Below are 56,563 nucleotides of genomic sequence, written 5' to 3'. Positions count from 1 at the left end.
GCTTCGACATTCTCCCGGCCCGCCTCCTTCGCGAGCGCCTGCATGCTGCCGAGCGGATCGTTCTTGAAGTGGGCGACTTCGGCTGGCACAAAGCTGTAGACCCGCCCTTTTGGCCCCACGGTGTCGGAGAACAGACGGGTCCATTCGCCGTCGCCTGGGTAAACGTCGATGACGGTGGAGCCTGCATCCACGCGTGCGAACCGGAGCAACTCGGATAACTTGGTTGTGTCGTACACGGGGATCTCCTTTACGGCTGAGTATTCGCGTTCAATGTCCTAACCATGCTGGTCGCTTCACTTGCAAAGCGCAAGCGAATAACAGGAGTTTACTTGCACCATGCAAGTGATGTTAAGATCCCCCCATGAAAACCACATCTAAAGAAGACATTCGGTCCCATTGCGCAGTGAACTATGGCGTGGAGATCTTCGGCGACCGATGGTCGCTCTTGATCATTCGCGACATCGTTTTTGCGGGTAAGAAGACCTATGGCCAGTTCCTGAAGTCGGAAGAAGGTATCGCGTCCAATGTCCTTGCGTCCCGCCTCGCCTTCCTTGAAGGACAAGGAGTTCTCTCGAAGGCCCCCAACCCCGACGACAGGCGCAAGGATTTCTATACGCTGACAGAGAAAGGCCTGGACCTCATCCCCATCGTGCTCAACATCGTTCTTTGGAGCGCGAAGCACGATTCGAAGTCGTACGCACGGGACCTTGAGGAGTTCGTGACCCGTTTAACTCAAGACCCCACGCAGGTGAGCGAAGAGTTGAAGGCTCTGGTCCGCAGGGGCGGATGCATGTTTCCTGAGAGCAAGGGATGAGCTAGAGGCAACCGCGCCCTCTCACATTGCATGGATTATGGGCACACACCCGGCTACAAGTTGCAGCCGATGTCCGAAACGGTTCTGGAAGGCACCATTGAAGTTTCACCAACCCCGGTGGCTGTTGAGGGTCGATTTCAGTCGGTTGCCACTGGCCAATCTGTTGCATCGACCGGTCGAATCCACAGTCGTTAGCCACCCTGCTCCGCCTCAGAAATCGCCAATCGCGATCGCCCGCGCACTACGCGCAACTGGGGGCAAAACTGGGGGCATATTTGGAATTTTTCTGCCTGAAAGTATTGCTCTAGAGCCCAGTCAAAATGTTTTTTGGGGATCCGGAGAGCCTTTGACTGATCAGGTAGCGACTGAAATGGCCATTGTGTACCCCACAAGCGCTCTCAAGACGAAAGAGCGTTTTGACTATTGGCAGGATGTCGTCTGCTCTACATTCGTACCCACGACCAACCGCCAGCTGGCAGACGAGCCATTCGATGGGCGCTTAGACGTCACCATGAAGGGCGGCGTGTCCTACAGCCGAATAAAATCGCACCCCATACAGTACGAACGTGACCCGCGAGATGATGGTAGCGATCAGTACTTTATTGCCCTGTCGCTTTGCCCCAATGCCTATGTCAGTCAATGCAACCGGGTATCGCAACAACGCCCCGGGGACATTGTTCTGTTTGACAGCGCACGACCGTACACCTGTACGTTTCCCGCGGGCGATGATCAGATCGTCCTCGCCGTACCGCGTACGCTGCTGGAACTTCACATACCGGGTCACGCGCACTTTTTGAACCGCACGCTGGAGAGCACGTCCACCCTCGGCAGCCTCGCAACAACCCTGTTGACCGAAGCATGGAAGGCTCAACCTGTGCCTGACACCCTGGGAGAGCAGCTTAACGGCGCATGCCTCGATGTGCTGTCGAGCGCCTTCGAAGCCGCTTATGGTTCAGCGACGATCGAGCAGACATCACACCGTGACAGGCAAGTCGAGAAGGTGAAGCAGTTTCTTCTGCGCAACCTCGATCAAACAGACTTGACGGTGCAAAGCATCAGCGCAGCCGTCCATGTATCGCCAAGGACGCTGAACCGTCTGTTTGCAGCCGAGGGGACCACGGTTATTCGCTGGTTGTGGCAGCAGCGTTTGTCGGCAAGCCATGCCGTCTTGATCAAAGGCCAGGTCAAACAGGTGAGCCAGGTTGCCTTGAGCTTCGGCTTCACCAACCTTTCCCATTTCAGCCGGGCCTTCAAACAGGCTTATGGCCTCTCTCCCCAGCAAATGCTGCGCCAGTACAGAGTGCATCTGGCATTCTGAGCAAAGCACTTGGCACGCCGAGCAATGCGCCCCCGCCCCCAAAAGTTCACCATCGCCACACTTTAACCGCCTCCTTCCTGGTGATTTCAATGGTTAACAACTGCGATAAAACACTGCGCCTTGTGTTCCCTCAGTGGCAAGGCGGCAACAATGCCCCTTACTTTTTCGGCGCACAACTTCTGTCCTGGCTGGCACCTGAGGCCAACGGCCCGGTCGAACACGTCAATGTGGCCAGGCCTGACGGTCAGTCGCTGCACATTGAAAACGGTATCGTCGGGCGCGGTGCGCTGCTTGATCAACTGGACCATGCCCAGCACCTGATCGAAAAACACCAGCCCGATCGCCTGGTGGTCTTGGGAGGCGACTGCCTGGTGGACCTCGCCCCGTTCGCCTACCTCAATGAGCGCTACGAGGGGGATCTGGTCGTGCTATGGGTCGATGCGCATCCCGATGTACTCACTCCCAAGGAGTTTGAACACGCCCATGCCGGCGTGCTGGGCAATCTGCTGGGGCTGGGTGACGGGGATTTTGCCAGTGCGGTCAAACGCCCGATCAAACCGGCCAACGTCATGTATGCCGGGCTGCAGGAAACCCTGGACGTGGAGACCGACCTGATCCGGCGACTGGGCCTGCGCAGTGCCAGCCCGGGTGACCTGGCAGACTCCAGTGCGCCAGTGCTTGAATGGCTCAAGGAGACGGGGGCCAGGCATCTGGCGATTCATCTGGATCTGGATGTGCTTGATCCGGCGTTTTTCCGCTCATTGCTGTTCTCAAGGCCGGACGCTCCAGCGGATGCATTCGCTGGCATAGCCCAGGGCAAAATGACCATCGATCAAGTCGTTCGCCTGCTGGGTGACGTCGCCGGGGCTGTGGATGTGGTCGGGCTCGGTGTGGCGGAGCATCTGCCCTGGGATGCACTGGCACTGAAGAACATGCTGGCGAAACTGCCACTGCTGGGTAGCCCGGCAAAGGCATTGCCATGAAAGCGCTTGTAGTCAGCCAATTCGGGCCAAAGCCTAAAATGGCCATTGAAGAGCGCTCCATCCCGCAGATGAAGCCCGGCCATACGCTGGTGAAAGTACATGCAGCCACCGTCAACCCGCTTTCCGGCCAGGTGAGTGCAGGTATCGTCAGCACGGCCAGGGCACCTGTCGTGCTGAGCAATGATGGTTCGGGGATCGTTGAACAGAGTGAGCAGTTCAACCGTGGAACCCGGGTCGCCATTTTCGGCGGTGGCCAACTGGGCATCACCGAGGATGGATTGCAGCAGCAATGGGTACTGGTGGAGAACAAACGGATTATCCAGCTGCCGGACGACTTCACCCTGGATGAAGGTGCTGCGCTGCCAATCAACTACGTCACCGCCCATCAGGCGATGACGCGAGTGGGCCGCGTACAGCCAGGTCAGGTCGTGTTGATTTCCGGTGCCTCTGGCGCGCTCGGCCATGCCCTGATCCAGACCGCTGTGGCCATGGGCGCGCGGGCCATCGGGATCGTTTCCAATGCGGTGAAAGCCGGGCAAGCGCTCCGCTCCGGCGCATCGACGGTGATTGATCTGTCAGCCCGGACGCTGAAGGACGCGGTACTGGAAGCAACCGATGGTGAGGGCGCGCAACTGGCATTCGATGTGGTCGGCGGCACGCTGATGGGCCAACTGCTCAGTGCCGTGGGCACACGGGGTGCAGTCGTTTCGATAGGCTTCGCAGGCGGCATGACGGCCAGCATCGACGTCGCTGACGTGGTTATCCACGAAAAACGCATCCTGGGCTATGACGCCTGGCTGGAGACAGATGCTGATGTCGCCCACGCACTGACGGCTATCCAGAAGAATATTGGCAATGGCGCTCTTCGGCCCTCGATAGACAGCCTTTTCCACATGGATCAATACGCCGAAGCCTACTTGCGACTGGGATCCCGGCAAGCGATGGGCACTATTTTGATGCGCGTCTGAAAGGTTCCGCCCGGGCCGCCATTGTACGGCTCCTGGGCCAACGGCTGTGGGCGACGGCATTTGCGCCTGTTGTGCCGGCGCCCAAGGTTAACCAAACGCTTACTCAAGCACCCCCGGATCGCGGCGGATTTCTTCCCGGGCCATAGCCTCCCACAAGAACGGGAACCCGTTGGCGTCAGTGCGCTTGCCGGTGGCAAGCACCACTTGATCGGGCAACGGCGAACCGCCTCCGAGTGCCTCTACATGCCAGGCCAGACGGCTGCGCCACTCCAGGGTGATCGCACGCAAATGCGCCTGGCGTATACCGTTACCCACCACCAGCACACCGTGGTTGGCAAGCAACGCCCACTTGTTGGGGCCCAGTGCGTTCACCACGGCACGCCCCAATTCGCCGTCTTCAACCGTGCCGCGGTACTCGTCATAGAGCACCGGGTCGGTGTCAACCAGGGCCGATGTCTGGTCGTAGACCGGCGGAATGCGCCCCGCCGCCGACCACACCGATCCCCATTGCGGGTGATTATGGATCACCACCTGAACATCATGCCGTGCGGCATGTAAGTCCATATGCAAGTTGATGGCCGGGGTGATGTTCCATTCTCCTTCAATCACCTTGCCCGCATGATCGAGGCGCACGATATCCGAAGCACTCACCTCTGCCCACGTCAGCTCCCACGGGTTGGCCAGGTATGTGCCGTCGTCCTGGCGCACCGTGATATGGCCGGCGATATGGTCGTTATAGCCTTCGCGACACAACACCCGGCACAGCAGGGCAAGCGTCTGGCGGGGGCTCAGTTCGGGCAGCAGCGCATGCCGGCCCGGCTTGGGAGTGAAGCGCGCCAACAGCGCCTGGTTCAGTTTGTCGTGCAACATGGATAGTCCCCTTCAATCACGCGTGGATGCTCTGGCGAGCGAATACAGAGGCACGCTGCATGCGCCGCTGGTGGGGTTGATAATCAAGGATGGCGTTGTGAAGTACGCTGCGGTTATCCCAGATCACCATGTCACCGACAGACCAGCGATGGCGAAAGGCAAAATGCGCCTGCTGGCAATGGCCGTGTAAATAAGCAAGCACCGCGTCGCTTTCAGGGATGGCCAGGCCGTCGATGTAGGTGGTGTACGTCGGGCTCACATACAGCGCCTTGCGACCTGTTACCGGGTGTTTGATCACCAGCGGATGCAAGTGCCGACGATTCATGTTGACCACCTCCAGGTAGCGTTCGTGACTGACCACGTTCTGGCGCAACGCTGCGGTCATCGGCCCGTTCATGTCGTGCCAGGCACTCAGGCCCTCAAGGTAGTGCTGCATGCGCTCTGACAGTGCGTCATACGCCGTGGTCATGCTGATCCAGCAGGTGTCGCCCCCCACCGGCGGCAAGATGTGCGCGTGGGTCATGGTGACGATGGGCGGGCTCGGTAAAAAACTTTCGTCGTGGTGCCACATATCGGCACGGTCACCCTGCCTGGAATCAATCACGGTGATCTGCTCAAGGCCTTCGCCCAGATTGGGATAGAACGTGTGGACTTCCGGCTCGCCAAAATGCCTGGCAATCGCCAGGTGTTGCTCAGGCCTCAAGCCCGGGACGTGCAGTACCAGGGCTTCATGTTGAACAAGTGCCGCTTCAAGCCCTGCCAGGGTATCCGGCAAGAATACGCAAGCGGGATCCAGATCAAGTACCTCGGCGCCAATACTTGGCCCCAGGGGGCGGACGGTGAAAGCTGATGACATGGGCAATCTCCCGGCAGGTGTGGAGTATCCGATCCTGTAGCGCGCATCGCTGCGCGTTTGGACGTTGTCTGATCGACGAAAATGATCATACTGACGTCGCCAAGGTTCAGATATTCGCATTCCGCAAGGCACAACTTTCCTTGGTAAGTTATTGATTTTGTTTGTTTATATTCAAGATTCAGGGCCATGTGAAATGGCCCGCTCGGCTTTTTGCAAACAACCAAGGCGATGAAACCGCGATGGCCCCAAACATTTCCCAGGCTCAGCTTCCCGCGCTACGCAAGCGCCCGAGCCAGTCACGCTCGCGCGCGCTGGTGGACGCCGTGGAACAGGCGTGCTTGCAAATACTCGATGCAAAAGGCGAAGCATCGCTGACCGTCGCCCTTATCTCGGAGCTGTCTGGGGTCGCCGTCGGTTCCATCTACCAGTACTTCCCCAGCAAGGATGCAATTGTGGCCTTGTTGTACGAGCGTGTTCTCGATGAAGAAACCCAGACGCTCTTGCGCATGCGTGAGCAATTGACCGGCAAGCCTTTGCAATTGGCGTTGCGGGATATACTGGCCAACATCATTCGGGTGGAAACGCGACTGTTCAAATTGAACAAGGCCTTTCACTTGCGTTACCACTCGGCCCTTCACCTGGGCAAGTGGCGCGGCCCCTACCAGACGACAGGCGAGTTCATCGAAGCCACCTGGTTGCCGCTGGTGCGACTGTACGAGCATGAGATCAACACCGAGCACCCGGCCCTGGCGGCTTATTTGCTCGGGCAAGGCTTGCGCAGCGTGATCCGCTCGGTGCTGGATGATATGCCGGCACAAATGGAATCCGCAGCATTCCTTGATAGCCTGGTTGGCATGGCGATGGGCTGCTTGCAGCCAGCCACGTTTGACTGACAGCCAGCCACGGGCGCTGGATCGAGGCTGGTTTTGTACTCAACTTCCGTCAACGGGCTTTATCCGCAGCCTGGTCGCCCTGATCAGGCCGGAAAATGCCTGCATCACGCTGGGCCAATGCCAACAGCTCATCCACGACCATCCTGATTTTGGGTTGTATATAGCGCGTGCGTGGCCAAATCACATGGATGGGCATTTCGGCGCCTGCAAAAGTGTCCAGCACCGGCACCAGTAGACCTTCCCGGATATGCGTCTGCACCAGCCAGGTAGGCAGTTGCGCCAGCCCGCCCCCGGCCAGCGTCATGTCCAGCAGCATTTCCCCGTCCCCCATCTCGTGCTTGACCCGTACTTCGTGCTCATGGGTCTGCCCCTTCTCGTCAATCAGCATCCAGGTTTTACGGGTGCCGTTGCGCCAGCCAACAATGCAATCGTGGTGCAAAAGGTCTTCAGGGGTTTGAGGCGTGCCGTGTTCTTGCAAATACCCGGGCGTCGCGCAAATCAACAGGCATTGACTGCCCAGCTTGCGGGCGACGATTTCTGCGTCATCCTTCAAGTTGCCGATCCGGACCACAAGGTCGATACCATCGTTGACGATATCCACCAGCCGCTCACTGAAACTCACGGACAGATCGAGCTGTTGATAGCGCACAGCCATATCGATCAGGGTCGGCAAAATATGTCGTCGGCCAAAGGCGGCCGGCAGGTCTATGCGCAGCCGACCGATAGGCTCCTGCTGCCCGGTGGTCAAGAACCCCTGGGTCTCGGCCAGCTCATCCAGCACACGCAGGCAACTGGCCAGGTAGGCTTCACCTTCGGAGGTGAGGATCAGGCGTCGCGTGGTGCGGTGCAGGAGCTTGACGCCCAGGCGAGCTTCAAGCCGGGTGACGCTTTTGCCCACCGCCGAACTGGTGACCCCGAGTTCGAGTGCCGCCGCGGTGAAACTCAAGGACTGAGCCGAGGCAACGAACTCACGAATACCGTCAAACGGGTTTGCAGTCATTATGGCTTCCAGGGCTGAAGTGTAAGGATTTCTGATTGCATATCCGCAAAATCATACAGCAATGGGCAAGGGTCAATGGCGCATAAGCAATAACCCCGCGCACACAAAAATGCGCCTCACCTGGAGGCGCATTGATCGCGGTTAAAACCCTCAGGCGCGTTTTTCAGTCCACCCTCCCCCCAACGCCTTGTACAGCTGTATGTGCGCGCACCATTTGGCCAACTGATCGCTCAGCAGCTTCTGGCGCGCAGACAGCAACTGGCGCTGCGCATCGAGCAAGGTCAGGTAATTGTCGACCCCTTCGTCATACCGCTGCAGCGCCATCCGGGTGTATTCATCGCTGGCCCGCACCAGGTCTTGCTGGCTCTTGAGCTGCGCATCCCAGGTGCCCATCGCTGCCAGACCGTCCGCCACTTCACGGAACGCAGACTGGATGACCTGCTCGTAATTGACCACGCCGATCTCTTGCTGGATCTTGGCGTAATCCAGGCTGGCCCCAAGCCTGCCCCCCGTGAAAATGGGCAGATGGATCTGTGGAATGAAACTCCAGCTTTGCGATCCGCTGTCAAACAAACCGTTGAGCTGGCTACTGGCCGTGCCAGCCCCGGCCGTCAGCGTGATGCTGGGGAAGAACGCTGCACGCGCCGCACCGATGTTGGCGTCGGCGGCCAGCAGTTGATGCTCAGCGGCACGGATATCGGGCCTTTGCCGGAGCAGGTCGGCGGGTAGCCCGGCAGGAATTGGCGTTAGCGTCCGAGCATCAAGATCAGCCACCGGCAAACGTGCAGGAATATTCGTGCCCAGCAACAAACGCAATCCATTGGCATCCTGGGCTACCTGACGGGTGTAAGCCTGCACCTGGCCTTGAGCACTGAACACCAGGGTGCGCGCCTGGCGCACGTCCAGATCCGACGCCGTACCCGCTGCGTTGCTGGACTGGATCAGCTGCAGATTGTGTTGATAGTTCGCCAGCGTCGAGCGTGTGACCGCCAGCAACTGCTGGTCGGTCTGCCAGGTCAGGTAGGCCACTGCCACCTCTGCCACCAGCCCGATACGGACACTGCGCTGTGTCTCTTCGCTGGCCAGATAGGTCTGCAAGGCACTGCGATCAAGGCTGCGAATGCGACCCCAGACGTCCAGCTCATAGCGGGTCAGTCCAATTTGCAGGCTGTTGTCGGCACCCGTGACCTGATCACCGGTGGACGACAGGTCCGCCGGGGTGCGTGCGCGTGCTGCCGCGCCATCAATGGCAATGTCGGGGAGCAGCGCCGAGCCCTGGATACGGTACTGCGCACGATAGGCCGCGACGTTCAGCAGCGCCTTGCGCAAATCGCGGTTGTTCTCCAGCGCCAGGCCCAGCAACTGCTGCAATGCGGGGCTGTTGAAGAGCGCCTGCCCATCGATCAGCGCCGCCCGTTGGGGGGCTGGCGCAGCATACGCGCCACCTTGTGGATAGGCTTGCGGGATCGGCGCTTCCGGGCGCCGGTAGTCCGGGGTCAGGCTACAACCGGCCAGTGTCATGGCCAGCACTGAAAGCAGAGGCTTAAAGGTCATGGGAGGCTCCTGCGCGGGTGGCCTGTACCGGTTCGCAACGCTGCCCGGGCTTGAACAGCCTGGTTACGGCCACATAAAACAGCGGCACAAAAAAGATCGCCAGGAAAGTCGCGGCCAGCGTGCCACCTACCACCGCGGTGCCGATGGAGTGCTGGCTGCCGCTGCCTGGCCCATAAGCCCGCGCCAGTGGCAGGGTACCCATGACAAAGGCGATGGAGGTCATGATGATCGGCCGCAGACGCTGCCGCGCTGCCTCCGTGGTGGCTTCTACCAGGCCACGACCATGGTTCTCGTACAGGTCCTTGGCGAACTCGACGATCAGGATGGCGTTTTTGGCTGCCAGCCCCATAGTGGTCAGCATGCCGACCTGGAAGAACACATCATTGGACAAGCCCCGACCAAGGGCCGCGGCGACTGCACCGAGCACACCCAGCGGCACCACCAACATGACGGCTACCGGCACAGACCAGCTTTCATACATGGCTGCAAGGCAGAGGAACACGATGATCAGCGACATCACATACAACAGGGTCGCCTGGGAACCTGCGGCCCGTTCTTCATAAGACAACCCCGTCCAGGCCACCCCGAAGCCATTGGGCAATTGCGCCGAAATACGCTCGATGGCCGCCATTGCATCGCCCGTGCTGTAGCCCTCGGCCGGCTGGCCCAGCAGTTCTACAGACGCAATCCCGCTGTAACGCTCCAGCTTGGGAGAGCCGTACATCCACGAACCGGTGGCAAAGGCCGAAAAAGGCACCATCTGGCCAGCAGCATTGCGCACGTACCATTTGTCGAAGTCTTCCGGCGCAATTCGCGAGTCCATTTCGCCTTGCACATAGACTTTTTTCACGCGGCCCTTGTCGATGAAGTCATTGACGTAGGTCGAGCCCCAGGCCACCGACATGGTGTCGTCGATCGCCTCGATGGAGACTTGCAGCGCGCGGGCCTTTTCGTCATCGATGGTGACCTGGTATTGAGCTTCATCATCCAGGCCGTTGGCCCGAACAATGGCCAGCGCAGGCTCCTTGGCGGCGAGTGTCATCAACTGATCCCGGGCCTGCATCAATGCGCTATGGCCCAGTGCGCCGTTGTCCTGAAGGAACAGGTCAAAGCCGGTGGCATTACCCATCTCCATGATGGCCGGTGGCACGATTGAGACGACGTTGGCATCCTGGATCGTGGCGGCAAACGCGCTGATGCGCCGGGAGATGGCAAAGGCCGAGTCGTCCGCGGATTTACGCTCATCAAAGGCCTTGAGCCGCACCCAGATCACTGCCGAGTTCTGCCCGCGGCCTGCAAAGTTGAAACCGCTGATGGAGAACGCCGAGACAACCCCGCCCTGCTCATCGTCACGCAGGTAGTCGCGCACCTGATTGAGCACCGCCTCGGTGCGTTCGGCACTGCTGTTGGGCGGTGTCTGGATCTGCACAATCAACAGCCCCTGATCTTCATCGGGCAGAAACGCCGTCGGCAAGTCACGAAACATCATGGCCACGCCGGCCAGCAGCAGGCAATACAGCACAAAGGTACGCTTGGGGTTGCGCAAAATGCCCGAGACAACGCCTTCATAGGCAACCGTACTGCGCTCGAAGGTCCTGTTGAACCAAACAAAGAAGCCTTTGTGCTTTTTGCCGCCATGCCCGGCGTGGGCCTTGAGCAGTGTGGCGCAGAGCGCCGGGGTGAAAGTCAGGGCGACCAGTACGGACAGCCCCATCGCGGTAATGATCGTGACCGAAAACTGACGATAGATGATGCCGGCCGAGCCGCCGAAAAAGGCCATAGGCATAAATACCGCACTGATCACCAGGCCAATCCCCACCAGGGCGCCCGAAATCTGCCCCATCGACTTGCCAGTGGCTTCACGCGGCGACAGGTTTTCCTCGGCCATCAAGCGTTCCACGTTTTCAACCACCACGATGGCATCGTCAACCAGCAAACCGATTGCCAGCACCATCGCGAACATGGTCATCACGTTGATCGTAAAGCCAAAGGCGTAGAGCACTCCGAAGGTGCCCAGCAACACCACCGGCACCGCCAGGGTCGGAATCAGGGTGGCGCGAAAGTTCTGCAAGAACACAAACATCACCAGGAACACCAGCACGATGGCTTCGAACAGGGTGTGCACGACCGAATCAATGGACGCCTTTACCGACGGGCTCGTATCGTAGGGATAGACCACCTCCACACCCGGCGGCAAGAACGGCTTGAGACTGTCCACGGTGGTTTTCACCCGCTCGACCGCCTCCAGCATGTTGGCCCCCGTCGCCAGGCGCAGGGCAATGCCGGCAGCGGGCTTGCCGTTGTAATTGACGTCGTAGGAATAGGTCTCGTTGCCCAGCACCACCTCGCCGATATCTTTCAGGCGTATTTGCGAACCGTCGGGCTGAACCTTGACCAGAATCTCCTTGAACTCGTCCGCCGAGTTCAGGCGCGTTTTGCCAATGACCGTCGCGCTGAGTTGCACCCCTTTGCGCGTGGGCAAACCGCCGACCGAGCCGGAAGACACCTGCACGTTTTGCGCAGCAATGGCGTCGACCACATCCTTGGGCATCAAGTGGTAGCTATTGAGCTTCGCCGGATCCAGCCAGATGCGCATGGCATTCTGAAAACCGAAGACGAAGAAATCCCCCACGCCCTGGGTGCGGGACAACGGGTCCTGGAAGTTGGACACGATAAGGTTGCCCAGGTCGCCATAGTTCAACTTGCCGTCCGTAGACACCAGCCCCACCAGCAGCATGAAGTTGGCCTGATACTTGACCACCCGAATACCCTGGCGCTGTACTTCCTGGGGAAGATTGGGCGTGGCCAGTTGCAGCTTGTTTTGCACCTGAACCTGGGCGATATCAGGATTTATCCCCTGATCGAAGGTCACGATGATTTCGACGCTGCCATCACTGTTGGCCGCCGAGCTGATATAGCGCAAACCATCCAGGCCATTGAGTTGCTGTTCGATAACCTGCAGCACCGTGTCCTGAACCGTCTGGGCGGATGCCCCCGGGTAGGTCACGGTAATCATGACCGCCGGGGCCGCGATATTCGGATATTGATTGACCGGCAAACTGCGTATGGCCAACGCGCCGGCCAGCATGATTGCCAGGGCCAGTACCCAGGCAAAGACAGGCCTGTCGATGAAAAAGCGTGACATAGGCAACCTCTCAATTAGCAGTAAAGGCTGCTTTCAGTTCAATGTTGGTCGCAGGCTGGGCGTCTACCAGAGAGTCAGCCTGCACGTGCTGCAACCCCTGGGTAATCACGCGCTCACCCGCCAGCACGCCGGACTCCACCAGCCAGGCATTACCGACAGTGCGCACGGTTTGCACATCACGTTGCTCGACATGGTTGCCGGCGGTAATCACCCAGGCAGTGGCCACGCCACGGCTGTCACGGATAATCGCCTGCTGCGGCACCAGCACGGCCTTCTCGCGTACGCCCTCCTTTACCCGGGCGTGTACGAACATACCGGGCAACAAGGCGCGGTCGGGGTTGGGAAATACCGCGCGCAATGTCACCGAGCCCGTGCCCTGGTCGACGCTGACTTCCGAGAACTTCAGATGGCCCGTCAGCGGATAGGCACTGCCATCGTCCAGGGTCAGGGTGACTTCTGCCTGATCTGTGCCCGCGTTTTTCAGGTCGCCAGCCTTCAGGGCACGCTTGAGTTGCAGAATCCGGGTAATGGGCTGTGTCACGTCGACGTAAATCGGGTCCAGCTGATTGACCGTCGCCATGGCCGCATTCTGGCTGTCGGTGACCAGTGCGCCTTCGGTCATGGCCGAGCGCCCGATGCGCCCTGAAATAGGCGCCAGCACCCGGGTGTATTGCACATTGATATCCGCCAGCTGCTTGTCGGCTGCCGCCTGTTTCCAGGCCGCCACGGCATCGTCATATTGCTGCTGGCTCACGGCGCGGGCCTTGAGCAGGCGCTCGTAGCGTTCAGCCAGGTTGCGCGCGCTGCGCAGATTGGCTGCTGCACGGGACTGCTGTGCCACATAGGTGCGTGCATCGATCTGATACAAAGGCTGGCCCTGCTTGACCTCGCTGCCTTCGGTGAACAGCCGGCGCTCAAGAATTCCGGCCACCTGCGGGCGCACCTCGGCAACCCGATAGGCTGACGTACGCCCCGGCAAGTCGGTTGCCAGTGTCAGGGGCGTTTCTTCGAGGGTGTAATAACCCACTTTTACCCCGGGAGCGTGCTCCGTTATGGGTTCTGCGGGCTTGCACGCGGCCAGTACCAGTGCCGACAAGGGCAATAGTCCAACCATAAGGCGTGACGGCTTCAACATATAAACTCCAGACACGCGCCAGTGCTCCAGGCAACGAACACCGGGCGTTTTTATCAAGACAAGGCTAAGGGCAACTTGCTAACCCACAAACAAACACGGGCTCGCTTCGAGTGACGGCGCCCCTGATTTAATTAAGAAAGGGTGGGTGTATCGCGAAGGGATCAAGTTGGCTGAAGCGCAGTATATTCAAGATCAAAAGATTGATTAACCTGAGGGTTTTCCAATCATTTCATCTTTTGATTCCATAATCGGGCAGCATGGGCATGCCCATATGAACGGCCTAGGTCTGGCTGGCAATCGGTAAATGGCCTTTATGGGATCAAGCAAAGCAGGCTGGCGTTGCACCAGCCTGCTGTAGAAAAGGGTCTACTTGCCCTTGGGCAAGGCATACGCAATCAGATAGTCGCCCCGGTCAGCCGAGCTTCTGGCGCCCCCGGCACTGACAACCACAAATTGCCGACGGGATGAGGGGGATATAAAGGTCATGGGGGTCGCCTGAGCCCCGACAGGCAGCCGTCCCTTCCAGATTTCTTCGCCGGTATCCTGGTTGAAAGCCCGCAGAAAGTAATCCTGTGTCCCGGCAAAAAACACCAGGCCGGAGCGCGTGGCCAGTGAGCCGCCCAGCGTCGGCATGCCAATTGGCAACGGCGCATTGACCTTCACCCCGCCAATGGCGGTATCGGCCAGGGTACCGGCAGGGACTTGCCACATGACTTCGCGGGTCTTGAGATCAATCCCGGTGATCGTTCCGTAGGGCGGCGCCTGGCACGGCACGTCGATGGCGGAGATAAAGGATGAGTTCCTGACCGCAAACGGCGTACCCCGCTGCGGGGCAAACTCCGAATGTGGCTTGCCATCGTTCTTGATCAGCAGATGCTCACTGGGGATCAGTTGAATGTTCAGGGGGATGCGAATGTCATTGACGATCATGACTCCCGTGTCCTCATTGATCGAAACACCGCCCCAGTTCATGCCACCGAAATTGCCCGGATGCTGCAAGCTCGCTGTCACCCCCGGCGGTGTGTAGAGCCCGTCATAGCGCAGTGACTTGAACTGGATGCGGCACAGCATCTGATCGTAAATCGTCGCACCCCACATATCCGCTTCGGTCAACCGCTGCTGCCCGATGTAAGGCATGCCCACGGAGAACGGCTGGGTCGGCGCCGTCTTGTCCCCGGCCAGTTCCTGTTGGGGGACGGGCCGTTCTTCAACAGCGGCTATCGGCTCACCGGTCTCGCGGTTGAGCATAAAGATATTGCCGGTCTTGGTGACCTGGATCAGCGCCGGCAGTGTTCCGCCTTTGCCATCCGGTACGTCATACAGCGCCGGTTGGGCCGGGATGTCGTAGTCCCAGATATCATGATGGACGGTTTGATAAGCCCAACGCTCGCGGCCGGTTTTGTAGTCCAGCGCAACCACCGACGATGCATAGTGATTGCTCGCATCCGAACGGTGGCCACCCCAGTAATCGGGCGTCGAGTTGCCCAGCGGAATGTAGACCAGGCCCCGTTCTGCATCGTAGGCCGCCGTCGACCACATGTTCGGCGTACCGCGGGTGTAGGTCTGCCCTTCAGGGGGATGGCGGGTAATGTCCGGGTTACCCAGGTCCCACGCCCAGACCAGATCGCCAGACGTGGCATCGAAGGCGCGGATGACACCGGAAGGCTCGTTGGTCTCGAGGTTGTCATACACCCAGCCGCCGACGATCAGCAGGTTGCCGGCCACCGTGACGGGAGAAGTGCCCATGTAGTACGTGGGCTTGACCTCGCCCATGCCCTGCTGAAGATTGACTTGCCCGTTATCGCCAAAACTGCGGCATGCCTGGCCGGTGCTGGCATCCAGCGCAATCAGCCGGGAATCGAGTGTCGACAGGAACACCCGCTGCGGGCAGTCCTGTACCGTTGTTGCAGAGGCTTTGACCGTGTCTGCGGCCTGGGTTGCGTCGTAATAACTGACCCCGCGGCAACGGTTCCAGACGTTGTGATTTTCAACCTTGGCGTCAAAACGCCAGATCTCCTCGCCCGAGTTGGCATTCACGGCAAAGACTTTATTCAACGGCGTACAGATAAACAGCGTGTCACCCACCTGAATGGGCGTGTTCTGGTTTTCAGAGCCGACCAGCGCCATTTCCCCCGTTCGAAATGTCCAGGCCACTTCGAGGTTCGACACATTGTCGGGGGTGATTTGTTCCAGCGGGGCAAAACGGGTACCGGTTGGCGTGCGGCCAATATGCTGCCAGTTACCGTCGCTGGCAGTGTCGCGGGTCGTTACGGCGACAGGCGCTCGGGCTACCCCCTTGATGACACCGTGAGGAAAGAACATGGCGGCAAAACCGGCAAGCAGGACGGCACTGCAAACCCCTGCCAGGCCCTGCCATATCCGTCGCCGCCCAAAACCTGTCACAGGCGCCAGCAGGCAGACCGGTACGAGGATGGCAAGGATGCCGGCCAGGCGCGGCACCAGAGGCCAGAATTGCAGGCCCACCTCCTGGAACGCCCAGACCCCTGTGGCGGCCGTGAGCAGCAGATAAGCCCACACCCCCAGCCTGCTGCGCCGATAAAAACCGATGGCCGATACCAGCAGCATAAGGCCGCTGAACAGATAAAAACCGGAGCCCCCCAGCGTCATCAGATAGATGCCCCCTGCCAGCAATGGCGCGGCCAGCAGCACCAAGAGCATGGCGAACCAGAAAGGCAGGCGTGAGGTGTTGAGCGACGCTACTTCGTCGCTGATGTCTTGCTGAAATTGCATGTGCGCACCTGTTGTTGTTTTTCGCGCTTTAAATTCGATCGCGGGCAAGCCCTGAATGATGTGAATACTCATTACCTGTGGCAGCGGGCTTGCCCGCGATCGGGCCGATGCGGTTTAACTCCAAGACCGCATCACCTGCATCGCGAGCAAGCCCGCTGCCACCCGAACCTGCCAGCCACTAATCCTGCGTCAGTTGCCCAGCAGTACGGCCACCGACTTGGTCTCGGTGTAGTGCTCAAGCCCGCAGAGGCCCATTTCTCGACCGACGCCAGACTCCTTGAAGCCGCCAAACGGCAGTGAAGGGTCGATCTGGTTGTGACTGTTGACCCACACAATCCCGGCACGGATTCGGGCTGCCAGTGCGTGGGCACGGCCCACGTTCTGCGTCCAGATGCTGGCGGCCAGCCCGTATTGGGTGTTGTTCGCTTCACGGGCCAGATCATCGAGGCTCTGGCTGGATATTTTCATGGCCGAAATCACCGGGCCAAAAATTTCCTCGTTGTAGACCGTCATGCCCGGCTTCACATTTGCCAGCAGTGTCGGCAGGTAGAAGAACCCCTCTCCCTCGGCTTCACGGGCTCCGCAAATGACGCTGGCACCTTCGGCGACCCCGGCGCGCACCAGTTCACTGACCCGCGCCTGCTGGCGCCCGGAAATCAAGGGGCCCAGATCAGTGGCCGGGTTGAGCCCGTGGCCCAGTTTCATTGTGCAAATGAATTCGGCGACACCGTGGATGACTTCGTCGTAGACGTCTTCATGGATATACAGCCGCGAGCCCGCCGTACACGCCTGCCCGCTGTTCAGCATGACGGCCTGGGCCACCCCGGGTATGGCGGTTTTCAAATCCGCGTCCGGGAACACAATGACCGGGCTTTTGCCGCCCAGCTCAAGGGTCACGCGCTTCAAGGTCGCCGCCGCGCTGGCCGCGATTGCCTTGCCGGTGGCCGTGCTTCCGGTGAAGGCAATTTTGTCCACCAGCGGGCTCTGCACCAGTGCGGCGCCACAGCGCCCATCGCCGGTGACGACGTTAAGTGTTCCGGGTGGCAGGCCGGCCTCTTCGCAAATGGCCGCCAGACGCAATGCCGCAAGCGGCGTGTCTTCAGCCGGCTTGAGAATGATCGAGCAGCCCGCCGCCAATGCAGGCGCCAGCTTCCATGCCGCCATCAGCAAGGGCACATTCCAGGGGATAATCTGGCCAACAACGCCAACCGGTTCGTGAGTGGTATAGGCATGCCACTCACCGGGCAGGCCGACAGGTACGCTGAGGCCATTGAGCTTGGTGCACCAGCCCGCGTAGTAACGAAAATGTTCCGCCGAGTTCTTCACATAGGCGTTCTTGACGATGGCAAAAGGCGATCCTTCGTCCAGCACCTCAAGCTCGGCGAGCTCTTGAGCGTACTGGTCGATCAGCTCGCCAATGCGCCACAGGACCTTGCTCTTTTCCGATCCCGAAAGCCTGCGCCAGGCGCCCGTGTCGAATGACTGTCGAGCCGCAGCAATAGCCTGCTCCACATCGACCTGGCTGGCGTCGGCCACGTCGGCAATCACCCGCCCGGTGGCAGGATCAAATACTTTTCGTCGCTCCCCACCCCGGGGCTCAACCCACTCTCCGCCAATGTAAAGGCGGTGATGCTGGTTCAGGAAACTTCTGGTTTGGGCAGAAATGCCAGGGTGTGAAAGGTCGATCATAGTTTGCGCAGGCATAGCGTCTAGCTCCGGCTGGAGGTATCGAAGAAACCCCATTGTTGTAATTGGGTGCCAGCACCGAACCTAATCAAAACAGCGATGCTTGACCAATGGAAATTATGCCAATATCGATTCATTAACCGAATCGCTTAACCCGACCCTTAAACAAATCACAATAAAAGCCGGAACTCTCCATGACCGACCATGCCGCGGCGACCAGTTCAAAAACCCAGGGGCTGTTCAAGCGCCTGCGCTACCGCCACCTGTACATGCTGGTAACGCTGGGCACGCACAAAAACCTGCACCGGGCCGCTGAAGCCCTGCACATGTCGCAGCCCACCCTCACCAGAATGCTGCAGGAAGTCGAAGATGCATTTGGCTGTAGCCTGTTTGACCGCCAGCCACGCGGCATGACGCCGACGCCGGTAGGTGAGGAACTGCTCAAGTTTGCCCACTCGGCCTTGAACAGCCTTGACCGCTGTGTGGAGGACCTGACCGCCCGGGCGCAGGGCGGCTATGGCCATTTGGCGATCGGCGTGGTCATGGGCAGCGCGCTGGATGAAGTGGTAGCGACCATTGCAACGCTGAAAAAGGCCTCTCCTCAGCTTGGGATCCGCATGATGAGCGACACCAGCGACCTGCTGATCGACCTGCTTGAGCAGGAGCGTCTTGACGTGGCCATCGCCCGCCTGGGCGCGCCCGGGGACCGCTCACGGTTTGAATTCGAGCCTCTGGGCAATGACCGGCTGGTGTTTGCCGTTCGCGCAGGCCATCCTCTGCTTGAGCAGCCAGCCATCCCGGTAGAGCAGATGGTGCAAAACTGGACATGGCTCCTGCAACCTGCTGCAAGCCCCGGCAGAAAGGCCCTGGAGCGCTGGTGGGCAGATCAGGACATGTTGCCGCCGGGCATGACGATCGAATGCTCATCCATCTGGGCGATGCTGCAACTGGTGCAGTTGACGGACGCGATCATGGTGCTCAGCGAAGCCGTGATTCATGACCACGTCCGTACCGGGCTGATCAGCATCATTGAGCAACACGCTATCGAAGGGCTTGCGCCTTACGGAATCATTTTGCGCAAAGGCGCCCCGCGCAGCAAAGAACTGCAGCAGTTCCTCAGCCATCTGCGCGGCGCGATGAAAACCGGCCCATCAGCCTGACCGCCTCGGGCGGGGCACACGTCAAAGGGGCGTCTTGCGTATCAAGCCTTCTTGCATCACCGATGCAACCAACCGGCCGGTGCGGTCAAAGATGCTCCCTCGGGAGAGTCCCCTGCCCGCACCGCTCCAGGGGCTGTCCATTGAGTACAGCAACCAGTCATCGACAAAACAGTCGGCGTGAAACCACAGCGAATGATCCAGGCTCGCCACTTTCATGTCCGGCTGCATATCTGAAACACCATGGGGCAACAGGGACGTGATCAGCAAGGCAATGTCACTGGCGTAGGCCAGCACACTGCGATGCAGGTTACGCTCCCGGCTGCTCAATGCCCCGACTTTGAACCAGAAGCTCCTTGAAGGCGCGCGTGGTGCCGGCGCACTGGGATCAATACGCTCGACCGGGCGAATATCAATCGCCCGGGCGACCGCATAACGGGAACGGATCTGGTCAATCAGCAGCTTGTTGCCGGCCAGCAGCTCCAGTTCACCGGGCAGGGACTCCGGCGCCGCCACTTCCGGCATTGCCACCTGGTGCTGCAAGCCCTGCTCGCTGACATGGAACGCCGCGTCGCCAATAAAAATGACCCTGGCGTGCTGCCAGGCGGTCAGGCGCCTGCGGCTGAAGCCTCGCCCGTCCTGGACCGGTTCGACTTCATACATGACCGGTGCATTCGCGCGCCCGGGCCGGACAAAATAACCGTGCAGCGAATGCAGCATGCGGTCTGCCGCTACCGTGCGGCTGACCGCCATTGCCGCCTGCCCCAGGACTTGCCCACCAAACAGCTGGGGCAATCGCAGGTCCTGACTTTCACCTTTGAACACATGGGTCTCAACCTCCTCCAAAGCGAGGATGCCAGCCAGTTTGTCTGCGGGGGTGCTCATGACTCGGGCCTCTTGGGCAAAGCCTCCTTTGGCAGCATAAAACGCCTGCTTCCAGAGGCCAGGTACAGGGAAACGTTATCGCCCTTGATAGGCGGGCGCTCTTTTCTCAGTGAATGCGGCAATGCCCTCCCTGAAGTCCTCACTCAGAAGCACCCGGCGAAAAGCCGTGCGCTCCAGCTCCAGCGCGGCATCCAGCCCGCAGTCAGCACCGCGGCGGATGACCTGCAGCGACACCCTGACGGCCAGTGGCGCATTTTTTGTGATGCTGTGGGCGATCTCCAGCGCCCTTGGCAACAGGTTCTCGGCGCTGGTGAGTTCACTGACCAAACCTTCGGCCAGTGCCCGTTGGGCCGAGACCGGCTCGCCCGTCAGCACCATCTGGGTGGCCAGTGCCGTGGGCAATACCCGCGATAGCCGGGTGACGCCACCGGCACCGGCAATCACCCCCCAACGCGGTTCCGGCAGCGCGAACCTGGCGTGTTCCACGGCAATGCGCACATCACACGCCAGCGCAATCTCAAGCCCCCCGGCATAGGCCAGCCCATTGATGGCCGCGATGATCGGTTTGGTGGTCGGCGACCCGCGATTGATCCCGCAAAAATCCCCATCATCCAGCTCCTTCACCGCCCGCTCACGCAGATAGGGCAGAAAAGTGCCGATATCGGCGCCGGAACAAAAGGCTTTGCTGCCAGCCCCCGTCAGGACCACAACTTGAATGTCATCGTCCTGGTTGATGCGCGGCCAGATTTCCTGAAAGGCCAGGTGCGTATTCAAGTCAATCGCATTCATGGCCTGGGGACGATTGATCGTGATGACGGCAACCGGCCCCTGTTTCTCGAATTCAATGCTCATGATGATCCTCAGCCCTGCGGTTCAAATCGTTGGCGCAACTCGCGCTTGAGAATTTTGCCGTTGTGATTGAACGGCATGTCTTCATAGGCGATAAATTCGACCCGCTTGGGAAGCTGATAGCCTGCCAGGTGATCGCGGGCATGCACGACCAGAAGATCGGCACTGCAGACCGCCCCCTCGTGCAGCACCACGATGGCCGTGACCTCTTCGCCCCAACGCTCGTTGTTCAGGCCAATCACGGCCACTTCACGCACATGCATGTGCCTGGACAAAACGGCCTCGACCTCCTGGGAGTAGACGTTCATCCCGCCCGTCTTGATCATGTCCTTGAGACGATCGAAGAAGTACACAAAGCCATTGGCGTCCATGTGCGCCAGATCACCGGTGTGCAACCAGCCGTCCTTGTCGATGGCATCACGGGTGGCGTCTGCCCGGTTGTGATAACCCAGCATGACAGTCGGGCCGCGCAGCACGATTTCACCGATCTCGCCGGCGCCTGCTATCGCGCCCTGGTCGTCCATGATTGCGACTTCAATGTTCTGGAACGCCCGACCGATGGAGCCGGGTGCCCGCTCGTAGTCTTCTTCCTTGAGAACGGTTGCAATCGGGCCGGCCTCGGTCAGCCCGTACTGGTAGAAAATGTTCACCCCGGGAATGCAGGCCTTCATGGCATTGCGGTCATTGGCCGTCAGAATCCCGCTGCCCACGTACCAGCGCACCAAGGAGCTCACATCCAGCGTCCTGGCCAGCGGATGGAGCACAAACTCCCGGGCCAGCGAAGGCGGCATGAAGGTGTTGGTTACCCGCTCGGCGGCGATGACACGCAGCACCTCTTCTGTGACGTATTTGTCCAGCAGGGTTGCCGTCGCGCCCAGATACAGATGAGGCAGCAACCAGCAGTTGAGCGCGGCGGAATGATGCAGTGGCGTGGCAATCAGCGTGTTGTCGGCCACGCCCATGCCGGTATCGATAATCTCGTTCAGGGAGTTCCAGAACAGGTTGGCATGACTGAGCAATACCCCCTTGGAACGGCCGGTCGTGCCTCCCGTGTAGAGAATGACCGCAGGATCCTGCTCGCTCAGCGCATCGCTTGCATGCGCCAGGACACTGGCATTGCCCGAGAAGGCAGGCAGTGATTCGAGCATCACCACCGCGATGTCCAGGCTTTCGACCAGCGCCGCGTAGCTCTCGACATGCTGGGTAGACATGAACAGCACTTTTGCCCCGCTGTCTTGCAGCATCATCGCGATGTGTTCGGGCGTCTCGCGGTAGTTCAGCGGCACCGCAACGGCACCCACTTTGACAACACCATAAAACGCCACGACCCACGGGCGACTGGTACTGGCCAGGAACGCCACCTTGTCACCGTGCCCCACCCCGGCGGCCAGCAGTGCATGGCCGACCTGGTTGGCCCCGGCCTCGAACTCGGCATAGGTCGTGCGACCGGCCTTGTCGATAAGGGCTACCTTGTCAGGAAAGCGTTTGGCGTTATGGGTGATATGACCACCCAGCAGCATACGGCTAGACATGAAACCTCCTCTTGTAATTGTTCTGCAACTGCGGACAGGCACTACTCTGCCAAATCTGTAGGCCCCCGACGCTCAAGAATAACTAACATTCGTTAGTTTGCAATAGACACAAACAGTCAAATACAGCCAAAAAATCCGCAACCGAGTGTGTTTCACCCTAGATAAAAAACACTGAAACACAGTGAAAGAGGCATTTATGACTTGTATTACCGGGCCAACACGCTAAAAATAACGCATGTTAGTTTCCAAACAAAAACAAGAGGAATCATCATGACCGACCTGTCCTTGCGCCTGGATAGCGCCACAGTTCTGATCACCGGCGGCGGGCGCGGCAACGGCGCCTCCCTCGCCCACGGCTTTGCGGCGGCCGGGGCAACCGTGGTGGTCACCGACATTGATCTGCAAACTGCATCGGCAACTGCCAAAAGCATCAATGCCCAGGGCGGCAAGGCATTCGCCTACGCCCTGGATATCTGCGACGAGGCTGCATGCCGCGCCCTTGCCGCCACGGTGTCCAGCGACATCGGGCATATCACCACACTGGTAAACAATGCCGGCCTGCTGTTTCGCGAGCCGTTCGCAAGCGACAGGAGCCCCGAGCAATGGCGTCGCACCCTGGCAGTCAATGTCAGCGGCATGTTCAACGCGAGCCACGCTTTTCTCCCGCACCTGAAACAGACCAGAGGCTCAATACTGAATATCGGCTCGATCCACAGTTTCACTTCCGGCCTGTCATCCCTGTCGAGCTACACCACCTCAAAAGGTGCGGTATTGCAATTCACCAAAGCCCTGGCTTCAGAGCTGGCCACAGACGGCATTCGCGTCAACGGGCTTGCCCCCGGCTCCTTCCCGACCGCCATGTCAGAGGCCACCCGCGAAGACCCGGGCAAGCTGCAAGCCTTTCTCAGCCATGTTCCAATGGGCCGTACGGGTGAGCCCCATGAACTGATCGGCCCCGCGCTATTCCTGACATCGCCACTGGCAAGCTATATTACTGGCGCAATGCTCCCTGTGGACGGTGGCTACCTCACACGTTGAGCCATCCTCCCCTCCTGATTGAGACACGTACCCCATGCGACCTGTAGGCGCGAAACGAGAAGTGACAGAGCACGCCATTCATACCGCCGGGGTGGATCTGATCGCCACTTACGGCTATGAGGCGATGACCCTGAGAAACCTGGCCGAACAAGTCGGCATCAAGGCAGCCTCCCTTTACAACTACTTCAGCAACAAGCAAGAACTGCTGGCCACCATCCTGAAGGCGGTCATGCGCGACCTGCTGATGGAGTTCACGGAAAAAGTCGACTTCCAGCCCACCACGCTGCAGCGCTTTGAAGCGATGGTGGCTGTGCATTTGCACTTTCATACCGAGCGGCGCAAGGAGGTGTTTATCGGCAATATGGAGCTGCGCAGCCTCGACGAGGAAAACTACCGCATGGTTGCCCGCCTGCGCTCGGAGTACGAAAGACGTGTTCGGCAAATCATCGAGGACGGCGTCAAGGAGGGCATTTTCAATGTATCCGACTGCAATTTGACCACCAAGGCCCTGATCTCGATGCTCACCGGTATCTGCACCTGGTACCGGCCAGGCGGCCGCCTGGGGCTTGAAGACCTGGCGAAACAACATGTCGAACTGTCGCTGCGCATGGTGGGTTACAGCGGCGCATAACGGCAAAAGACAAAAACCCCGCCTGACCAGGCGGGGTTTTTTATTGAGCTGCGCTTTTACAACGCCTTGTATCTGGCCAGGCTGCCACCGCGCATGACCTTGCCGGGCAACTGGCGAGCGAAGACATCCTCGGCCAGATGCGCCACCTCGATCAGCCTCTCGAGATCGACACCGGTCTCAATGCCCATCTCCTCGCACATGAACACCAGGTCTTCGGTGCAGATATTGCCGGCCGCCCCTCGATGCCCCGCAAACGGACAGCCCCCCAGGCCGGCGCAGGAACTGTCGAACTTGGCCACGCCCATCTTGAGCGCGGCATGGACATTGGCCAGCCCCGTGCCGCGGGTGTCATGCAAATGCAAGCCCAGCGCCAGATCCGGCCACCGGTCACGAACCGCCCCCAGGGTGCGCTCCATCATCAGCGGGTTGGCCCAACCCACCGTGTCCGCCAGATAAACCCCCTTGAGCTGCACGTCGGCCTCGCCCGCCAGATCGAGCACCTCTCCCACCATCCGCACCACCTGGGGCACAGGCATATAGCCCTCGTAATTGCAGCCAAATGCCGTCATGACATAGCCCCATTCAACCGGCACATTGCGCTCGGCATAGGACTTGAGCCAGGCGCGCTGTTCATCCAGCGTCCGGGCAATATCCTTGTTGGTGTTCTTGAGCGAAAACGTCTCGGATGCCGTCACGCGGATCGCGCCGATAATATCCAGCTGTGACTGGTAGGCCCGCTCAAGGCCCTGCTGGTTGAGCCACAAACCGGTATAACGCACCCCCGGCTTTTTGTGGATGGCAGCGGCCAGTTGATCCGCATCCGCCATCCCCGGAACACGCTTGGGGTTCACAAAGGAAACGCAATCAATCTGCTTGAGCCCCGTCTCTGCCAGCGCTTCGATCAACTCGACTTTCCTGTGCAGGGCAATCGGCTCAGGCTCAATCTGAAAACCCTCACGGGGCCCCTCTTCGTTGATCCAGATACGCTTGGGAAGATCACTCATTGCATTACTCCAGATTTTGACCGGCGTGCTCGCCTTCCAGGAACTTGTTCGGACGCAGGAAAAATGACAACACCAACGCCCCCTTCGGCGAGCGCGCCAGGTGGCGATTGCCCCGCGGGCGCCAGACGAAATCCCCTGCAGCCACCTCGCCTTCGTCGTCCTCGATACTGCCTTGGAGTACATAGGTCTGCTCGACCTCGACATGCTCATGCAAAGGCAGGCTGGTGCCTGGCGCCCAGCGGAACAGTGCTGTGAGCAGCCCGCTGTCTTTATCCTGCATCAGGATTTTCATATCGATGCCCGGCGTGGGTGTCGGTTTCCACGGCAGTGCGTCGACACCGATATAGCGCGAAGCAAGCTCGCCAAGCGCATCGATACCCGGGACATTCGGGGTAGTAATAGCCATGACTCAGTCTCCCTTACACAGGTTGGGCAACAGCAAAAAGGCTCTCGCTGTGCTCGTCGATAAAACGGGTATGCACCCTGGCATCCAGATAGGCCGGCTGCGCCAGGACACGCAGCAAAAACTGCCTGTTGGTCTTCAGACCGGAAATTTTCAGCCCGGTCAGCGCCTGCTCCAGGCGGGCCACGGCTTGAGCCCGGTCCTTGCCGTGGGCTATCACCTTCATGATCATCGGATCATAGAACGGCGTGATCCGGTCACCCGCGACGAAGCCGGTATCGATACGCACCCCTTCAATCTGCGGCAGCTGCAGTTCTTCAATCAGACCAGGCGCCGGCATGAACTTTTTCTCGGGTGACTCGGCATACAGGCGCGCCTCGATGGCATGCCCGCTGCGCTGGATCGCCTCCTGAGTCAGCTCACCCTGCACGTCCTCGCCCAGGGCATGGCGAATTTGTGCCTCAACCAGATCAACCCCCGTAATCGCTTCCGTCACGGGATGCTCAACCTGAATCCGCGTATTCATCTCCAGAAAGAAGTAGGAGCGGGTGTTCTCGTCATACAAAAACTCGACAGTACCCGCCCCGTCATAACGGCACAGCTTCGCCAGGTTCACCGCTGCGCTGGCCATGTGCGCGAGGATTTCCCGGGGCACATTGGGCGCCGGTGACTCCTCGAGCACCTTCTGGTAGCGCCGCTGTATCGAGCAGTCACGCTCGAACAGATGCACGGCCTCGCCATTACCAAAGCCGAATACCTGCACTTCAATATGGCGGGCACTTTCGATCAACTTCTCCAGAAAGACAGTGCCATCGCCAAATGCGCGCTCTGCCATGCGCTGGGTACCTGCCACCGCTTCAACCAGCTCCCCCGGCCCATAAACAGGCTTGAGGCCAATGCCGCCGCCACCTGCAGAGGCCTTGACCAGCAACGGATAGCCGACCGCCTCGGCTGCCCGCAGCAGCAATTGCGGGTCGGCCGCAGAAACGTTTTCAGCCGCCGGCTGAACGGGCACCCCGGCCTTGATAGCCAGATGGCGCGAGCGCTGCTTGTCGCCCATCGCCTTGATGACCTCGGCTGTGGGGCCAATAAAGGTAATGCCGGCTGCCGCACAGGCATCGGAGAACTCGGTGTTTTCCGAAAGAAAGCCATAACCCGGATGCACCAGGGTCGCACCGCACGCTTTCGCCACCTCCAGCACCTTCCCGGCATCCAGATAGCTTTCAGCCGCCTTGGCCGGGCCAATCAGGAACGCCTCATCGGCAGCCTTGACGTGCTGCGCCTGCGCATCCGCCTCGGAATACACAGCGACGGTGGGAATGCCGAGCCGTCTGGCCGAGCGAATCACCCGGCATGCGATCTCGCCACGATTCGCGATGAGTAATTTTTGTTGTGTCACGGTCATCTCCTGAAGCTAACAGCTGTAAGTTGAACAAATAACCCTGTCCGCCACGTATTAGCGCCTGAATACGGACATTTACGAAAAACACAGCGCAGGCTTGTGCTGCAAACAAAGCCTAGCTATATTCTCGAAAACTAACAACGGTTAGTAAAACAAAAAAGGAGATTCCCTTGAGCACCACGCAGCTTCTTGTCCAGCGCCTGGGCCCATGCGCAACCATCACGTTGAGCAATCCTGCCAAGCGCAATGCGATTGCCACCGCGACCGCCGGCGAACTCGTTGACACCCTTCAGATGCTGGATCGTGAAAGTGAGGTGCGCGTGATCGTGATCACTGGCGAGGGGCACTGCTTCTCGTCCGGGGGCGACCTGGACGAATTTCTCGCCACCGTAGAGTCCGGCGGCACTCAGCTGTGGGAAACCGGCGAACCGTGGCAGCAGTTGTTCAGCATTATCGCGACCCTGAGCAAGCCGGTTATCGCCCGGGTCGTCGGCCCGGCCATGGCCGGTGCCTGCGGGCTCGTCGCGGCCTGTGATTTCGCCTATTGCAGCGAAGATGCCAGGTTCGGCTCCCCGGAAATCAAGATCGGCCTGTTCCCGCTTTTTATCCTGCCCGCCCTGCTCAAGCGCCTGGGCGAGCGCCATGCCCTGGACCTTGCCCTGACCGGCCGCACCCTTGACGCCCAGGAAGCCCTGCGCATGGGGCTGGTCAACCGGGTCTGCCCGCTCGCTGAACTGGATGACTTGGTCGCGCAGCAGGTGCAGAGCCTTGCCGAGCTGGAACCGGCCACCGTGCGCCGGGGCAAACACGCATTCCACAAAATCTCGTCTGTCGGCGTCAGCGAAGGGCTGGAACTGGCCCGCGGGCTGCGCCCGGCCTTTATGTGTTCGGATGAACTGCGTCGCGGCATCGAGAAATTTTTTGCTAAAAAAGAGGTGAAGGCATGAGCGGTTACGAGAACGTAAAAGAGCTGCAACGTCGCGTCGAAATTGCACGCGCAGGCGGCTCGGAAAAAGCCCGGGAAAAACACCAGGCCCAGGGCAAAATCCTGGTCCGTGATCGTCTTGCCATCCTCTTTGACGACGGCAAATACCTTGAAGACGGTTTGCTGGTGGGTGCCGCACGGGGGATGCCGGGCGATGCCGTGGTGACGGCCATTGGCAAGGTCAACGGCCAGGAGGTCGCGGTGATTGCCAACGACATGACCATCAAGGCCGGCACGTGGGGCTATCACACTTTCCGCAAGATCGTGCGCATGCAGGAAATTGCAGTCGAAGCCAAGATGCCGATCATCTACCTGGTCGACAGCGCCGGGGCCCGCATCGACAGCCAGTTCGACTGCTACCTGGGGCGCATCGCGTGGGGCAATATCTTCTACACCCAAGTGCAGATTTCCGGCGTTGTTCCCCAGGTCTGCGTCATGTTCGGCCCCTCGCCGGCCGGCTCTGCCTACGTGCCGGCCCTGTGTGACCTGGTCATCATGGTCGACAAGCAGGCCACGGCCTATCTGGGCTCACCCAGACTCGCGGAGATGGCCATCGGCGAAAAAGTCACGGAAGAGCAAATGGGCGGTGCCCGCATGCATTGCGCCGTCAGCGGGCTGGGCGACTATCTGGCGCTCAACGAAGAAGAAGCCCTCAAGGCTGCCGCCGACTATCTGCGCTTTTTTCCGAGCCACAACAGTCAGTTGCCGCCACTGCGCGAAGCCAGGCTGCCGGCCTCCAGTCGCGCCATTGCCGAAATCGTCCCCGCCGACCAGAACCGTCCATTTGATGTGAAAGAACTGGTGGAAGCGCTGGTGGATGAAGGCTCGATTTTTGAAGTCAAGGCGATGTTTGCCAAAGAGGCCTACACCGCTTTCGCCTACCTGGGCGGGCGCCCGGTCGGGATTGTGGCCAACAACTCGAAAAACAAAGGGGGGGTGCTGTTCAACGACAGCGCCGACAAGGCCACCCGTTTTATCTGGGCCTGCAATGCCTTCAACATTCCACTGCTGTTCCTGCAGGACATCAGCGGCTACATGATCGGCAGCGCGGTAGAGAAAGCCGGGATTATCCGGCATGGCGCCAAGCTGCTGCACGCCGTGTGCGAAGCCAAGGTCCCACGCATTTCAGTGATGGTTCGCAAGGGCTATGGCGGCGGTTATCTGGGCATGTCCGGCGCCCCGACCATGCCCGACGCTCAGCTTGCCCTGCCCGGCGCCATGCCGGCCCTGATGGGGCCGGAAGCCGCCATCAATGCGATCCACTTCAATGAAATCCAGAGCCTTGAAGGCGATGCGCGTGCCGCCTTTATCGATGAGAAACAAAAGGAATACGCCAAGGACATCAACGCTTTCGACCCTGCCGACCAGTTCTCCTTTGAGGCCGTGGTAGACCCCGATGAACTGCGCGACGAGCTGATTCAACGCTTCGCACTGTACAGCCGTCGCGCAATCCCGCGCATTGACCGGCGCAACGGTATTTACCCGGTTTAACCCTCCTCCCCTCACAACAAGAAAGGATCAGCTGATGAGCGAAATCAAGGCACCTATGGCCGGCAATATCTGGAAGATCAACGTACAGGTCGGCCAGGAAATCAACTTCGGTGACGAGGTCATCATCATGGAATCCATGAAAATGGAGATCCCCGTGGAGGCCGATGACACCGGCATCGTCAAGGAAATCAGGGTCAGCGAGAACGACAATGTCGATGACGGCCACATCCTGATCATCCTGCAGTAAGGCGGAGAAACCCAGATGAAACTTGCATCCTTTATCCATGCCGGCCGCCGCTCCTACGGTGTCGTTGATGGCGACACCGTGCTGGACGCCGGCGCCGTTCTCGACCACCGATACGCCGACTTGCGCGCAGTGCTCGGCGCCGACAACGGCCTCGCTGACCTGGCCGCAATGGAATGCGCGCCACGCCTGAACGCCGGTGATGTGCAGTGGCTGCCCGCCATCCCCAACCCGGACAAAGTACTGTGCGTGGGGCTCAACTACCTCAAGCACATTGTTGAAACGGGCCGCGAAACACCGAAACATCCGACCCTGTTTACCCGCTTTGCCAGCGCCCAGGTGGGCCATGAACAACCCCTGATCTTGCCGGACGCTTCCACGGCCTTCGATTTCGAAGGCGAACTGGCCGTGGTGATCGGCAAGCCCGGGCGGCACATTGCAAAAGACAACGCCCTGGATCATGTGGCCGGTTACAGCCTGTTCAATGATGGCTCGATTCGCGACTGGCAGCGGCACACCCTGCAATTCACCGCCGGCAAAAACTTTGTGGGCAGCGGCAGCTTCGGTCCCTGGATAGTGACCAGGGACGAAATCCCCAACGTGGACGGGCTGGTCCTGGAAACACGGCTCAATGGCGAAATCGTGCAACGGGAAGGGATTAACGATCTGCTGTTCAAGATCCCGGCATTGATTGAATACATCTCCACGTTCACCGAACTGCTCCCGGGGGACGTGATTGCCACCGGTACACCGGGGGGGGTCGGCGCCTTCAGGAATCCGCCGCTATGGATGAAGCCGGGCGATGTGGTCGAAGTCCAGGTGGAGGGCATTGGCACACTCAGAAACACCGTCAAACCCGAGTAAGTCTTGCAATGGTGAAAGGCGTCCACGGGCGCCTTTCATTTGAAGTCCGCACAATAACAATACTGGACTCACCCATGAAATCGACGATCGACGCTTCAAGCTGGAGCCCTGCACAACCCGCCACAGTGAACACGGCGCTGTTTAAAAAAATAGCGCTGCGCATCTTGCCCCTGATATTTGTTGCCTATGTCTTCGCCTTCCTGGATCGCGTCAACATCGGCTATGCCAAGCTGCAAATGCTGCCGGACCTGGGTATCACGCAAAGTCAGTACGGGTTCGCCGCAGGGATATTTTTTATCGGTTATGCGCTGTTCGAGATCCCGAGCAACCTGCTGCTGGATAAAATCGGCGCACGTAAAACCATGACCCGCATCATGCTGCTCTGGGGGCTTGCCTCAGCCGCAACGATGCTCGTGACAACCGCCCAGCAGCTTTACCTGATTCGCCTGCTGCTGGGGATCTTCGAAGCCGGGTTCTTCCCCGGAGTCATTCTCTACCTCAGCTACTGGTTTCCGAGCTATTTGCGCGGGCGGGTTACCAGCACCCTGATGCTGGCTACGCTGGTAGCCCCGATCCTGGGTGGCCCGGTCTCCGGGCTGATCATGGAAGGCATGAACGGTGTTGCCGGCTGGGCCGGCTGGCAATGGCTGTTCCTGCTCGAGGCTGTGCCCATCATGATCATCGGCATTGTCTGCTTCATGATCCTGTGCGATCACCCTGAACAGGCCGGCTGGCTCAGCGATGAAGAGAAAACCCTGCATCGCAACCTGATGGCCGACGACGCGGCATCCCAAACCCCTGACCCTGGCAACTGCCATAGCGGCCAGGCGATTTTCAGTGCCCTGGTCGATCCCCGGGTCTATGTGCTGGCGTTTCTGTATTTCAGCTGCGCCCTTGGCAGTTATGCGTTCAACTTCTGGCTGCCCTCGATGATTCAAAAACTCGGGGTGGCCAGCATCACGCAGATTTCCCTCTACGCCATGATCCCTTTCAGCTGCGCAGGCCTGGGCATGATTCTGATCGGACGCAGTTCCGACCTGCGCCGTGAAAGACGCCTGCACTATTGCCTGAGCGTGCTCTTCGGCGCGGCCATGCTCTCGCTGTCGACCCTCACCACCTCGCTGGGCCTGACACTGGCACTGCTCGGTGGAGCAGCCTTCGGTTTCAGCGGCGCAGTGATTGTCTGCTGGGCGATCCCGGCGACCTACCTCAAGGGCAAAAGCGCACCGGCAGGCATTGCCCTGGTCAGTTCCCTGGGGTCTCTGTGCGGGTTTGCCGCGCCATCGATCATAGGCCTGGCACGGGACATAACCGGCAAGGATCACGCGGGCCTGTACGTTATCAGCCTGATCATGGTGGTCGCCGCAGGGGCGATGCTGACGCTGATGCCCAGGCAGGCGCTGACCGTGGGCAAACCCGGGCAGGAATGAGCCCCGGCTGTGATTTATTGCTCGGCAGCGGCCCCGCTCAGCGCCTCGACAAGGCTGCTGACAGCTTGCAGCCTTGCCGACTCACCCGGCATCATCAGATTGATCATCACTTCGTCGGTTGCATAGGCCCGCGCCAGCTGGCGAAGTTGATCGACCACCTGCGCAGGTGGTCCGCTTATCAGCCGGCCCTCATTGCGCTTGCGCACGGCCAGCTCCTCCAGGGACCAGCGGTGAGCACGGGCGGTGGCGAGCGAAGGTACTCGCTCAAAGGGTTTGGCACTTTCGGCATGGGTCAGCCAAAGATGGAACGCATCGGCACATTCGGCGGCCTGCTCTTCTGTAGCGCCAGTCGCCACGAAGACGGCAACGATGACGCCAGGCTCCGGGGCAAAGTCTGTTGGCTGAAACGCGGCACGATAGGCGCGGGCCGCCTGCGGGCCATCATCGCCGGGGTTGATGAAATGGGCGAAGGTAAAGCCCAGCCCTGCCCGGGCCGCCACCTCGGCCGTGGCCCCGGAGGCGCCGAGCACGTAGGGCCGGGGCGTGTCCCGGGTTACGGGATGGGCACGCATGCCGGCATAGGGTGAGCCCTGCCGATGGCGCCCGGTCACAAAGCCAAGCAAATCACTGACCTTGCGCGAATAAGGTATCGACTCACTTTTTTCGTCATTGAGCGCCATGCTCGTGCGCCGGTCGGCGCCCGGTGCCCGGCCGAACCCCAGATCGATCCGGCCCGGGAACAGCGCTTCAAGGAGCTGGTAGTTTTCGGCAATCTTCAGGCTGCTGTAGTTGGGCAATAACACCCCACCGGAACCCACGCGGATCGCTTGCGTCGCCGACGCGATACGCGACATGAGGATTTCCGGCGAATTGCTAGCCGTCGCCGGCGCGCCGTGGTGTTCCGACACCCAGAAGCGAGCGAACCCCTGCGCTTCCACATGCCGGGCCAGACGTACGCTGGCGGCGAGCGCGTCAACCGGCATCAGGCCTTCATCGACCGGCGAATAATCCAGAATGCTCAGTTTCACGGCTTTCAGGCTCCTTCAGGACGGGCGTCATCCTGTTCACGGCTGCTGTTGCGTTGCGGCCAGACCACTTCGAGGCGGGTATGGGTGATGCGCCATTGGCCATCGATGCGCCGGTACTCGTCGGCATAGAGCCCAAGCAGCAGCAACGGATTGGGATCAGCCTTGGAGGCGGTCTCGAAATCGATCAGGTAGCAGCGACCTTGTGCCGTATCCGGCCCGGTCAGCTTCACCCAGTGGTTGGCGATGGCATGCAGGAACGGATAACTGCCCTGGCGGTCGCGATCAAACAGGGTGAAGGCATCATTCAGACCGGCACGTATGGCATCGATGCCCTGCATTTTGCCGACCGTGACTTCCACCACGGCATCTGCCGAGAACACCTGGTCGAGTGCGGCGATGTTATTGCTGTCCAGATGGTGGGCGTAAAGGGTCCTGAGAGAGCGGATTTCTTCACGATCGAGCAGTGCCTTGAGCTGGATATCCATGCAAGTGACCTCGTAGATGATGGGTTGGCTGGACTGCACAGGCATTACCCTGCACATTGACTGCGCCAAGGGCATGCCAGCTCCAGCCGAGTAACGACCATCACTGTAGTCGTGTTCAAATAAAAGATAATCCACATATAATTCCAAACATTCTGGAATCACAGGATCAAATAGCCCCCTCTTCGCGGTATGCGCGGCCGGGGGTACGCCCCATCAAGGATCGATATGCTGCGCAAAGCCCAGATCATTAGCTTCCCGGCCCTGATCGCATCGGTGTTGTTGCTGACCGGTTGCCCGCCGCCCGCCGAATTCACCCAGTGGCAACGCACGTCCACTACCGTCGTGGGAGTCCAGGCGGCCATGGCTGAATGTGGCGAGCCTGTAGGGCACTCAATGAACCGTTATCCGACTAACGAACGGGTGCTGCAGTTTCAGTGCATGCAGCGCCTGGGTTTTACCCGTAAAGACGGTTTTGATTTCTGTGCAGTCATGATCAATGCGCCGGCCTGCGTCGAAGCAAGAATGGGCCATGCGCTGAGCGTGTCCCAGCTCGAGGCCCTGCCGTTTGAAGCCGATGAAGGCTTCTATCCGATCAAGCCTGATTCCGGCCGCTATGAAGACATGCAGGTCACCTGGCGCAAGGTGGGCGCACCCCGCCACTTCTCGATGCAAGTGGCCAATAATCGCGAAGCGCTGCCGGTCATGTATGCCTGCGGCTATCCACAGCCACTGGGGTCGAACCTGGACGTCGCCGACATCGGGCGCACAGCCCGGGCGCAACGCTGCATGATGGATCACGGCTTTGAACCGAAGGACAAGATGATGCTGGTGTGTCGGCCTTATCCCACCGTCACCGCCTGTAAAGGCAGCGCTGAACACCGCGGCTGACGGTTCAGGATCACCCGCGACACCCGGCTTCTGGCCGCTCACTGCCTGAAGCCGGGGGTACTTCTTTTTAGAAGTCCACTGTCGCAGACAGCTCTACGGTACGCGGCGCACCAAGGCCCAGGCTCGACAGCAGCGGCGTGCCCCAGTAGGCCTTGTTGGCCACGTTGTTCACGCTGGCGCGCAAGGTCAGCGCACGGCTGGCCACCTGGGTGGCGTAGCGGCTGCCCAGGTCATAGACGGTATACCCCGGAATCGACTGGGTATTGTTGGTGTCGATGTACTGCCAGGACACCGAGGTGGCATTGGCGGTCAATGTCAGGCCGTGTACCAGCGGTGTGTCCCACTCCACCCCCAATTTGCCTTGCAGCTTGGGCAGGCCGGTGGCCGTCTTGCCCTTGTGGTCGCCGGCGGTGATCTTGGGGTCGACATGGGCCACACCCCCCATCAGGCGCACATCCTGCAGCGGCGAGCCGAAAAAGCTCCACTCGACACCACGGTTACGCTGCTCGCCACCAAAGGAGAAGATGTTGCTGACCGGGTCGGTGTAACTGTTGGGCCGCTCGATCTGGTACAGGCTCAAGGTGTGGGAGAAGCCGCCCAGGTCCACCTTGACCCCGACCTCCTTCTGCTTGGACTTGTAGGGTGCAAACACATCCCCGGCATTATCTGCCGTCATCGGCGCGGTGGCGCCCTTGCTCAGGCCTTCGATGTAGTTGGCATACAGCGAGACCTGGTCAGTGACCTTGACCAGCAATGCCGCCGCCGGTGTATTGGCCGCCTCGTCATACCCCGGGACGTTGCGTGCGCCGGTTTTGACATTAAAGGTGTCGGTGCGCACTTGCTGGCGGCGCAAGCCAAGGGTCAGCTGCACCCGATCATCAAGGATCGACAGGGTGTCTGCCAGGCCGTAGCTGGTCAGACGGGTTTCGGAGTGGGCAATATAAGGAAAGTCCCTGGCCGCCGCCGGGCCCCACACCGGGTTGTAAATGTTGGTGACCCACTCGGCCCCCGGCACATTTCTGCGCCCGTAGTCCTTTTGCGTATCGCCATAGTGGGTGGCATTCAGGGTCCATTGGTGCTTGATCGCACCCGTTTGCAAATGCCCCCGCACGCCCATCTCCCCGGAGGTTTTTTCCAGGTCCATTTTCAACTGGCCCATCTTGGTCTCAAAGTCACCCGCATCGTTGAATACCGTCGCCAACATCGTGCCGCTGTATTCGTAGTGGGTCTGGCTCATGCCGTAGGCGGCATAGGCCATCAGGCTGTCGGTCAGGTCGTACTCACCGCGGACGATGCCCCCCCGGTCCGTTGTCTGCACGTAGGCCCAGTCAGGGTTGAGCAGTGTATCGGCCTTGGGCGGTTTGGGCACCGCCACGCCTGGGCCCAGGTTAATGCCACGGTTCTGACCGCGCACACGATCTTCAGCTTCATACAGGTCAGCAGACAGGCGTACACGCTCGCCACGCCAGTCCAGGCCGAGCGAGGTCAGCTCAGCTTTCGGCTTTTGATGGTCGATCGCGCCGTCACCCTCGCGGTACACCCCGTTAAAACGGACACCGAACTGGTTGTCATCGCCAAAACGCCGACCGACGTCCACATGCCCGCCGAACTGCGCATCGGACATATAGGTACCGGTCAGTCGGGTCAACGGCTCATCCCCTGCCCGCTTGGGCACCAGGTTGACGCTGCCGCCCACCGAGCCGCCCGGCGGCATGCCATTGAGCAGGGCCGACGGGCCCTTGAGCACTTCGATGCGCTCGTACATTTCTGGCGAGATCCGGTAGTAAGGCGCCACGCCATACAGGCCGCCGATGCTCACATCGCTGATACTGCTGGCGAAGCCGCGGATCGAGTAGTTCTCGCTGAAGGTGCCGGTCAGGCCGTTGCTGAACACTGCAGGGTCGGTGGCGGCAATCACCTGGGTAATGTTCTGGGCCTGGCGATCGGCAATGTATTTTTCCGTGTAGCTGATGGTACTGAACGGCGTTTCCATAAAGTCCTTGTTGCCCAGCAGGCCCACCCGGCTGCCATAGGCCACTTGATCACCCGCGTAACTGGGGGGCAAACCGGCAGGCGTGGCCATGTCGCCCTCGACCAGGGTTGCGGGCAGGGTTGAGACGTCGCCGTGTTCTTCTTCGGCCAAACTCTCGGCACAGGCTGTCAGCCCTGTCATGCCCAGGGTCAGGCCCAGGAGCACGGTCTGCACGGCTTTAGCGGTGCGGCTCAAGGCAAAAACTGCGCAGGGTGGCGCAATGCGAGGATGTAGAGGGCGTTTGCTCACGCGAGGACTCCGTTGGTTGAGAGACTGTTTTTATATGAATCAGAATGCTAGAAATGAAACTAATGAGAATCGTTAGACCTCAATAAAAGGCCTGGCCCGGGCCTGCCCTGCCTTAGCCCTGATAGCCCTTGAGCACGTCGTCGATCAGCAGTTTCAAGGAGGTCGGGCTGGCCCCGGTGACGTACCAGGCCTGGGCATCGACAAAGATCACCCGGCCGTTTTTCCAGGCATTGGTCTGGCGCAACAGTGGGTTGCCCATACTCCGGGCATCCATGACCGGGCGGCCCTCCATCACGGCGGTGCGGTCCACCACATAGATAATGTCGGGGTTGGCCTGCTGGATAAATTCACTGGACACCGGCTGGCCATGCAGGCCGGTTGCAGTCGTCGGCCCGGCGGGTTTTACCCCGAGGTCGTTGAAGACAAAGCCGTAACGCGAGTGAACGCCGAAAGCGCTGTAGGCGCCGTTGTTGTGCAACACCACCAGGGCTTTTTCAGGGCGCGCCCGGGTAATGGCCCTGGCCTGCTCGACCTTGGCATCCAGGTCGGCCACTTTCTGCTGCGCCAGCGCCTGCTTGCCAAAGATTTGCCCCAGGGTCAGCAGGTGAGCCCGGATAACGTCGATATGCCGCGCCTCGCTGTCGCGATAATCGACATCGAAGTGCAGGGTCGGCGCCATCTCGCTCAGTTCGCCATAGTGGTTGGCCTGCAGCGAGGTGATCAGGATCAGGTCCGGCCGTGCGCCATGTACCCGCTCCAGGTTGGGTTGCACGATGGCCCCCAGGTCCTCAACACCCGGCGCATCCTTGTAGCGGGCAAGAAAGTGCGGGACAAAATCCTTGGGCATGCCCGCCACGCGCACGCCCAACTGATCGAGAAAGTCGACCTCATTCATGTCCAGGGCAACCACCCGTTGTGGCACATGCTCGATCAGGGTGGTGCCCAGTTGGTGCTGCACCCGAACCGCTGCGTACCCTCCCTGCTCTGCCGGTGCGCGGGTGGCTGGGCGGGGTATTTCGCCGCTGCTGTCATTGCACCCTTGCACCGCCAGCGCGGCGGCGAGCAACAGGACCAGCGGCCTGAGGCGATAGATGTGATGGAAGGTCATTGCTGTTCTCTTTAGGGGTTGAAGTAGTTGCACAAACGCCCGCGCGGGCCCTGGCTGATGTCGAAGTCCAGCCCGTACAGTTCACCCAGCTGCGCCTCGGTAATCACCTCGTCCACGCTGCCGGCGCACTGCACCGCCCCCGCCTTCATGGCGACGATATGGTCGCTGTAGCTGGCGGCAAAGTTGATGTCATGCACCACCAGAACCACCGTGCGCCCTTGCTCGTCACACAGCCGGCGCAGCGCCCGCATAATCTGCACGGCGTGCTTGATATCGAGGTTGTTGAGGGGTTCGTCGAGCAGCAGGTAGTCGGTCTGCTGGGCGATGGTCATGGCCAGAAACGCCATTTGCCGTTGCCCGCCGCTGAGTTCGTCGAGGTAGGCATGGCGCAGCGGCTGCAGCGACAAAAAGGCGATGGCTTCGTCGATCACCTGGTGGTCCTCACGGGTCAGCGCGCCCCGGCTGTAGGGGAAGCGCCCGAAGGCGACCAGCTCCTGCACGGTCAGGCGCAGGTTGAAGTCCGGCGACTGGCGCAATGTGGCGACACGCCTGGCGTATTCGCCGACGGGAATGCCCGCCACCGTTTGCCCCTCGAGGCACACGGTACCGGCGCAGGGTTGCATCAACCGGGCAATCATCATCAGCAGCGTGGTTTTGCCCGCGCCATTGGGGCCGATCAGCGAGGTCAGGCGTTGCCGTGTAAAGCGGGCATCAACACCTCGCAAAACGGTTTTGCTGCCATAGGCCTTGTGCAGGTTGTGAACGGTGATCATGGCGCTCCTCGGGTACGCACCATCAGCACCAGGAAATATCCGCCACACAGCAGATTGATCAGGATGCCGACCGTGGTTGTGTAGTTGAAAACATGCTCGACCAGCAGCTGGGCGGCGATAAACAGGCCGATGGCAACCGCACTGCCCAGCGCCAGCGTGACCCGGTGCCTGAACGTGCGGGCCAGGGCATAGGTGCTATTGGCGACGAAAATGCCCATAAAGGCTGTTGGCCCCAGCAGGCTGGTCGATACCGCAACCAGGGCCGCGATCAGGGCCAGGTGCAGGCGCACGCTGTGCCGATAATCGACCCCCAGGGATATCGCCTGGTCACGCCCCAGCGACAGTACGTCGAGGGTGGCCAGGCTCTTGCGCCCCACCAGGGCGACTGCTGCCACCACCAGCGCGCCATACAACAACTGCGGTGGTTGCACCCGATTGAACGAGGCCAGGCTGAAGCTCTGCAGTACCGAAAACTCACCGGGGCTGACCTTGAGCTGGACAAACTGGGTAAACGTGCCGATCACCAGGGTCAGCACCAGCCCGACCAGCAGCAGGGTGTACACGTTGCTGTTGCCGTCCCGGAACAGCCAGCGGTGGATCCCCCACGAATAGGCCAGCATCACCACCACGGACAGCAGGAAGTTGCCGTGGATGCCGAGCAACACCACGCTGCTGGTGCCAAGCAACAGCACCAGCAGGGCCTGCAACAACAGGTACACGGCCTCGTAACCCATGATCGCGGGCGTCAGGATGCGGTTGCCGGTCAGGGTCTGGAAGGTGATTGACGACCAGGCGATGCACACGCCACCGATGACCATCGCCCCCAGCCGGGTCAGCCGCCTGGGGATCACATACTCAATGTCCATGCCTGCGCCCAGAAACACAAACACCAGTGCCAACAGCGTAACGGTGCCCCACACGGCCAGTCGGGGTTGCAGGCGCCTCATCGCTGCCTCCAGATGATCAACGCGAGAAACAGCACGCCACCCACGCTGCCTGCGGTCAGGCCAATCGGCACCTCGAACGGGTAGATCAGGACGCGCCCGAGAATATCGCAGGCCAACAACAGGCTGGCCCCGCTCAGCGCCACGATGGGCAATGTACGCCCCAGGTTGTCGCCGTAACGCAGCGCCACCAGATTGGGAATCACCAGCCCGACAAAGGGGATCGCGCCCACGGTGATCACCGTGGCCGACACCGTGACCGCCACCAGCAGCAGGCCCAGCGCCACGGTGGCCGGATAGTTCAGGCCCAGACTGGTGGCCATGCCCTCGCCCATGCCGACCAGGGTGAAACGGTGCGCATACAGGTAGGTCAGCGCAACGATCGGCAGGATCAGGTAGATGATTTCGTAGCTGCCCTGTACCACCCGGGAGAAGTCCCCCAGCAGCCAGCCCTGCATGCTTTGCATGATGTTGTGGCGATAGGCGTAGAACTCGGCGATGGCACTCAAGACGCCGCCATACATCAGGCCGATGACCGGCACCAGCACCGTGCTCTTGAACTGGATGCGGCGAATCAGCAGCACAAACACCAACCCCGCGGCGAAGCAGACTACCAGCGCAAACAGCATGCGTACCGGCACGCTGGCAGCGGGCACCAGGGCCAGCGACAACAGGATGCCAAGCTTGGCGGCATCCAGGCCGCCCGAGGTGGCCGGCTCGACAAACTTGTTGCGCACAAGATGCTGCAGGATCACCCCGCACACCGACAGGCCAACGCCAGTGAGCACCAGTGCGGCCAGGCGTGGCAGGCGACTGGCAGTCAAGGTCAGCCAGGCATCCCCCGACCACTCCAGTTGCCGCGCCCCCACCAGCAACGAGGTCACGCAAAGCAGGGCAAATACGGCCAACCCGCCTGTACGCATCAGGCTTGCCCGCCGATACGCCAGCCCTTGGCCACCCGGCGCTGTGCCAGGAAATGGGCATAGCGCCCTGCGCTGGCCAGCAATGCCGCCGGCGCTCCCTGCTCGACAACCCGGCCTTGGTCGAGCACCACGATCTGGTCGGCCATAGCAATCGTCGACAGTTGGTGCGCAATCACCACCAGGGTGCGGCGCCCGCGCAGCCTGGCCAGGGTCTGGGCGATCAATTGCTGGTTGTCGGCATCCAGCGCGGCCGTGGCCTCGTCCACCAACAGGATGGGCGCGTCCTTGATCAGCGCACGCGCAATGCCGATACGCTGACGCTCGCCACCCGACAGCCGCGCCCCGCCCTCGCCGACCTGGGTATCAAGCCCCTGCGGCAAACGCTCGATCAGCTCGCTGACCCCGGCCTGCTGCACTGCGTCGAGGAGTTCGGCGTCACTGGCGGCGGGTTTGCCCAGGCGAATATTGTCGGCAATGCTGCCCTGCAACAGATAACTGTCCTGGAATATCTGGCTGATCTGAGCGGCCAGTTGGCTGCTGGTCATCTGCCGCACATCCACCCCGCCGATCAGTACGCAGCCCTGGCTTGGGTCGAAAAACCGCGCAATCATCCGTACCAGGGTGGTCTTGCCCGAACCGGAGGCGCCAATCAACGCGGTCATGCTGCCGGGTTCGATACGCAGGCTGATGCCCTGCAGCACGTCGGGCTGGTCGGGGGCATAGCGCATGGCGAGGCTGCGCAACTCGATTGAAGCATCCGCCGGTTGCTGCGGCTGTTGCGGTTGCACCAGGGGCTGGGCGGCGAACAGGCTCTGCACGGCCGCAAGCTGGCCGCAGGCGCTGCGCAGGATCTCGGCATAGCTGGCCACGTCCAGCAGCGGCTCGATATAGCGACTGGTCAGGACCAGCGCAACGATCACGGCAACCACTGACGCCCCCTGCACCTCCAGGCCCAGCCGCGGGCTGAGCCACAGGGCTGCGGCCACCAGCAGCGCGGCAAAGATCGCCTGCACCACCCAGGCATTGAGCACCACCGAGAGTGACGATTGAACGATCAGCCGCAAGCCAGACTGACGCTGGCGCTCGATGGCCTGTTCGAGCAACCGGGTACTGGCGCCTGCGCCGTTGAACGCGCGCAACACCGACTGGGCCTGGGCAAACTCGACCATGCGCTGGCTGGCCTCGGCAAATTGCCCCTGGAAAGCCCGGTCGCTGCGTCGCCCCAGGCGCGCGCTGAGCCATAAGGCCGCGACCAAAACCACCAGCCCCAGCAGTGCAATCAGGCCCATTGGCCAGTTCAGCAGCCAGAGCGCAACAACGATCACCAGTGGCGTCACCGCCCCGGTGATCACCGGGGTGAATACATGCGCCGGCAACTGGGCCAGGGCCATCATGCCCTGGGTAATCACATGGCCCAGCTGACGGGTGTTCTGCGCAGTAAACCAGCCCAGGGGCAAGCCTGCCACATGGTCGCCGATACGTTGGCGGGCGCCCTGCAAAATGGCCACGCCCACGGCCACGCCTGCCCTTTCCACGCGCCGCCGCCCGGCCCAGCAGGCGAGCATGCCGGCCAGCGTCAGTGCCAGCCAGAGTGCTGCACCACGCACATCACCGGTAAGCAGACGCCCCAGCACCGGCACCAGGCTGGTCAGGGTCAAGCCGCTGAGCAGGCCATAGGCCACAGCCATGCGCAGATAACGATAAAACACCGGCGCGTCATCGCCCAGCAACTGTACAAAGGACTTCAGCATGACGGCACCGCCAGTTGGTCGAGAGGTTGATAGCCGCCCTGCGCCCACAAATGCGCATAGAGGCCGCCGCGGGCGAGCAGTTCAGCGTGATTGCCCTGCTCGCACACCCTGGCGTTGTCGAGCACGATGATCTGGTCGGCGTGCATCACGGTGTCGAGCCGGTGGGCGATAACCAGCAGCGTGCGACCCTGGGCAAAATGCGACAGCGCGTCCTGGATCGCGACTTCGCTTTCGGCGTCGGCTGCCGCCGTGGCTTCGTCCAGCACCAACACGGGCGGGTCGAGCAGCACCGCGCGGGCGATGCTCACCCGCTGTTGCTCGCCACCGGACAACTGCGCGTCTTCACCCACCACCGAGTCATAGCCACGCGGCAAAGCCAGGATGCGCTCATGAATGTTGGCCATGCGCGCAGCGTCCTCGATCTGCTGCTGGCTGGCCGACGGCCTGCCCAGGGCAATGTTGGCGCGCACACTGGCGTGGATCAGGCGCACCTCCTGCAAGACAAAACCGATATGCCGGTACAGGGTTGCCGTGTCGAGATCACGCAGGTCCGCGCCGCCCAGGGTGATACGCCCTTGGCTGGGGTCAAAAAAGCGCAGCAGCAGGCGCGCCAGGGTCGACTTGCCAGCACCGGAGCGGCCGACAATGGCGGTGGTGGTGCCCGGTTTGAGCCTCAGGTCGATCGCCGTGAGCACCGGCTGCCCGTCGTCATAGCTGTAGCCGACGTGCTCCAGGCAAATTTCGCTGCCCACAGGCGTGTGTTGCATGCCGGGTGCCGGCTGTTCCAGCACCGGGGTTTGCAGCAGGGCCTGCACGCGGCTGGCGGCTGCCACGCCGTGGTTCAGGTCATGGGTGAGGTAATGCAACAACAGCAGAGGCCCGCACAGCCCGGGGGTGACCAGGGCGAACGGCAGCACCTGCAACGGCGTCATCCAGCCCAGCGCCACAAACAGGCTGCCGAAAACCAGCACCCCACCCAGCACGGTCACGGGCGCGATCATGGCATTGGCATTGGCCATCGACCCCACCAGCGGGCGGGTAAAACCGATAAAGGCGCGGGCAAACGCATCGACAGCCTCGCGGTAACTGCCCCGGGCCTTGTCTGCGCCAGCAAATGCCTTGAGCACCGGCATGCCGTTGACGAACTCCACTACGGCATTGTCGATACGGCCCATGCCCGCGACGAACGCCTGCATATTGTGCTCGCTGGCCTTGACCGCCCGGGTAAAAAAAATAAAGAAACCGGGGAACGGCAGGATCGAGACCATTGCCAGGCGCCAGTCCAGCGCAAACAGATAGATCAGCGAAATAGCCACGGCACCGCCCGCACGCCCCACCGTGGTGTAGAAATGCGCGGTGAGGCTGTGCAGCGTATTGATATCGTCCTGTATCGCCTGCTTGACCTCCCCCGCTGCCCGCTGCGTGAACCAGCCCAACGGCACACGGCTCAGGCGCCGCACAATGGCCAGGCGCAAATGATGGGTGATGCGATTGTCGGCCAGGTGCGCCAGCAACTCGCCCGCCGTGATCAGCAACATGCCAAGGCACAGGCTGGTGACAGCGACCAGTACCGACCACCACAACTGGCCCGGCTCATGTTCGAGGTTGCCCAGCACGGTCTGGCCAATATGGGCAATGGCGGCCAGTGGCACCAGGGTCAGCATGGCGCCGATGGCAGCCAGCATGGCGGCGACGATCAGGCGCCCACGGATAGGGGCCAGCAGCTGGCTGATCGGGCCGCGCACCTTGGGGTTGGCCGAGGCCGAATGAGGAGAGTCCATGACAATCAAGGGTCCGCAAATACACAAAAAGGAAAGGCCGGGGGTGTTTCTCAAGGCGCCGGGGCACCGGGATTGGCCCCGGGAATCAGAATACTAATTAGTTGCATGACTATAAACTAATTTGCGAAATCCTGACAAGCCAGCTAAAACACAGCCTTCACCGTTCAAGGATTTGTCATGAAAGCGCCACAACCACCTGCCGCTCGAGGGCGTCCGCGCACCATCACCCGCGAACGCATCGTCGATGCAGGCATCGACATCGGCTTGCCGAACATCACCTTTGTCGGCGTTGCCGCGGCATTGGGGGTCAGCCATATGGCGCTGTACAAGCACGTTGCCAATCTGGAGGCGCTCAAAAGCATGGTCGCCGAGGAGATCTTCACCCGCTGGCAGATACCCCGCGCCCAGGCCGACCAGCCGGGCACCCTGAAGGAGTATTTGCTCGGGTTTGCCACCTCGGTGCGGGTGTTCGTCAAGGCCCACCCCGGGCTGACGCCTTATGTGATCCGCAGGCTGGCCGCGACGCAACCGATGCTTGCCAAGATCGACGAACATCAGCGCCATATAGCCCAGATCTATGCCATTTCCATAGAAAATGCCCGCTGGTTGCTGGCAACCATTGCCTTCCACGGCATAGCCGTCGCCGACACGGTGTATTCGGTCACCTGCCGCGAACCGCTGCTGGAGGCAGACCGCGCAGGTGAGGAGGCAGAAATGGAAATCGAGCTGGCCCAAGGCATGCGCGCGCTTATCGTCGGTGCGCTGGTGCTGCTTCAAGAGGAGAATCCGGGGCTTGCCCCGCCCGTCAAGACCCCGTCATAACCGCCGTGCAGCCCCCCGGCAATTGACAGGGAACTACTGGGCCAGAGCGGGTCCAACCCAACTCATATCGTTCATGTGGTTGAACGCAGGAGTTGGATGATGAGCAGTAAAACGACCCACGGCTGGGCATGGGCCTACAACAAGATTCGCGGCCTGCAGTGCTCCCGGCTAACCTCAGCCTACAGGGCAACCCTGTATGTGTTGCGAGGTGATACGGGTATTTTCCACAGCGATGTCAGCTGGCAAAAAAACCGGATCAGGCGCTAAGCGCGTAACGATCGAACTTTAAACTTTATGCGCCCTCTATATCTTTGGGGGCATAAGGCCCCGGCATGAATGCTTGCTGACTATCGACTGAGGTTAATGACATGCGGATTACATTACCCGTTCTGCTACTGGGCATGGTGATATCGCAGGGAGCAATGGCCGCTGGAGATGGATCTGCCGCCGTCGGCGGCGGTGTTGGCGGTGCGCTGGGCAATATTGTCGGCCAACAGCTGGGTGGTTCCACCGGGGCCGCCGTCGGGGCAGGCCTGGGCGGTGCTGCAGGTGGCGCGCTCGGCGCGCAAAAAGGCAGTAAAACCGAAGCCGCCATCGGTGGCGGGCTTGGCTCGGCAGGCGGCTCGGTGATCGGCCACCAGCTGGGTGGCTCCACCGGCTCGACCATCGGCGCAGGCCTGGGCGGTGCCGTCGGCGGCGCAGTGGGTAACAACCTGGGCAACGATGGCGACCGCCATCACTCCAATGGCAAGGGCAAGGGTAAACACAAGCACAAAAACAAGCACCGCTAACGAGCCGTCTCGTGCAGGCTCAAGAGCCCGACCTGGTGTCGGGCTTTTTTGTGCCCCGGTGGCCGCTCATCCACCTTGATGACCGGCCATCTGCCATCTGCCGATTCGTCCTACAGGCCAATGGGGGCACTGCTATGCTCGATTTAATCAACAGTCATGGTGCAGTTTTTCTAGACGCTCCGGTACAGGGAAAAAAGGATCGTATGGGAAAACCTTCAGGAAATGGATTCCGGAAACCATTGAATATACGGGGCGAACTCCGAAAAGCCAGACGAGTAGGAACTTAAATAAGGAGATTTAACGTATGACTGCTCAAGAGCAACTCGTTGGCGGATGGACTGTCTACCACAAGCTGACTCCAAAGGATCAGGAAGTATTCAAAGAAGCCCTGACCGGGTTCGTAGGTGTGCAGTACTCACCGGAGCTGGTTTCGACCCAGGTCGTCAATGGCACCAACTATCGCTTCAAATGCACCGCAACACTGCCTGGCTCGCCCGGCACATCATGGCAAGCCATCGTGGAAATCTACGCGCCAATTAATGGCAAACCGCACATTACCCAGATCCATCGGGTCTAAGCGCGTATAAACCCTTCGGGGCGCGCCGCGAGTGCGCCTCGAAGGTTCCTCTGTCACCTCCCGCAAACAAAGGTTTGAAGCACCCGCCCGATTCCTCGTACCCTGTGCGCTGAATATCCCCCGCAATTACCGTCCCTCAAGCCAGATTGCCTGGCCCCGCAGAAGTGTTGAACATGTCCAGCAAACCCGCCGCAGAAAGCCCGATGGCGACTGCCGCAGAGATAGAACACGCCATCCTGACCCTCAACCGAATGGCCGAACGCCTGTGGGGCGATGGCCGCGAAGCTGAAGCCAAGGCCCTGCTCGATGCGCTGGACGCCCTGAACCGGGCGCTGGACCGCATCCGCATTGGCGAAATGGGGCGCGCCGCCACTCTGCACTGACTACCCGGCGTTTTTTGGCAGCCCAAGGCACTTGCACGATCGCCTCGCTGGCGGTAATGCCCGGTCTGACTTCAACAGTACCGACAAGGCGGCGACCAACATGGTTGTGATGCACCGCGAACTTTGCGACTAGGCTGCATCGGATACACACCTCATATAACAATAATCGAGTGTCGTGAGCCGCCATGAATATCCTTTACGATGAACGCGTCGACGGCGTGCTGCCTGACGTTGATAAAACCGCCCTGCTGCACGCCTTGCAAACGCGCTTGCCGCAGCTTGAAGTCCTGCATGAGCGCGAAGAACTTGCGCCCTACGAGTGCGACGGGCTGTCGGCCTATCGCACCACGCCCCTGCTGGTGGCGTTGCCCCGCCACCTCGACGAGGTGCAAGAGCTGTTGCGCATCTGCCATCAAATGCGCGTGCCGGTGGTCGCACGGGGGGCCGGCACGGGGTTGTCCGGCGGTGCCTTGCCGCTGGAAAAAGGCCTGCTGCTGGTGATGGCGCGCTTTGACAAAATCCTCCACATCGACCCTGGCGCGCGCACTGCACGGGTTCAGCCAGGCGTGCGCAACCTGGCGATATCCCAGGCCGCAGCGCCCTTTGGCCTGTACTACGCGCCCGACCCGTCCTCGCAAATCGCCTGCTCAATCGGCGGCAATGTCGCGGAAAACGCCGGTGGCGTGCATTGCCTGAAGTACGGCCTGACCGTCCACAACCTGCTCAGGATCGAGGTGCTGACCGTCGACGGCGAACCGCTGACCCTGGGCTCGGACGCACTCGACGCGCCAGGTTTCGATCTGCTGGCGCTGTTTACCGGCTCCGAAGGCATGCTCGGGGTCATCACCGAGGTGACGGTCAAGCTGCTGCCCAAACCGCAGACCGCCAAGGTGCTGCTGGCGGCCTTCGACAGTGTCGAACAAGCCGGCCGGGCCGTGGCCGACATCATCGCCGCCGGCATCATCCCCGGCGGCCTGGAGATGATGGATAACCTGGCCATCCGCGCCGCCGAAGACTTTATTCATGCCGGCTACCCTGTTGATGCCCAGGCCATTTTGCTGTGCGAGCTCGATGGCGTTGAGGCCGATGTCCACGACGACTGCAACCGCGTGCGCCAGGTATTGGAGCAGGCGGGTGCCAGCGAAGTCCGCCAGGCCAGGGACGAGGCCGAACGGGTACGTTTCTGGGCCGGACGCAAGAACGCCTTTCCCGCCGTGGGCCGCCTTGCGCCGGATTACTATTGCATGGACGGCACCATCCCGCGCCGCCAGCTGGCGGGCGTGCTGCAGGCCATTGCCGCCTTGTCGGCCGCCTACAACCTGCGGGTAGCCAACGTGTTCCACGCCGGTGACGGTAATATGCACCCGCTGATCCTGTTCGATGCCAACCAGCCCGGCGAGCTTGATCGCGCCGAAGCCCTGGGCGGCAAGATCCTTGAGCTGTGCGTGAAAGTCGGGGGCAGCATTACCGGTGAGCACGGCGTGGGTCGCGAAAAGATCAATCAGATGTGCGCGCAGTTCAACAGCGACGAACTGACCCTGTTTCATGCCGTCAAAGCCGCCTTCGACCCTGCTGGCCTGCTCAACCCCGGCAAGAACATCCCGACCCTCTCCCGCTGCGCCGAATTCGGCGCCATGCATGTGCATGGCGGGCAGTTGCCCTTCCCCGAACTGGAGCGTTTCTGATGCACACGAGCGAGGATCTCGATAACAGCAGCGTGCTGCTGGAGCAGGTCAACCAGGCCCTGCACAGCGGCACTGCGCTGCGCATTCAGGGCGCCAACAGCAAGTTGTTCCTGGGCCGCTCCGTGGCCGGCGAAGTGCTCGACACTCGCAACCATCGCGGTATCGTCAGCTATGACCCCACCGAACTGGTGATCACCGCCCGTTGCGGCACACCGCTGGCGCAATTGACCCATGTCCTGGAGCAGGCACGCCAAATGCTGCCCTGCGAGCCACCCGCCTACGCTGGCGCCACGGTGGGCGGCATGATTGCCAGCGGGCTGTCAGGGCCTCGCCGGCCGTGGGCGGGCTCGGTCAGGGATTATGTGCTGGGCACCCGGGTCATCACCGGGCACGGCAAGCATTTGCGTTTTGGCGGCGAGGTGATGAAAAACGTTGCAGGTTATGATCTGTCACGGCTGATGGCAGGCAGTTACGGATCTCTTGGGGTGATCACCGAAGCGTCGCTCAAGGTGCTGCCCAAACCGCGCCAGTGCCTGAGCATCAGCCTGCAGATGAGCACCGAACGTGCCCTGCTGCGCCTGGCCGAGTGGGGGCAGCAACCGCTGCCGATCAGCGCCGCCTGCCACGACGGGCAGCATCTGCACCTGCGCCTTGAGGGCGGTGAAGGCTCGGTGGCAGCCGCCCATGAGCGGCTGGGCGGCGAACTGCTGGACGGCGCCTTCTGGGCTGATCTGAACGCACAGCGCCTGGATTTTTTCGCCGCGGGCTCGCCTCTCTGGCGCCTGTCCCTGCCCAACAACACCCCGGCCCTGGCCTTGCCCGGCCAGCAGTTGATCGATTGGGGCGGCGCCCAGCGCTGGCTCAAGTCGGAGGCCGAAGCGAGCTGGATTCGCGCTGTCGTCGCCGAGGTCGGCGGGCATGCCACCTGCTACAGCCACGGCCTTGTGGACAGCCCGTTCCAGCCGCTGCCTGCGGCCCTGCTGCGCTATCAGCGCAGCCTCAAACACCAGCTCGACCCGCAGGGTATTTTCAACCCCGGTCGACTGTACGCGGAGCTTTGAGCCATGCAGACCACCCTGAGCGAACACGCCCGGCACCTGCCCCGAGCCGCAGAAGCCGAACGCATTCTGCGCACCTGCGTGCATTGCGGCTTCTGCAACGCCACCTGCCCGACCTACCAGTTGCTCGGCGATGAACTGGATGGCCCCCGGGGCAGGATTTACCTGATCAAGCAGGTGCTTGAAGGCAATGCGGTAACACGCAAGACCCAGCAGCATCTGGACCGTTGCCTGTCGTGCCGTAACTGCGAAACCACCTGCCCCTCGGGGGTCGACTACCACAACCTGCTGGATATCGGCCGCGCGCTGGTCGATGCCCGAGTGCCAAGGCCGCTGGGCCAGCGCCTGGTGCGCGATGGCTTGCGCCGCGTGATAGCCAATGCCGCGCTGTTCAAGGGCCTGATCGGCAGCGGGCAGGTATTGCGCCCCTGGCTGCCCTCCCCCCTGCAAGCCAGGCTGCCGCGCAACCCGCCGGCACCCATCCCACGCCCGAGCCGCCAGCACGCGCGGCACGTACTGCTGCTCGAAGGCTGCGTGCAACCGGGCCTGTCACCCAACACCAACGCAGCGGCGGCCAGCGTGCTCGACCGCTTGGGCATCAGCGTAATCCCGGCACCGCAAGCCGGGTGCTGCGGTGCCGTGGATTATCATCTGGACGCCCAGGCCGCCGGCCTTGATCGCGCCCGCCGCAATATCGATGCCTGGTGGCCGGGGATTGCCCAAGGGGCTGAAGCGATCGTGCAAACCGCCAGCGGCTGCGGTGCCTTTATCAAGGACTACGGCCACCTGCTCGGCAGCGACCCGGCCTATGCCGAAAAAGCAGCCAGGGTCAGTGCGCTGGCCAGGGACCTGGTGGAAGTGCTGCGCGACGAGCCGCTGGGCACACTTGGCGTGCGCAGCGATCTGCGACTGGCATTCCACTGCCCCTGCACCTTGCAGCACGCGCAAAAACTCGGCGGCGCAGTTGAAGGCGTACTCACTGAGCTGGGCTTCAACCTGAGCGCCGTGCCCGACAGCCACCTGTGCTGCGGCTCGGCGGGTACCTATTCACTGACCCAGCCCGAACTGTCCCGGCAACTGCGCGACAACAAACTCAACGCGCTGGAAAGCGGGCACCCGCAGGTCATCGTCACCGCCAATATCGGCTGCCAGGCGCACCTCGACAGCGCCGGCAGAACCCCGGTGCGGCACTGGATCGAACTGGTTGCAGAGGCATTGCCCGAGCCTGAAGCGGCGCCATGAAAAACGGCTGCGATCATACCTTGGCGCCTAACCTTGCAAGTACCTCTGCGATCAACGGGTTGGGCCGCCCGGTATTCCAGGCCACGGCGGTGGTGACCACGCTGAGTTTCTGGCTCAGCGCGCGAAACACCACATTGGCAGGGGCCAGTTTTTTCATGGATGCCGGCACCAGCGCAATGCCCTGGCCATAGCTGACAAAAGCAATTTGCGAGGCCACTGAGCGCACTTCATGCAGCACCCGCGGGGAAAAACCACTGGCCCGGCAGGTGGCAATCAAGTTGTCGAAATACACCGGGCTGACCTGGCGCGCAAACATCACCAAAGGCTCATTGGACAAGCTCGACAGGCTGATCCGCGTGCGCGCCGCCAGGGGATGGTCGCTGGGCAGGGCCAGCACCAGGCGATCTTCCCGTAGTGGCACGGACTGGATCGAGGCGCCCAGGTCACCGTCCAGGCGGGCGAACGCCAGATCGATATCGCCCGCTTCCAGCGCCGGCACCGCCTCGACGCTGTCTATTTCCCGCACGGAGACGGTCAGGTGCGGGTATGCCTCTTTCAATTGCTCAATCAACCCCGGCAGCACATCAAACATGGCCGTTGAAATCGCACCGATGGTCAGCATCCCCGACTGCCCTCCCAGCGCTTCCTCCACAGCCAGCTCCAGGCGCTCCAGCTGCTCGGCGAACTTGCGCACCGCGGGCAGGATCGCCGCGCCCACCGGGGTCAGCTTGGCGCCGCGACGTGAGCGCTCGAACAACTTGACCTTGAGCGCCTGCTCCAGCACCTGGATCTGCTCGCTCAGCGGCGGCTGGGACATCCCAAGGCGCTTGGCGGCACGGCCGAAATTCTGTTCTTCGGCCACGGCCAGAAACAGCCACAGATGCCGGATCAGGCGAAAATTGATCATGCTTCATCCATAGGTTAAACATATGCAAGTCTTACGTTAACAGGAATATACCTATCAAACAGCCTCGCTGACACTGGCTGCTCCAATGACCTGAGGGCAGCGCAATGACTCAACCCAGCAACACCTTGCTCGAACGCCTGGCGGCACTGGATACCAATACGGTATCCGATGCCCTGGATTTCCTCGGCCTGGCAGGTGCCACCGTGGGGCTGCGGCCCCTGTGGAACTGTCCGAAAATTGTCGGCCGCGCCAGCACTGTGTTGCTGGCAGCCCAATGCGAAAAGGCTTCCAGTGCGCACCTGATCACCCCCGTGGTCGCACAGATCAACAGTGCTGACCGGGTGCTGGTGATCGCAGGCGGTCTCGAAGGCATCTCCTGCTGGGGCGATATCCTCGCCAACGCCGCCACAGCAAAACAACTGCGGGGCACCGTGATCGACGGTTGCAGCCGGGATATCGACGGCAGTGCCGCCATCGGTTACCCGGTGTATGGCCGTGGCGTGACCATGATCAGCGCACGCAACCGCGTGCGGCAGATCGGTGCCGGGGTCACTATCACCGTGGCAGGCGTGGCCGTCAGTGAAGACGACTATGTGATCGCCGACAACTGCGGCACGGTCTTTGTGCCTCAGGGCCGTATCGAGCAGGTCATCGCGCTTGGCGAGCGTATCGCCCACCGCCAGGCAGGCATGCTGCAGGCTGTGCGCAGCGGTTGCTCGGTGGCCGAGGTCATGCACGACGCACAGTTCGACGCCATTGCCCCGGAGCACGCCTGATGAACCTTGATGACAAAGCACTGGTGGCCCTGTTTGACGGCCTCGACACCCCTGCTGTTTCCGATGCCCTGGACAAGCTCGGCCTGCCCGGCCAATGCCTGGGCATCGCGCCGCTGGGCAATTACAGCCAGGTGGTCGTCGGCCCGGCATTTACCGTGCAGTACGTTGCCGCCAGTGTGCCTGCCGGCACCGTAGGCGACTTTATCGACGCGGTGCTGCCAGGTGATGTGGTGGTGATCGACAATGCCGGGCGTACCGACTGCACCGTGTGGGGCGACATCATGACCCAGTACGCCGGCAACCGGCATATCGCCGCCACGGTGATCGACGGTGTATGCCGTGACGTCAACAAGGCGCTGGGCGACGGTTATCCGATCTTCAGCCGGGGCCGTTTTATGCGCACCGGCAAGGACCGTGTGCAGGTGCAGTCGCTCAACCAGCCCGTGTCCATTGGCACGGCGCGGGTTTGCGCCCGCGATATCGTGGTGGCCGATGCCAATGGCGTGGTCATCGTGCCCCGCGCCCGGGCCGCTGAAGTGGCTGCCTGTGCGCGCCAGATCGAGCGGGTCGAAGCCGATATCCGTGACCTTATCGGCCAAGGCCAGACCCTTGAACGTGCCCGGGCCGCCCTGGGTTATCACAACCTGCAGAGGAAAGCCTGATGAACCCTTACTACCAACGGGCAAAAGCGCTGGGCAGCTCGACGCTCTATGAGGCTTCGCACCTGCCTTGCGCCGTGGACAGTGATATCCGCCCGATCTGGGAAGGCGCCTTTATCGCCGCCCCGGCTTACCCGCTGCAGTGTTCACCGGGTGACAACCTGGCCTTGCATCTGGCCCTGGAGCGCGCCCCGCGTGGCAGCGTGCTGGTGGTGGGCACCGGCCACTTTATAGCCGGCTACTGGGGCGAGGTACTTACCGTTGCGGCGCAAGCCGCCGGGGTGGCGGGCCTGGTCATCGATGGCGGGGTTCGTGATATCGCGGCCCTGAAAAAGCATCAATTCCCGGTCTTTGCCCGGGGCATTTCGGTCAGGGGCACGCTCAAGACCAGCGCCCCGTCCGTGGGTCAGGCCCTGCATTTCGCCGGTGTCCCTGTTGCGCCGGGGGATTGGGTGGTGGCCGATGACGATGGCGTCATCATCATTCCCCATGCACACGTGGCGCGCACCCTGGCCGAAGGCGAAGCGCGTGCCGACAAGGAAGCCCACATGATGCAGGCATTGAGTGAAGGCCGTACCACCCTTGAACTGATGAACCTGACCGAATGGAGAAGCCGCGCATGACCGCCGACATCCAACGGCTCAACCGGCGCCTGGCCAGCGCACAGCCTTCGGCGACCTACCGGATCATCGACCGTGTGACGGAGCGTCGGGCACAAGGCGCGCAGATCATCTCCCTGTGCGCGGGCGAACCGGACTTCGACACCCCGGAACATGTGCGTGCCGCTGCGTTCCAGGCCATTGAACAGGGGCACACCCGCTACACCCAGGTCGCCGGTGTGCGCTCACTGCGAGAAGCGGTGGCGGCCAAGTTTCGCCGCGAAAACGCCCTGGATGTCAGCTGGCAGGACACCCTGGTCTGCAACGGTGGCAAGCAGGTGATCTACAACGCCCTGGCCGCGACCCTCAATGAGGGTGACCAGGTCATCGTCCCGGCGCCGTATTGGGTCAGCTACCCTGAAATCGTGCAGTTGTGCGGCGGCGAACCGCGCATCGTGACCTGTGACGCGGCCAGCGGTTTCAAGCTCACCGCCCAATTGCTCGCCGCTGCCATTACCCCGCAGACCCGCTGGCTGATCCTGAACTCGCCCTCCAACCCCACCGGCGCCGTGTATAGCCGCGACGAACTGCACGAGCTGGCTGACGTGCTGCTGGCCCACCCCCATGTGCTGATCCTGGCCGACGATATCTATGAGCACCTGATCTTCGATGATCAATGGTTCTACACCCTGGCCCAGGTAGAACCCCGGCTGGCGGCGCGCACCCTGACCATGAACGGCGTGTCCAAGGCCTACGCCATGACCGGCTGGCGCATCGGCTTTGCCACCGGTCCGCGCTGGCTGCTGCAGGCGATGGAAACGCTGCAGGGCCAGCAGACTTCGGGGGCCTGCTCGGTCTCGCAGCAGGCCGCACTGGCGGCACTGGAGGGGCCAAAGGACTTTATCCATGCCAGTCGCGCGGCGTTCCAGCGCCGTCGTGACCTGATGGTCGAACGGCTCAACGCCATCGGCCTGGAGTGCTTTAGCCCGGCCGGCGCTTTCTACGCATTCGCCTCATGTGCCAGCCTGATCGGCCGCACCTCGCCAGCAGGCCGGGTGCTGCACACCGACGAAGATGTTGCCCTGGCCCTGCTCGACGAAGCCAATGTGGCCGTGGTGCAGGGCAGCGCCTTCGGGCTGGGCCCGTATCTGCGCATTGCCTATGCGCTGGATGAGACGTCCCTGCACAAGGCTTGTGAGGCGATCAGCAGGTTTTGCCAAGCCGTGCGTTAACTCGCCGGCTGTTGTGGGAGTCGGGTTTTTACGCGATGGCGGCTCCCACAGTTTGGCGGTCTCCGTGCAAGGCGCATCGTTAATGGCTCGACACCCGCCAAAGCTGATCCACCCGTGTCGTATAACTCTGGCTCATCATTTCCCGGCGCATACCCCAGTCCGGCTTGCCCGGCACGCTGGCCGCCCGCAGAGTGCCGCGGCCCCAGCGACCATTGATGGCGTCCAGTACCGCCATCACCCGTGAAGCCTCTGCCGGTTGATTGACGGCAAACAGGTCATCGGAAAACTCCCCCGGCTGGCGCAGGTCCAGCAGCATGACCTCGGCCTTGCTGTATCTGAAGCCTGGCTGGAAGACATGCGCCACAGCATCCACTGCCGCCCGGGTCAGTAGCCGCACATCATCGGTGGGGTATGGCAGGGTCACCACCACGCCCTTGGCGTACTTCGCTTCGTCCGGGTTGAACATGCCGGTGCGAATGCTGACGCGCACCTTTTTGCAGTACGACTTCTGCGCCCTGAGCTTTTCCGAGGCGCGCATCATGTAGGTGGCCACGGCCTCCTTGATCGGCGCCAGTTCGGTCAAGCGCTTGCCGAACATGCGGCTGCAGCAGATTTCCTGTTTGGGCGGATCGGGCTCGTCCAGTTCCAGGCAGGCCGTGCCCGCTAGCTCTCGCGCCGTTTTCTCAATCACCACGCTGAACTTTTTTCGCAATGACCACGGATCAGCTTTGGCCAGGTCCATCGCCGTCTTGATGCCCATGCCTTCCAGGTGCGCGGTCATGCGCCGCCCTACCCCCCAGACTTCCGAGACTGCGGTGTTGCGCAGCACCCAGTCGCGTTCATGGTCGCCACACAGGTTGACCACGCCACCGGTATGCGCCTGCAAGCGCTTGGCCGTGTGGTTGGCCAGTTTGGCCAGGGTCTTGGTATGGGCAATGCCGACCCCCACCGGAATGCCCGTGCATTGCAGAATGCGGCTGCGCAACTGGCGCCCCATCGCGGTGGCATCAACGATACCGCTGAGGTCGGCAAAGGACTCATCAATGCTGTACACCTCCACCGCAGGCAGCATCGACTCGATCAGGCTCATGACCCGTTCGCTCATGTCGCCATACAGCGCATAGTTGGATGAGAACGCCACGATCCCCAACTGCTCGAGGCGATCCTTGATCTGGAAATACGGCTCGCCCATCTTCACATGGGGCTTGGCGTCATAACTGCGGGCGATCACGCAGCCGTCGTTGTTGCTCAGCACCACAATGGGCACCTTGGCCAGGTCCGGGCGGAACACCCGCTCGCAGCTGGCGTAAAAGCTGTTGCAGTCGATCAGCGCGAAAACCGGCGCAGACTTAGTGGCCATGACTGCGCACGGTGTAGGTAATCACGCCCCAGACTGTCAGCTCATCGCCTTCCAGTACATAACGGTCGGGGTACTTGGGGTTTTCGGATTGCAGCACCACACTCTTGCCGCGCAGGCACAAACGCTTGCAGATCGGATCGTTATTGAGCAGCGCCACCACCACATGACCGTGGCCTGGCTCGATGGAGCGGTCCACCACCGCCAGGTCGCCGGAATAAATCCCCACACCCTGCATGCTGTCGCCATCGATGCGCACCAGGTACACATGGGGCGCACGGATACCGAGCAGCTCATCAAGGGAAATCTCCTTCTCGATATGATCCGCCGCCGGCGACGGAAACCCGGCGGGGACTTTGAAGGAGCAAAGTGGCAGGCGAACGCCATCTGCAGCAATGGGACCGAGGGAAGTGAAGCTCATGACGCACGCCTTACGATAACTGTATGAACGTACAGTTAACTGCGTAGGACTATTCTGGTCAATTTATCTGACAGATATTTCGACGAGAGGCATTTATGGGCTGGCTCAGGCTGGTTTTTTGCAGCGCGGCAGCAAACGCAACCGGGCCGCCCCCGTCTCTGTCCCTACATCTCAATTCAGCCGCTCACGTCCCAGCGCATCGTC

General features: G+C 61.1%; 53 protein-coding genes and 1 pseudogene (2 of these 54 cut by a window edge). 26 read left to right on the top strand and 28 right to left on the bottom strand.

Features of this window, described 5'->3' with window-relative positions; genetic code table 11:
• On the bottom strand, positions 1-236 hold the 5' end (the start) of the coding sequence (locus BFC21_RS04595) for a class I SAM-dependent methyltransferase (RefSeq protein ID WP_070413437.1). The gene continues 397 nt to the left of window position 1, outside the view; the window shows 236 of its 633 coding nt (coding positions 1-236); the start codon lies at positions 234-236; its stop codon lies off the left edge, out of view.
• A gap of 125 nt (positions 237-361) precedes the next feature.
• Here BFC21_RS04595 and BFC21_RS04590 point away from each other — a divergent pair, with 125 nt between their 5' ends.
• The 4 genes from BFC21_RS04590 (at position 362) to BFC21_RS04575 (ending at position 4,083) form a co-directional block, all read left to right on the top strand.
• The gene (locus tag BFC21_RS04590) at positions 362-814 is read left to right on the top strand and encodes a helix-turn-helix domain-containing protein (RefSeq protein WP_070413436.1); all 453 of its coding nucleotides are present in this window, start codon (positions 362-364) and stop codon (positions 812-814) included.
• 346 nt (positions 815-1,160) lie between these two features.
• Complete coding sequence (locus tag BFC21_RS04585) at positions 1,161-2,132, top strand: helix-turn-helix domain-containing protein (protein WP_371914933.1); 972 nt, start codon at positions 1,161-1,163, stop codon at positions 2,130-2,132.
• Between the two features lie 89 nt (positions 2,133-2,221).
• Positions 2,222-3,115 (top strand): arginase family protein, encoded by an 894-nt coding sequence (locus BFC21_RS04580; RefSeq protein ID WP_120265758.1) that lies wholly within the window; start codon positions 2,222-2,224, stop codon positions 3,113-3,115.
• Positions 3,112-4,083, top strand: a complete 972-nt coding sequence (locus BFC21_RS04575; RefSeq protein WP_120265757.1) for a zinc-binding alcohol dehydrogenase family protein — start codon at positions 3,112-3,114, stop codon at positions 4,081-4,083. The genes BFC21_RS04580 and BFC21_RS04575 overlap by 4 nt, the downstream gene beginning before the upstream one ends.
• 99 nt (positions 4,084-4,182) lie before the next feature.
• On the opposite strand, the gene BFC21_RS04570 is transcribed toward BFC21_RS04575, so the two are convergent.
• A complete protein-coding gene (locus BFC21_RS04570; protein ID WP_086797052.1) occupies positions 4,183-4,953 on the bottom strand; it encodes a class II aldolase/adducin family protein in 771 nt (256 codons plus the stop codon).
• A 16-nt stretch (positions 4,954-4,969) separates the two neighbouring features.
• Complete coding sequence (locus BFC21_RS04565; protein WP_088377344.1) at positions 4,970-5,809, bottom strand: TauD/TfdA family dioxygenase; 840 nt, start codon at positions 5,807-5,809, stop codon at positions 4,970-4,972.
• A gap of 239 nt (positions 5,810-6,048) precedes the next feature.
• On the opposite strand from BFC21_RS04565, the gene BFC21_RS04560 reads away from it, so the two are divergent.
• A complete protein-coding gene (locus tag BFC21_RS04560) occupies positions 6,049-6,702 on the top strand; it encodes a TetR/AcrR family transcriptional regulator (protein ID WP_232462734.1) in 654 nt (217 codons plus the stop codon).
• 49 nt (positions 6,703-6,751) lie between these two features.
• Here BFC21_RS04560 and BFC21_RS04555 read toward each other — a convergent pair whose 3' ends face one another.
• The 6 genes from BFC21_RS04555 to BFC21_RS04530 all read right to left on the bottom strand — a co-directional run bounded on the left by BFC21_RS04555 (position 6,752) and on the right by BFC21_RS04530 (position 17,991).
• Complete coding sequence (locus BFC21_RS04555) at positions 6,752-7,702, bottom strand: LysR family transcriptional regulator (RefSeq protein WP_120265756.1); 951 nt, start codon at positions 7,700-7,702, stop codon at positions 6,752-6,754.
• A 150-nt stretch (positions 7,703-7,852) separates the two neighbouring features.
• Positions 7,853-9,256 (bottom strand): efflux transporter outer membrane subunit, encoded by a 1,404-nt coding sequence (locus BFC21_RS04550; RefSeq protein ID WP_095004866.1) that lies wholly within the window; start codon positions 9,254-9,256, stop codon positions 7,853-7,855.
• Entirely contained in the window at positions 9,246-12,401 is a 3,156-nt protein-coding gene (locus tag BFC21_RS04545; protein WP_120265755.1) for an efflux RND transporter permease subunit, read from the bottom strand. Before BFC21_RS04545 ends, BFC21_RS04550 begins: the two co-directional genes overlap by 11 nt.
• A 10-nt stretch (positions 12,402-12,411) precedes the next feature.
• Positions 12,412-13,536 (bottom strand): efflux RND transporter periplasmic adaptor subunit, encoded by a 1,125-nt coding sequence (locus tag BFC21_RS04540; RefSeq protein ID WP_095004864.1) that lies wholly within the window; start codon positions 13,534-13,536, stop codon positions 12,412-12,414.
• Between the two features lie 366 nt (positions 13,537-13,902).
• Positions 13,903-16,287 (bottom strand): membrane-bound PQQ-dependent dehydrogenase, glucose/quinate/shikimate family, encoded by a 2,385-nt coding sequence (locus tag BFC21_RS04535; RefSeq protein WP_120265754.1) that lies wholly within the window; start codon positions 16,285-16,287, stop codon positions 13,903-13,905.
• Between the two features lie 189 nt (positions 16,288-16,476).
• The gene (locus tag BFC21_RS04530) at positions 16,477-17,991 is read right to left on the bottom strand and encodes an aldehyde dehydrogenase (RefSeq protein ID WP_120265753.1); all 1,515 of its coding nucleotides are present in this window, start codon (positions 17,989-17,991) and stop codon (positions 16,477-16,479) included.
• A gap of 176 nt (positions 17,992-18,167) precedes the next feature.
• Between BFC21_RS04530 and BFC21_RS04525 the strand changes: the two genes are divergently transcribed.
• Positions 18,168-19,133 (top strand): LysR substrate-binding domain-containing protein, encoded by a 966-nt coding sequence (locus BFC21_RS04525; RefSeq protein WP_162939286.1) that lies wholly within the window; start codon positions 18,168-18,170, stop codon positions 19,131-19,133.
• Between the two features lie 21 nt (positions 19,134-19,154).
• Here BFC21_RS04525 and BFC21_RS04520 read toward each other — a convergent pair whose 3' ends face one another.
• The 3 genes from BFC21_RS04520 to BFC21_RS04510 form a co-directional block, all read right to left on the bottom strand.
• A complete protein-coding gene (locus BFC21_RS04520) occupies positions 19,155-20,015 on the bottom strand; it encodes an acyl-CoA thioesterase II (protein WP_120265752.1) in 861 nt (286 codons plus the stop codon).
• Positions 20,016-20,090: 75 nt separating this feature from the next.
• The gene (locus BFC21_RS04515; RefSeq protein ID WP_120265751.1) at positions 20,091-20,867 is read right to left on the bottom strand and encodes an enoyl-CoA hydratase/isomerase family protein; all 777 of its coding nucleotides are present in this window, start codon (positions 20,865-20,867) and stop codon (positions 20,091-20,093) included.
• Between the two features lie 8 nt (positions 20,868-20,875).
• Positions 20,876-22,396, bottom strand: a complete 1,521-nt coding sequence (locus tag BFC21_RS04510) for a class I adenylate-forming enzyme family protein (protein WP_120265750.1) — start codon at positions 22,394-22,396, stop codon at positions 20,876-20,878.
• A gap of 270 nt (positions 22,397-22,666) precedes the next feature.
• Here BFC21_RS04510 and BFC21_RS04505 point away from each other — a divergent pair, with 270 nt between their 5' ends.
• Positions 22,667-23,434 carry an SDR family NAD(P)-dependent oxidoreductase gene (locus tag BFC21_RS04505; RefSeq protein WP_120265749.1) on the top strand — a complete coding sequence of 256 codons (768 nt, stop codon included), beginning with the start codon at positions 22,667-22,669 and terminating at the stop codon, positions 23,432-23,434.
• Between the two features lie 61 nt (positions 23,435-23,495).
• Positions 23,496-24,065: a TetR/AcrR family transcriptional regulator gene (locus tag BFC21_RS04500; protein ID WP_159259407.1), complete on the top strand. Its 570-nt coding sequence runs from the start codon at positions 23,496-23,498 to the stop codon at positions 24,063-24,065.
• 56 nt (positions 24,066-24,121) lie between these two features.
• Here the strand turns inward: BFC21_RS04500 and BFC21_RS04495 are convergent, their stop codons facing one another.
• From BFC21_RS04495 to BFC21_RS04485, 3 genes are read right to left on the bottom strand one after another with little or no spacing between them, the layout of a single operon-like run.
• Complete coding sequence (locus tag BFC21_RS04495) at positions 24,122-25,069, bottom strand: hydroxymethylglutaryl-CoA lyase (RefSeq protein WP_120265748.1); 948 nt, start codon at positions 25,067-25,069, stop codon at positions 24,122-24,124.
• A gap of 4 nt (positions 25,070-25,073) precedes the next feature.
• Positions 25,074-25,475: a cupin domain-containing protein gene (locus tag BFC21_RS04490; protein WP_120265747.1), complete on the bottom strand. Its 402-nt coding sequence runs from the start codon at positions 25,473-25,475 to the stop codon at positions 25,074-25,076.
• A gap of 13 nt (positions 25,476-25,488) precedes the next feature.
• Entirely contained in the window at positions 25,489-26,871 is a 1,383-nt protein-coding gene (locus BFC21_RS04485; RefSeq protein ID WP_177342575.1) for an acetyl/propionyl/methylcrotonyl-CoA carboxylase subunit alpha, read from the bottom strand.
• A 173-nt stretch (positions 26,872-27,044) separates the two neighbouring features.
• On the opposite strand from BFC21_RS04485, the gene BFC21_RS04480 reads away from it, so the two are divergent.
• From BFC21_RS04480 to BFC21_RS04460, 5 genes are all read left to right on the top strand, one after another.
• The gene (locus BFC21_RS04480; protein WP_095004853.1) at positions 27,045-27,821 is read left to right on the top strand and encodes an enoyl-CoA hydratase/isomerase family protein; all 777 of its coding nucleotides are present in this window, start codon (positions 27,045-27,047) and stop codon (positions 27,819-27,821) included.
• Positions 27,818-29,350, top strand: coding sequence for an acyl-CoA carboxylase subunit beta (locus BFC21_RS04475; RefSeq protein ID WP_120265745.1), 1,533 nt, complete (start codon positions 27,818-27,820; stop codon positions 29,348-29,350). Before BFC21_RS04480 ends, BFC21_RS04475 begins: the two co-directional genes overlap by 4 nt.
• 34 nt (positions 29,351-29,384) lie before the next feature.
• Complete coding sequence (locus tag BFC21_RS04470; RefSeq protein ID WP_095004851.1) at positions 29,385-29,597, top strand: acetyl-CoA carboxylase biotin carboxyl carrier protein subunit; 213 nt, start codon at positions 29,385-29,387, stop codon at positions 29,595-29,597.
• A gap of 15 nt (positions 29,598-29,612) precedes the next feature.
• Complete coding sequence (locus BFC21_RS04465; RefSeq protein ID WP_095004850.1) at positions 29,613-30,458, top strand: fumarylacetoacetate hydrolase family protein; 846 nt, start codon at positions 29,613-29,615, stop codon at positions 30,456-30,458.
• A gap of 74 nt (positions 30,459-30,532) precedes the next feature.
• Positions 30,533-31,888, top strand: coding sequence for an MFS transporter (locus tag BFC21_RS04460; RefSeq protein ID WP_120265744.1), 1,356 nt, complete (start codon positions 30,533-30,535; stop codon positions 31,886-31,888).
• A 14-nt stretch (positions 31,889-31,902) separates the two neighbouring features.
• Here BFC21_RS04460 and BFC21_RS04455 read toward each other — a convergent pair whose 3' ends face one another.
• Both BFC21_RS04455 and BFC21_RS04450 read right to left on the bottom strand, forming a co-directional pair.
• On the bottom strand, positions 31,903-32,916 hold the full coding sequence (locus tag BFC21_RS04455; RefSeq protein ID WP_120265743.1) for an LLM class flavin-dependent oxidoreductase: 1,014 nt from the start codon (positions 32,914-32,916) through the stop codon (positions 31,903-31,905).
• A 5-nt stretch (positions 32,917-32,921) separates the two neighbouring features.
• Positions 32,922-33,446, bottom strand: a complete 525-nt coding sequence (locus BFC21_RS04450; RefSeq protein ID WP_095004847.1) for a nuclear transport factor 2 family protein — start codon at positions 33,444-33,446, stop codon at positions 32,922-32,924.
• A gap of 180 nt (positions 33,447-33,626) precedes the next feature.
• Here BFC21_RS04450 and BFC21_RS04445 point away from each other — a divergent pair, with 180 nt between their 5' ends.
• Positions 33,627-34,289 carry a hypothetical protein gene (locus BFC21_RS04445; RefSeq protein ID WP_088377341.1) on the top strand — a complete coding sequence of 221 codons (663 nt, stop codon included), beginning with the start codon at positions 33,627-33,629 and terminating at the stop codon, positions 34,287-34,289.
• 67 nt (positions 34,290-34,356) lie between these two features.
• Here BFC21_RS04445 and BFC21_RS04440 read toward each other — a convergent pair whose 3' ends face one another.
• The 7 genes from BFC21_RS04440 to BFC21_RS04410 all read right to left on the bottom strand — a co-directional run bounded on the left by BFC21_RS04440 (position 34,357) and on the right by BFC21_RS04410 (position 43,850).
• Positions 34,357-36,570, bottom strand: a complete 2,214-nt coding sequence (locus tag BFC21_RS04440; protein WP_120265742.1) for a TonB-dependent siderophore receptor — start codon at positions 36,568-36,570, stop codon at positions 34,357-34,359.
• Positions 36,571-36,682: 112 nt separating this feature from the next.
• Positions 36,683-37,678 carry a siderophore ABC transporter substrate-binding protein gene (locus BFC21_RS04435; protein ID WP_088377339.1) on the bottom strand — a complete coding sequence of 332 codons (996 nt, stop codon included), beginning with the start codon at positions 37,676-37,678 and terminating at the stop codon, positions 36,683-36,685.
• Between the two features lie 11 nt (positions 37,679-37,689).
• Entirely contained in the window at positions 37,690-38,451 is a 762-nt protein-coding gene (locus BFC21_RS04430) for an ABC transporter ATP-binding protein (protein ID WP_088377338.1), read from the bottom strand.
• Positions 38,448-39,398, bottom strand: coding sequence for an iron chelate uptake ABC transporter family permease subunit (locus BFC21_RS04425; RefSeq protein ID WP_088377337.1), 951 nt, complete (start codon positions 39,396-39,398; stop codon positions 38,448-38,450). The genes BFC21_RS04430 and BFC21_RS04425 overlap by 4 nt, the downstream gene beginning before the upstream one ends.
• A complete protein-coding gene (locus tag BFC21_RS04420) occupies positions 39,395-40,318 on the bottom strand; it encodes an ABC transporter permease (protein ID WP_088377336.1) in 924 nt (307 codons plus the stop codon). The genes BFC21_RS04425 and BFC21_RS04420 overlap by 4 nt, the downstream gene beginning before the upstream one ends.
• Positions 40,318-42,069, bottom strand: a complete 1,752-nt coding sequence (locus BFC21_RS04415; protein ID WP_120265741.1) for an ABC transporter ATP-binding protein — start codon at positions 42,067-42,069, stop codon at positions 40,318-40,320. Before BFC21_RS04415 ends, BFC21_RS04420 begins: the two co-directional genes overlap by 1 nt.
• Entirely contained in the window at positions 42,063-43,850 is a 1,788-nt protein-coding gene (locus tag BFC21_RS04410; RefSeq protein ID WP_088377334.1) for an ABC transporter ATP-binding protein, read from the bottom strand. The genes BFC21_RS04415 and BFC21_RS04410 overlap by 7 nt, the downstream gene beginning before the upstream one ends.
• 177 nt (positions 43,851-44,027) lie before the next feature.
• On the opposite strand from BFC21_RS04410, the gene BFC21_RS04405 reads away from it, so the two are divergent.
• From BFC21_RS04405 to glcF, 8 genes are all read left to right on the top strand, one after another.
• On the top strand, positions 44,028-44,672 hold the full coding sequence (locus BFC21_RS04405) for a TetR/AcrR family transcriptional regulator (RefSeq protein ID WP_088377333.1): 645 nt from the start codon (positions 44,028-44,030) through the stop codon (positions 44,670-44,672).
• 99 nt (positions 44,673-44,771) lie between these two features.
• Positions 44,772-44,939: a hypothetical protein gene (locus BFC21_RS27135; RefSeq protein WP_016780811.1), complete on the top strand. Its 168-nt coding sequence runs from the start codon at positions 44,772-44,774 to the stop codon at positions 44,937-44,939.
• A gap of 101 nt (positions 44,940-45,040) precedes the next feature.
• Complete coding sequence (locus tag BFC21_RS04400) at positions 45,041-45,463, top strand: glycine zipper domain-containing protein (RefSeq protein ID WP_095004839.1); 423 nt, start codon at positions 45,041-45,043, stop codon at positions 45,461-45,463.
• A 304-nt stretch (positions 45,464-45,767) separates the two neighbouring features.
• On the top strand, positions 45,768-46,040 hold the full coding sequence (locus BFC21_RS04395) for a hypothetical protein (protein WP_086797026.1): 273 nt from the start codon (positions 45,768-45,770) through the stop codon (positions 46,038-46,040).
• Between the two features lie 173 nt (positions 46,041-46,213).
• Positions 46,214-46,423, top strand: a complete 210-nt coding sequence (locus BFC21_RS04390; protein WP_088377331.1) for a hypothetical protein — start codon at positions 46,214-46,216, stop codon at positions 46,421-46,423.
• Positions 46,424-46,608: 185 nt separating this feature from the next.
• Positions 46,609-48,108: a glycolate oxidase subunit GlcD gene (glcD, locus tag BFC21_RS04385; protein WP_120265740.1), complete on the top strand. Its 1,500-nt coding sequence runs from the start codon at positions 46,609-46,611 to the stop codon at positions 48,106-48,108.
• The gene (gene glcE / locus BFC21_RS04380) at positions 48,108-49,169 is read left to right on the top strand and encodes a glycolate oxidase subunit GlcE (RefSeq protein ID WP_088377329.1); all 1,062 of its coding nucleotides are present in this window, start codon (positions 48,108-48,110) and stop codon (positions 49,167-49,169) included. Before glcD ends, glcE begins: the two co-directional genes overlap by 1 nt.
• 3 nt (positions 49,170-49,172) lie before the next feature.
• The gene (gene glcF / locus BFC21_RS04375) at positions 49,173-50,408 is read left to right on the top strand and encodes a glycolate oxidase subunit GlcF (RefSeq protein ID WP_088377328.1); all 1,236 of its coding nucleotides are present in this window, start codon (positions 49,173-49,175) and stop codon (positions 50,406-50,408) included.
• A 13-nt stretch (positions 50,409-50,421) separates the two neighbouring features.
• Here the strand turns inward: glcF and BFC21_RS04370 are convergent, their stop codons facing one another.
• The gene (locus BFC21_RS04370; protein WP_095004836.1) at positions 50,422-51,315 is read right to left on the bottom strand and encodes a LysR family transcriptional regulator; all 894 of its coding nucleotides are present in this window, start codon (positions 51,313-51,315) and stop codon (positions 50,422-50,424) included.
• 104 nt (positions 51,316-51,419) lie between these two features.
• On the opposite strand from BFC21_RS04370, the gene BFC21_RS04365 reads away from it, so the two are divergent.
• Genes BFC21_RS04365 through BFC21_RS04350 form a run of 4 tightly spaced genes read left to right on the top strand, consistent with a single transcriptional unit; the run spans position 51,420 to position 54,581 of the window.
• On the top strand, positions 51,420-52,091 hold the full coding sequence (locus tag BFC21_RS04365; protein WP_088377326.1) for an RraA family protein: 672 nt from the start codon (positions 51,420-51,422) through the stop codon (positions 52,089-52,091).
• Complete coding sequence (locus BFC21_RS04360) at positions 52,091-52,753, top strand: RraA family protein (RefSeq protein WP_088377325.1); 663 nt, start codon at positions 52,091-52,093, stop codon at positions 52,751-52,753. Before BFC21_RS04365 ends, BFC21_RS04360 begins: the two co-directional genes overlap by 1 nt.
• Positions 52,753-53,373 (top strand): RraA family protein, encoded by a 621-nt coding sequence (locus BFC21_RS04355; protein WP_088377324.1) that lies wholly within the window; start codon positions 52,753-52,755, stop codon positions 53,371-53,373. The genes BFC21_RS04360 and BFC21_RS04355 overlap by 1 nt, the downstream gene beginning before the upstream one ends.
• Positions 53,370-54,581: a pyridoxal phosphate-dependent aminotransferase gene (locus BFC21_RS04350; RefSeq protein WP_088377323.1), complete on the top strand. Its 1,212-nt coding sequence runs from the start codon at positions 53,370-53,372 to the stop codon at positions 54,579-54,581. The genes BFC21_RS04355 and BFC21_RS04350 overlap by 4 nt, the downstream gene beginning before the upstream one ends.
• 79 nt (positions 54,582-54,660) lie before the next feature.
• Here the strand turns inward: BFC21_RS04350 and umuC are convergent, their stop codons facing one another.
• From umuC to BFC21_RS04335, 3 genes and pseudogenes are all read right to left on the bottom strand, one after another.
• On the bottom strand, positions 54,661-55,941 hold the full coding sequence (gene umuC, locus BFC21_RS04345; RefSeq protein WP_120265739.1) for a translesion error-prone DNA polymerase V subunit UmuC: 1,281 nt from the start codon (positions 55,939-55,941) through the stop codon (positions 54,661-54,663).
• Positions 55,931-56,359, bottom strand: coding sequence for a LexA family transcriptional regulator (locus tag BFC21_RS04340; protein WP_088377321.1), 429 nt, complete (start codon positions 56,357-56,359; stop codon positions 55,931-55,933). Before BFC21_RS04340 ends, umuC begins: the two co-directional genes overlap by 11 nt.
• 176 nt (positions 56,360-56,535) lie before the next feature.
• Positions 56,536-56,563 (bottom strand): annotated as a pseudogene (locus tag BFC21_RS04335) (GNAT family N-acetyltransferase) (it continues 458 nt past the right edge of the window).

Origin of the sequence: Pseudomonas sp. TMW 2.1634 (assembly GCF_001703595.1) — a bacterium.
In the GTDB taxonomy this organism is placed as follows: domain Bacteria; phylum Pseudomonadota; class Gammaproteobacteria; order Pseudomonadales; family Pseudomonadaceae; genus Aquipseudomonas; species Aquipseudomonas fragi.
The sequence above is the reverse complement of the archived record's forward strand: the minus strand, read 5'-3'. Positions and strand labels throughout refer to the sequence as shown.

What these genes read in the sequence shown, in the direction of transcription:
- BFC21_RS04350 (WP_088377323.1), top strand. Translation starts at nt 53,370, where the DNA reads ATGACCGCCGACATCCAACGGCTCAACCGGCGCCTGGCCAGCGCACAG.
- BFC21_RS04530 (WP_120265753.1), bottom strand. Translation starts at nt 17,991, where the DNA reads ATGCCTGCGCAAACTATGATCGACCTTTCACACCCTGGCATTTCTGCC.
- BFC21_RS04340 (WP_088377321.1), bottom strand. Translation starts at nt 56,359, where the DNA reads ATGAGCTTCACTTCCCTCGGTCCCATTGCTGCAGATGGCGTTCGCCTG.
- BFC21_RS04545 (WP_120265755.1), bottom strand. Translation starts at nt 12,401, where the DNA reads ATGTCACGCTTTTTCATCGACAGGCCTGTCTTTGCCTGGGTACTGGCC.
- BFC21_RS04415 (WP_120265741.1), bottom strand. Translation starts at nt 42,069, where the DNA reads ATGCTGAAGTCCTTTGTACAGTTGCTGGGCGATGACGCGCCGGTGTTT.
- BFC21_RS04420 (WP_088377336.1), bottom strand. Translation starts at nt 40,318, where the DNA reads ATGCGTACAGGCGGGTTGGCCGTATTTGCCCTGCTTTGCGTGACCTCG.
- BFC21_RS04590 (WP_070413436.1), top strand. Translation starts at nt 362, where the DNA reads ATGAAAACCACATCTAAAGAAGACATTCGGTCCCATTGCGCAGTGAAC.
- BFC21_RS04390 (WP_088377331.1), top strand. Translation starts at nt 46,214, where the DNA reads ATGTCCAGCAAACCCGCCGCAGAAAGCCCGATGGCGACTGCCGCAGAG.
- BFC21_RS04355 (WP_088377324.1), top strand. Translation starts at nt 52,753, where the DNA reads ATGAACCCTTACTACCAACGGGCAAAAGCGCTGGGCAGCTCGACGCTC.
- BFC21_RS04445 (WP_088377341.1), top strand. Translation starts at nt 33,627, where the DNA reads ATGCTGCGCAAAGCCCAGATCATTAGCTTCCCGGCCCTGATCGCATCG.
- BFC21_RS04495 (WP_120265748.1), bottom strand. Translation starts at nt 25,069, where the DNA reads ATGAGTGATCTTCCCAAGCGTATCTGGATCAACGAAGAGGGGCCCCGT.
- BFC21_RS04370 (WP_095004836.1), bottom strand. Translation starts at nt 51,315, where the DNA reads ATGATCAATTTTCGCCTGATCCGGCATCTGTGGCTGTTTCTGGCCGTG.
- BFC21_RS04465 (WP_095004850.1), top strand. Translation starts at nt 29,613, where the DNA reads ATGAAACTTGCATCCTTTATCCATGCCGGCCGCCGCTCCTACGGTGTC.
- BFC21_RS04430 (WP_088377338.1), bottom strand. Translation starts at nt 38,451, where the DNA reads ATGATCACCGTTCACAACCTGCACAAGGCCTATGGCAGCAAAACCGTT.
- BFC21_RS04570 (WP_086797052.1), bottom strand. Translation starts at nt 4,953, where the DNA reads ATGTTGCACGACAAACTGAACCAGGCGCTGTTGGCGCGCTTCACTCCC.
- BFC21_RS04490 (WP_120265747.1), bottom strand. Translation starts at nt 25,475, where the DNA reads ATGGCTATTACTACCCCGAATGTCCCGGGTATCGATGCGCTTGGCGAG.
- BFC21_RS04460 (WP_120265744.1), top strand. Translation starts at nt 30,533, where the DNA reads ATGAAATCGACGATCGACGCTTCAAGCTGGAGCCCTGCACAACCCGCC.
- glcE (WP_088377329.1), top strand. Translation starts at nt 48,108, where the DNA reads ATGCACACGAGCGAGGATCTCGATAACAGCAGCGTGCTGCTGGAGCAG.
- BFC21_RS04525 (WP_162939286.1), top strand. Translation starts at nt 18,168, where the DNA reads ATGACCGACCATGCCGCGGCGACCAGTTCAAAAACCCAGGGGCTGTTC.
- BFC21_RS04555 (WP_120265756.1), bottom strand. Translation starts at nt 7,702, where the DNA reads ATGACTGCAAACCCGTTTGACGGTATTCGTGAGTTCGTTGCCTCGGCT.
- BFC21_RS27135 (WP_016780811.1), top strand. Translation starts at nt 44,772, where the DNA reads ATGAGCAGTAAAACGACCCACGGCTGGGCATGGGCCTACAACAAGATT.
- BFC21_RS04560 (WP_232462734.1), top strand. Translation starts at nt 6,049, where the DNA reads ATGGCCCCAAACATTTCCCAGGCTCAGCTTCCCGCGCTACGCAAGCGC.
- BFC21_RS04470 (WP_095004851.1), top strand. Translation starts at nt 29,385, where the DNA reads ATGAGCGAAATCAAGGCACCTATGGCCGGCAATATCTGGAAGATCAAC.
- BFC21_RS04520 (WP_120265752.1), bottom strand. Translation starts at nt 20,015, where the DNA reads ATGAGCACCCCCGCAGACAAACTGGCTGGCATCCTCGCTTTGGAGGAG.
- glcF (WP_088377328.1), top strand. Translation starts at nt 49,173, where the DNA reads ATGCAGACCACCCTGAGCGAACACGCCCGGCACCTGCCCCGAGCCGCA.
- BFC21_RS04580 (WP_120265758.1), top strand. Translation starts at nt 2,222, where the DNA reads ATGGTTAACAACTGCGATAAAACACTGCGCCTTGTGTTCCCTCAGTGG.
- BFC21_RS04365 (WP_088377326.1), top strand. Translation starts at nt 51,420, where the DNA reads ATGACTCAACCCAGCAACACCTTGCTCGAACGCCTGGCGGCACTGGAT.
- BFC21_RS04395 (WP_086797026.1), top strand. Translation starts at nt 45,768, where the DNA reads ATGACTGCTCAAGAGCAACTCGTTGGCGGATGGACTGTCTACCACAAG.
- BFC21_RS04435 (WP_088377339.1), bottom strand. Translation starts at nt 37,678, where the DNA reads ATGACCTTCCATCACATCTATCGCCTCAGGCCGCTGGTCCTGTTGCTC.
- BFC21_RS04405 (WP_088377333.1), top strand. Translation starts at nt 44,028, where the DNA reads ATGAAAGCGCCACAACCACCTGCCGCTCGAGGGCGTCCGCGCACCATC.
- BFC21_RS04540 (WP_095004864.1), bottom strand. Translation starts at nt 13,536, where the DNA reads ATGTTGAAGCCGTCACGCCTTATGGTTGGACTATTGCCCTTGTCGGCA.
- BFC21_RS04360 (WP_088377325.1), top strand. Translation starts at nt 52,091, where the DNA reads ATGAACCTTGATGACAAAGCACTGGTGGCCCTGTTTGACGGCCTCGAC.
- BFC21_RS04575 (WP_120265757.1), top strand. Translation starts at nt 3,112, where the DNA reads ATGAAAGCGCTTGTAGTCAGCCAATTCGGGCCAAAGCCTAAAATGGCC.
- BFC21_RS04425 (WP_088377337.1), bottom strand. Translation starts at nt 39,398, where the DNA reads ATGAGGCGCCTGCAACCCCGACTGGCCGTGTGGGGCACCGTTACGCTG.
- BFC21_RS04535 (WP_120265754.1), bottom strand. Translation starts at nt 16,287, where the DNA reads ATGCAATTTCAGCAAGACATCAGCGACGAAGTAGCGTCGCTCAACACC.
- BFC21_RS04400 (WP_095004839.1), top strand. Translation starts at nt 45,041, where the DNA reads ATGCGGATTACATTACCCGTTCTGCTACTGGGCATGGTGATATCGCAG.
- BFC21_RS04450 (WP_095004847.1), bottom strand. Translation starts at nt 33,446, where the DNA reads ATGCCTGTGCAGTCCAGCCAACCCATCATCTACGAGGTCACTTGCATG.
- glcD (WP_120265740.1), top strand. Translation starts at nt 46,609, where the DNA reads ATGAATATCCTTTACGATGAACGCGTCGACGGCGTGCTGCCTGACGTT.
- BFC21_RS04410 (WP_088377334.1), bottom strand. Translation starts at nt 43,850, where the DNA reads ATGGACTCTCCTCATTCGGCCTCGGCCAACCCCAAGGTGCGCGGCCCG.
- BFC21_RS04510 (WP_120265750.1), bottom strand. Translation starts at nt 22,396, where the DNA reads ATGTCTAGCCGTATGCTGCTGGGTGGTCATATCACCCATAACGCCAAA.
- BFC21_RS04550 (WP_095004866.1), bottom strand. Translation starts at nt 9,256, where the DNA reads ATGACCTTTAAGCCTCTGCTTTCAGTGCTGGCCATGACACTGGCCGGT.
- BFC21_RS04475 (WP_120265745.1), top strand. Translation starts at nt 27,818, where the DNA reads ATGAGCGGTTACGAGAACGTAAAAGAGCTGCAACGTCGCGTCGAAATT.
- BFC21_RS04505 (WP_120265749.1), top strand. Translation starts at nt 22,667, where the DNA reads ATGACCGACCTGTCCTTGCGCCTGGATAGCGCCACAGTTCTGATCACC.
- umuC (WP_120265739.1), bottom strand. Translation starts at nt 55,941, where the DNA reads ATGGCCACTAAGTCTGCGCCGGTTTTCGCGCTGATCGACTGCAACAGC.
- BFC21_RS04565 (WP_088377344.1), bottom strand. Translation starts at nt 5,809, where the DNA reads ATGTCATCAGCTTTCACCGTCCGCCCCCTGGGGCCAAGTATTGGCGCC.
- BFC21_RS04515 (WP_120265751.1), bottom strand. Translation starts at nt 20,867, where the DNA reads ATGAGCATTGAATTCGAGAAACAGGGGCCGGTTGCCGTCATCACGATC.